The following is a 54,275-nucleotide window of genomic DNA, read 5'->3' as shown; positions in this document are numbered from 1 at the left end:
GCCGGTGGCAAGCCGATGAAGGCGGTGGACTTCCTGCGGGGCGCGAAGCTCGAGAAGGGGACCGTGCTCCCATGAGCGCCATCACCATCCGCCCGGAGACTGAGGCCGACCGCGATGCGGTTCATGCCCTGCTGACCGCCGCCTTTGACGGCGATGGCGAGGCCGGGCTTGTTGCGGCCCTTCACGCGGCGGGTGACGCCGTGCTGGCGCTGGTGGCCGAAGCCGATGACGGCGCGATCTGCGGTCATGTGCTTTTCTCGCGCCTGACCGTCGAGAGTGGCGGCGGCAGCTTTCCGGCGGTGTCGCTCGCGCCGCTTGCCGTTCTGCCGGAGCACCAGCGGCAGGGCATCGGCGCGCAGCTTGTCGAGGAGGCGCATCGGCGTCTCAGAGCTGCCGGCGAGACGCTTTCCATCGTGCTCGGCGAGCCGGCCTATTACGGACGTTTCGGCTACACGCATGAGGATGCAGCCGCCTTCGACAGCGACTACCAGTGCGCGGCGCTGCAGGCCGCCCTTTGGGGCGAGACACCAACAACAGGACGGCTGGTCTACGCACCGGCCTTTGGCGGGCTCTGACCATGGCGCGTTTTCGCATCGACATCGAATATGATGGCGGCCCCTATTTCGGCTGGCAGCGTCAGGCCACGCATCATTCCGTGCAGGCCGCGCTGGAGAACGCCATTCTGGCCTTTTCCGGTGAGACGGTTACGCTGTTTGGCGCAGGACGCACCGACACCGGCGTGCATGCGCTGGCGCAGGTGGCCCACTTCAACCTGACGCGTGAATGGACCGCGCGCACCGTGCAGAACGCCATCAATGCGCGGCTGGCCATGGCCAAGGAAACCGTGGCCGTGATCGAGGCCGCCGAAGTGGCCGACGATTTCGACGCCCGGTTTTCCGCCAGGGCGCGCCATTATCTCTATCGCATTCACAACCGCCGCCCGCCGCTGACGGTGGACCGCGCACATGCCTGGCATGTGGCCGCGCCGCTGGATGTGGACGCCATGAACGAGGCGGCGCAGCGGCTGATCGGCACGCATGACTTCACCACGTTCCGCGCGGCCCAGTGTCAGGCAAAGAGCCCGATCAAGACGCTGGAAAAGCTGGAGGTGACCCGTGACGGCGCGTTTGTGGAGATCCGCGCCTCGGCCCGCTCCTTCCTGCACAACCAGGTGCGCTCCTTCGCCGGAACGCTGAAGCGCGTTGGTGAAGGCGGCTGGGATGCAGACGCGGTCACGCGGGCGCTGGAAGCACGCGACCGCAAGGCCTGCGGCCCGGTGGCGCCCCCGCATGGGCTCTACCTGACGCAGGTGGACTACTAGCACAAGCAGTTCAAAAACCCGCACCAGAATGCCGCTGACACAGTGAGAGGAAGCGGCAGCAGAAGCGTTACGCCAAAAACGAACCGTCAGCCCCGGACAGCTGCGGCACCAGCCTTCCCGGCAACGTGATCTGCAAGTTTGTTCAGCGTCTGTGTGCCGAACTCGACTGCACCAAATCCGATAACGGCGGCGCGGCGCTCCGGCGTCGGGTGCATCTGGCGCAGGGTGACAACGGTTTTGCCGTTATCCTGCTCATCAAAAGTGACCAGAAGCCGGAAGCGGTCCGGATCGTTGTCTACATCCCGGCCGTGATCGAGTTCGATCAGAACCGGGGTCTCGATCCGCAGAAACGCCATCCGGTTGGAAAACCGCGTACCGTCGGGGGCGATCATGTCGAACCGCCAGACGCCGTTTGCCCGAATGTCCACTTCATGGGACTCGATCTGGAAACCCTCAGGTCCAAACCACTGCACGATTTGCTTCGGATCGGCCCACGCCTGAAAGACCGTTTCGCGATCACCATCAACGACACGCGCGATGACGATTTCCTTGTCCAGCGGCCAGGTTTCCCAAGGCGAAGCCGGAGCTGCGGGCTTATCAATCATCTGATTTCTCCGTCCTTGTCTTTGCAATGTGAGCTTCAAGACGATCCAGGCGGCTCTCCCATTGTCGCCGTTGGGAAGCCATCCATTCTTCGGCGCTTCTCAAAGCCGATGGATTCAACGAACAGACACGGCTCCGCCCCTCGCGTCTCGACACGATCAGACCTGCATCTTCCAGAACGCCAAGGTGCTGCGTGAAGGAGGGCAGCGCCATGTCAAATGGAGCCGCCAACCGGGATACGGTTGCATCCCCTTCGCTTAGCGCCCGGATCACTGCGCGTCGGGTTGGATCAGCAAGCGCAGCGAAAGTCTGTTCGATAAGTGGCTTTTGCTTAGGCATTGACCTAAGCATAGCAGATTCTTCACTTAGGTCAAAACCTAAATGAAAGCGACCGACCTGTATCGCAGCCGCAAGCACTCCACGAAGATCTAGACAATCTCGGCGGGCCGCGCGGCTTTCGGCACCGGCCAGGATGGCGTGATGCCCGGCTGCGGCGGGCGCTCCAGATAGGTGGAGAGCACCACATAGCTGCGTGTCGCCTTGACGCCGGGCGTGTCGTAGAGCCGGGCGAGCAGCCCTTCGAGCGCGCGCGTGGAAGCGGCCCGCACCTTCAGGAGCATGCAGGCGTCTCCCGCCACCGAATGCACTTCCTCCACCTCGGGACATTCGGCAATCGCCATTAACGCCGGTGTCTTGCCCCAGCCGCTCGTGTCGACGTGAATGAAGGCCAGCAGCCCCTTGCCCACCGCGCCGGGATCGATGAGCGCGGCCATCCGGCGGATCGCGCCGCTTTTCTTCAACCGCTTCACGCGCTCATGCGCGGCAGGTGCGGAAAGGCCCACCCGCTTGCCCAGCTCCGCGTAGCTGACCGTCGCGTCTTCGACCAAGACGGCTAATATTTTTCGGTCCATGGGGTCGAGCTGCTGGGTTGCGGAGGCCAGCGCGTGAATATCATCTGTTTCTTTCATGGTTCGGCAAATTCCGATTGAAGCTTAATTTGGTTCGGACATTATGCGCATATGTCGAAGCTCAATCAAACACCTGTCGATGGCGACCTGGCGCTTGCGCTGGACACGCGCATTCCGCCAACGGTCTTTCTGCTCACCGGCTGCGTGGCGGTGATCGGCTGCAATTCGCTTGTTCTTTCGCCCATCGCGCCGGAAGTGTCGCGCTCTCTTGGCGCGTCGGTTCAGGGCGTCATGATCGCCTCGGCGGCGTTCGGTCTGGGCACGGCGGGCAGCGCCCTTTTCCTTGCCCGCCACATCGACCGGCTGGGAGCGTGGCGCATGCTGCGGATGGCTTTTGCCGTTCTGGCGGTCGCGCTGGGCGTCAGCGCCGTCGCGCCGCTGCTGGCCGTTCTCGTGGCGGCGCAGCTCGTCGCGGGCCTTGCGGCAGGCATCGCACTGCCGGCGATCTACACCAATGCGGCGACGGTGGCTCCGTCGGGACGCGAGACCGAAACGGTCGGCATCGTCCTGACCGGCTGGACCCTGAGCCTCGTGGCGGGCGTCTCCCTTTCGGCGGTTCTGGCGGACATGCTGCACTGGCGCGCGGTGTTTGCGCTGGTCTGCCTTCTGGCAGTGGGCGCCTTTCTCGTGCTCGCCTTCAACGGACGCCGGGACACGCTCTCAGAGGAGCCCGCCATGGCCCCGCTGGCGGCCCTGCGCACGCCGGGGCTCGTGCCGCTGCTTCTGGCCTGCGGCGCGTTCATGGGCTCCTTCTATGGCGTCTACGCCTATGTCGGCGACCATCTGGCCAATGCGCTCGGCAAGCCGGTCAGCGCCAACGGGCTGCTGACGCTGGTCTACGGTCTCGGTTTCGGGGCGGCGGTTCTGCTCGACAGGCCGGTGCAGAATCTGGGCGTCCGCAATCTCCTGCCTTTCGCCTTCGCCTTTGTGGCGGCGGTCTATCTGGCGATCCTTTGGGGTGCGGACAGTTTCGAGACCCTGCTCGCCATTGCCTTCGTCTGGGGGCTGGCGAACCATCTGGGCCTCAACATGCTGATTGTCCGGCTGACCGGCATCGCGCCCACGCGCCGGGGCGCGATCATGGGGCTGAACAGCGCCACGACCTATATCGCCGCCTTTGCCGGGACGCTCGCTTTCGGGCCGGTCTATGCGGGGTTCGGGCTTGGAGCGACGGCGGCAGTGGCCGCGCTTCTGATGCTGTTTGCGGCCATCGCCGCTGCGCGCTGACCGGGGGCTGCGCCTTGTTCATGGTCCCGATTGCGGGCACTATGCCCTGACTGCATTCGCAATCGGGGTACGCCATGCATCGATTTTGGACCGGGTTCCTGATCCTTCTTCTGCTCGCAGCCCCCATCCGGACAGCCGCCGCACAGGTGCAGACCGACACGCCGCCGGACATCGACACGCTGATGATAAGGTGGGATGCTTCGGCTGCCCGCGCGGAAGAAGCGCTCAGAAACCGGCGGGCTTCCACCGATGCGCTTGAGGCGCTGAGGACCGAAATTGCGGGGCAGCGCACAGAAGCGTTCGAGATTATCGAGCGCGGCGACATTCTCACGCTCACCCTGCAGGCGCAGCTTGATGCGCTCGGTCCGCCACCGGCTGACGGCGCGGAGGAAACACCCGCCATCGCCGCCCGCCGCGCCGAGCTGACGGAAGCGTTTGACGCCGCCAACAAGCCGATCCTTGCCGCAAAACAGGCCTTCAACCGCGCCGAAGTACTGATCGACGAGATCGACAAGCTGATACGCTCACGCCAGCGAACGGACCTGTTCGAGCGCATTCCCTCGCCACTTGTGCCAACCCGCTGGCTGCCCGCCTTTGCAGAGCTCGGCGACTATCTGAGTGGCGTTGCAAGCGAGGTTTCCGGCGCAGTGCGCGACCCGACGCGCGGCCTGCTTTCGCGCCAGCGCATCCCCATCGCGCTGGCGCTTTTCGGCGGCAGTCTGGTGATGCTGCTGGCGATCCAGCCATTCATTCTGCGCCGGATGGATGCCGGGGTGAATGCCGCGATCCGCCCGATCCGACGCAACCTGCTTCTCGGCCTTTCACTGGCGCTCCGCTTCATTCTGCCGCTGATCGCCGGCCTGCTCTTCTTCGGCGCATTCGCGAGCCTCGGGCTGACGCTCTATGAAGGGCGCTCGCTCAACACGATTGCGCTTACGCTGCCCATGTTGCTGGTGTTCTCATACTGGCTGGGCCATGCGCTTTTCGCCCCAACCCTGCCCGGTTTTCGCTTTGTTGAAATGTCCGACAAGGCGGCCCGGACCGCGACCCGTATCTGCCTTGGGCTCGGCGGCATGCTGGCGCTGGAAATCATGCTGGAGCAGATGGAGAAGGACTACAGTTTTGCGCCGGAAACACGCTCCGTTCTGGCAACCACGGTGGTCCTTCTGGGAAGCCTGCTCCTGTGGAGACTGGCTTCGCTTCTGGCCAGATCGGACAAACCGCCGGAAGAATCCACCGCGCGCACAGATGCGGACCATGAGGACGCCACGGCGTTTCATCCCCGCGCGCTGATCGCCTATCTGATCCGCCTTGCCGCCATTGCCGCCGTCGTTTTTTCCCTTGCGGGCTATGTGGAAATCGCCCGCGATGCGCTCGGTCCCATGATCCGCTCGCTCGGCCTGCTTGGCGTGGCGCTTGCCGTCTACCGGCTGCTTGTCTCGGCCTCGCACATCGCGGTTCGCGAGGAGAAGGCCGTCTCCTCGCTGATGCCTTTTGCGGCCGCCACCATCGTGGCGCTTGCCACGCTGCCGCTGTTCGCCCTGATCTGGGGCGCGCGGGAGGCCGACATCTCCGATGTCTGGATCCTGCTGACCGAGGGTGTCGAGTTCGGCGGCACCCGAATTTCATTCGGCGTGGTGGTGATGCTCGTCGCCATCTTCGTGATCGGCGTGATCCTGACGCGCTGGCTTCAGCGCATGCTGAGCACGACCGTTCTGCCCAAGACACGCCTCGACAGCGGCGGGCGCAATGCGGTGGTGACCGGGCTTGGCTATGTGGGCATCACGCTATCCGCGCTGATCGCGGTGTCGACAGCCGGGCTGGACCTTTCGAGCATCACCATCGTTGCCGGCGCGCTTTCGGTGGGCATCGGCTTTGGCCTGCAGGCCATCGTGTCGAACTTCATTTCAGGCATCATTCTCCTGATCGAGCGGCCCATCAAGGAAGGCGACTGGATCGAGGTGGCGGGAAACTCGGGCATCGTGCGCAAGATTTCCGTGCGTTCCACCCGCATCGAAACCTTCGACCGGCACGAGGTGATCGTGCCCAATGCAGACCTGATCGCCGGCACCGTGACCAACATGACCCTGAGCAGCCACACGGGGCGGCTGATCGTGCCGGTGGGCGTTGCCTATGGCAGCGATCTGGAAAAGACGCGCGAAATCCTTTTGGAGAAAGCGCGGGCGCACCGGCTGGTGCTGAAATATCCGGAACCGGTGGTGCTGTTCATGGGGCTCGGCGAAAGCGCGCTCGACTTCGAGCTGCGCTGCTTCGTCAACGACGTCTATTCCGTGCTGTCGGCCAGATCGGATCTCCTGTTCGAGATCTACAGGGCGCTGAGCGAAGCAGGCATCGAGATACCCTTCCCGCAACGCGATGTGAGCCTGCGCAATGTGGGAGACATTGTCGACGCGGTGACATCCAGACGCGATGGCGGACAGGCGCCGAAACCCGCGCCCGACCCTGCCTAGGGTCAGGACCCTAGAAAGGCTTCACGGGCTGCTTCAGACCCTAGCCTGCGCGCGTCAGCCCCAGAAGCCCCTCAAAGGTGAACAGAACGCCGAGCGAGGCTGCGAACATGGCTGCGAAGACGGCGGAAGCGACGGCTGGCCCCTTGCCGATGGCCGCATTCGTCAGACGCCAGGAGAGCACAAGCGTGCCGATGAAGATGACGAAGGTGAGAAGATTGGCGAGTTCCGCCGCAGCCGGGATGAACAGGCGGATCAGCATGGCCGGCAGCGTGATCCACGAAAAAAGCGCGGACGCCCAGTTGCTCGCCACCACATAGTGCACAAAGCGGTCCGCAATGCCCGCCGGCCGCGCCACCAGCGCAAGAATGGCGAACGGGATGACCCAGGTGGCGATATCCGTGACCATAAGGCGGTTGAAGAGCGCGAACCGGGCCGCGACAACCTCGCCGCCCGCCAGCTCGTTTGAGATGGTCACCCACCCGACAACGAGCGGCGGGAAGGCGACCAGAATGGCGAAGAAGGAGTTCCAGAACCCGTCAGCCGACAGGTCGAGCAGGCGCAGCCCATCGGAACGCCCCATCATCATGCGCCAGACGCCGGCAAAATACTGCTGGATCTCGGCAAAGGACGGCATTGTCAGGCGAACCAGTCTTCAAGGAAGCGCAGATAAATCTGCGTGAGGGTTTCCAGATCGGCCAGCGCAACGCGCTCGTCGACCATGTGCATGGTCTGTCCGACAAGGCCGAACTCGACCACCGGGCAATAATCCTTGATGAAACGCGCATCCGACGTGCCGCCGGACGTGGAAAGCTCGGGCCGCGCGCCCACGACGGCTTCGACCGAAGCCGAAAGGGTTGCGACCAGCCTGTCATCACGCGTCAGGAAGACCGGGCTTGGCCGGCCGAGCCATTCGATGTCGAAATCCACCGGCTCGTCCGCATTGCCGCGCAGTCGGTTTGCGGCCGCGGCGCGATCCAGCCGGTTGTGGATTTCGGCCTGCAGGCTTTCCGCGCTCCACGTGTCGTTGAAGCGAATGTTGAAAACAGCGCTTGCGCGCGCCGGGATCACATTGGTGGCCTTGTTGCCGACATCAACCGTGGTCACTTCCAGATTGCTTGGCTGGAAATCCTTCGTGCCTTCATCAAAGGGCTGTTCGAGCAACGCCTCAAGGAGCTGCATAAGCCCCGGCACCGGATTGTCTGCGCGGTGCGGATAGGCCACATGGCCCTGACGCCCATTGACGGTGACGCGGCCGGACAGCGACCCGCGACGGCCGATCTTGATCATGTCGCCGAGCGCATCGGGATTGGTCGGCTCACCGACGATGGAGGCATCCCATTTCTCGCCGCGTTCTGCGGCCCATTCCAGAAGCTTCACCGTGCCATTGATGGCCGGGCCTTCCTCATCGCCCGTAATGAGGAACGAAACGGAGCCTTTCGGCTTGCCATGGGATTTCACATAGCGCGCAAGCGCGGCGACGAAACAGGCAATGCCGCCCTTCATGTCCACCGCGCCGCGGCCATACATCTGGCCATCGGCAATCGCGGCGGCAAAGGGCGGGTGCTTCCAGGCGGCTTCATCGCCCGGCGGAACCACATCCGTGTGCCCGGCAAACATCAGATGCGGGCCGTCTCCGGCGAGTTTGCCGTAGAGATTCTCAATGTCGGGGGTGCCATCCTCGGAGAAGACGGGACGCTCGACCGTGCAGTCCAGCGCCTTCAACATGCCCTGAAGCACGGAAAGCGCCTGACCTTCGACCGGCGTGACGGAAGGACAGCGGATTAGCTCGGCGAGATTCGCCGCGGGATCGGTAGGCAGTGTCATAGGTGAGAGGGATAATCCAACCGCGCGCGGCTGTCACGCAGCAAGACGCCGCCACCGCCCTCTATTGCTTCGGCGCGTTGGTCCGCTCGCCATATTCGTTTGCGCCAGGATCGCCCGGATAGAGACACAGGACGATAAAGGCGAGGATCGAAACCATCGGAACGAAAAGTGCGAAGGCGAACATGCCGGACTTTCCGAAATCGTGCAGGCGCTTGACGCCAAGCGCGACCGAGGAGAATGCCGACAGCATGAACATGCCCCAGAAGAGCAATGCCCACACGCCGCTGGCGCCGCTGCCTTCCGGCGCCAGGGTGAAGCGGTAAAGCACTAGGGCCTGCAGGACCGCCAGAAGCAGTCCCGCCAGAAAGAAAGCCGCGCGGCTGACCCGTCCGGAGAAACCCAGGAACAGCCATGAGATCTGATTCTTGGTCATCGCGCCGCTCCGCCTGCCCGTTAGTCGCGCAGGAGTTCGTTGATCGAGGTCTTGGAGCGTGTCTTCTCGTCGACCCGCTTCACGATCACCGCGCAGTAAAGGCCGGGACCCGGCTCGCCATTGCCCATGGGCTTGCCGGGCATGGAGCCGGCGACAACCACCGAATAGGGCGGCACTTCGCCATAGAAGATTTCGCCCGTGGCGCGATCGACGATCTTGGTCGACTTGCCGATATAGACGCCCATGCCGAGCACCGAGCCTTCGCGCACGATGCAGCCTTCGACCACTTCCGAACGCGCGCCGATGAAGCAGTTGTCCTCGATGATGGTCGGGCCGGCCTGCATGGGCTCAAGCACACCGCCAATGCCAACGCCGCCGGAAAGGTGGACGTTCTTGCCGATCTGCGCGCAGGAGCCGACGGTCGCCCAGGTGTCGACCATGGTGCCCTCGCCCACATAGGCGCCGAGATTGACGAAGGACGGCATCAGGACGACGCCGGGCGCGATAAAGGCCGAGTGCCGCACAACGGCGTTGGGCACGGCGCGGAAACCGGCCTTCTCGAACTCATTGGCGCTCCAGCCATCGAACTTGGAGGCAACCTTGTCCCACCAGACCGCATCGCCCGGTCCGCCCTTGATGATCTGCATCGGGTTGAGACGGAAGGAAAGAAGCACCGCCTTCTTGAGCCACTGGTTCACCTTCCAGGAGCCATCCTCCTGACGCTCTGCGACGCGGGCCTTGCCGCTGTCGAGCAGACCGAGAGAGGCTTCGACGGCCTCGCGGATCTCACCACGGGTCTCAGTCGAAACGCCGTCGCGCTCTTCGAATGCGTTTTCGATTGTCTTTTCCAGCGCGGCGACATCGATGTTCGTCATGCTTGCGGCTCCATTGAACAAGCTGTTAAGGGCTCAGCCATAAGTTTGGGAGAAGGACCCAAGGCCGGCGCGGAAACTATGCGAAGCGCGTGTGGCGGTCAATCACGGGATCGCGCGCCAGCGCGGCAAAGCACCGAAGGCCAGAGTGCCGAAGGACGGAAACAGGAACAGGAACATGAAAACCAAAGACGAGAATGGCTGGACGCCTCTGCCGCATTCCGACGAGGATCTGCGCCGCGCCCGCCAGGTGCCCGATACGCCCCAGACCCGCGCGGACACCTATCGCCTCGCCTGGAATGACGAAGACTTCATGACGCGGCGCGAGCTGCGGCCCGTGCGCCTGCAGCTGGAGCTCTTGAAGCCCGAAATGGTGCTGGCCGAGCGTGGCATCCGCTCGACCGTGATCCTGTTCGGCGGCGCGCGCCTGCCCGAGCCCGGCGGTGACGCCTGGGCGGCCAAGAACGAGACGCAGCGCAAGAACCTCGAAAAGAACAGCCGCTACTATGAAGAGGCGCGCAAATTCGCGCGGCTGTGCTCGGAAGAATCGGCAAAATCCTATTACCGCGAATATGTGGTGGTGACGGGCGGTGGCCCCGGCGTGATGGAAGCCGGCAATCGCGGTGCTGCCGATTGCGGCGCGCCCTCCATCGGTCTCAACATCGTGCTGCCGCATGAGCAGGCGCCGAACGTCTATGTGACACCGGAACTCTGCTTCAACTTCCACTATTTCGCGATCCGCAAGATGCATTTCATGATGCGCGCGAAAGCCGTGGCCGTGTTCCCCGGCGGTTTTGGCACGATGGACGAGCTGTTCGAATCCCTGACGCTGATCCAGACCGGCCGCATGGAGCGGGTGCCTGTCATTCTGTTCGGCAAGGAATTCTGGGAAGGCGCGATCGACCTCGGCTTCCTCGCCGAGCAGGGCACCATCTCCCCCGGTGACGACGAGCTGATCACCTTCGTCGACACGGCGGAGGAAGCCTGGGAAAAGATCTCCGCGTTCTACGAACTGTGAGAGGCTGATCAAAACGCATGAAGGCAAGCCCTGCCGACACGAGCTGGTTTGAAAGCCTGCGCCGCGATGCGAAGCTTTTCGCGGTCGTGGGCCTTCTTTCGCTCGTCATGGGCCTGTTGCAGCCGCTCGCAGTGGCGGCTGCCGCCCCGGCCTCCTACGGCTTCGTCATCTGCACGACCTACGGGGTCGGCAAGGCGGCTGACGGGAACCGCCAGCACCCGCGAAACGCCGAGTGCCCGCTTTGCCTGACAGGGCATTCCTGCAGTTTTCAGTTTGCACCGGCAACGCCGCCGCTTCCCGCGACCGCGCTTCAGACACCGGCGCGCGAACGCGGCATTCGCACCGCATGGCGACAACCTGCCCGCCTCTCGACACAAGGCGACACGCCGCCCTCCATCCGCGCACCGCCCCTGACTGCCTGACACCGCCAAACCGGGCTTCGGCCCTTTGAAAGATCAGACAGAAAGACAGACAATGCGCTTCAACATTCTCCTCGCGGCTGCTGCCGCCCTGCCCCTTCTTGCATTCAACGCCAGTGCGGAAAGCACGCCAAAGGCGGACGCGGCGACAAGCGAAACCGCCGACGCCACGATGAGCCATGCCATTCAGGCCGGCGACCTCAGGATCAGCGATCCGTGGGTGCGCGCGATGCTGCCCGGCCAGCCCGCAGGCGGTGGCTATCTGGTGATCGAGAACACCGGCGCGGAAGACGACACGCTCACGGCCCTCGCCTCGCCGCGCGCCGGCAAGGTGGAAATCCACACGATGGAAATGAACAATGACGTGATGGTGATGCGCCCGGTTGAAGGCGGCCTGACCATTCCGGCCGGTGAGAGCGTGACGCTGGAGCCCGGCGGCCTGCACATCATGTTCATGCAGGTGGAGAAGGGTTTTCAGGAAGGCGAGACCGTTCCGGTGACGCTGGAATTCGAGAAGGCCGGCAAGGTGGAACTCGAGCTTATGGCCGGGCCGGCGCGTGGCGGCATGCCCGAAGCGGGGCATAACCACTAGCAACGACGCTCCTGCCATTAGAAGCCCCTGGGGCAAAAGTCATTGGGGCAGAAGCCACCGGGCGGGGCGTGATCGCGCCCGCCCGATTTTCATTCGGGATCAGACCCGGATGTTCTTCAGGAAATCAGTGAGATTGTCGGTGACGAAATCGACATCGTCTTCTTCATCCGGGTCCTGTTCCCAGATTTCCGCGAACGCCGGTTCGAAATTGTTGGGCACCACGAGAACCGTGGTCATGCCGAGTTTCTTCGGAACGGCCAGATTGCGGGCCAGATCCTCGAACATCACGGCCTTTTCGCCCACCACCCGGTGAAGGGCCAGAAAACGGTCATAGGTGGCCGCAGCCGGCTTGGGCAGAAGGTCGGCGGCGACGATGTCGAAAATATCGTCGAAATGGTCGAGCACGCCGAGCTGACGCGCCGCACGCTCTGCGTGACCGCGATCGCCATTGGTGAAGATGAACTTGCGCCCGGGCAGCGCGCGGATCGCGTCACCAAGCTTCGGATCGGGATCGAGCCACGAATAGTCGATGTCGTGGACCTTTTCGAGGAAGTCGTCCGGGTTGATGTTGTAGCGCTTCATCAGCCCGTTGAGCGTCGTGCCGTATTCCCTGTAGAGATCCTTTTGCAGCGCTCTCGCCTCTGTGCGGTCGAGCTGCAGAAGCTCGGACACATAGGCCGTCATCTTCACATCGATCTGCGAGAACAGATTGCTGTGATGCGGATAGAGCGTGTTGTCGAGGTCAAACACCCAGTCGGTGACGTGGGTGAAGCGGTCGGGAGCGGGCTGGTTTCTCATGCCTCCGTTATGGCAGACCTTCCGCGCCACCGGCAATCCGGTTGCGGGGGTTTTCACCTGCCAGGTGAGCACGCGTCTTGTGCCAGTGCGGCTTCATTGTCCGTCGGATGCCGGGACAGGCAAACGGTCCACGTTCAGTCCCTTTTTGATGCAGAAGGACTGGGTTCGCGAGAGCGTGCCCACGTCCAGGCGGTTCCTCGCATTCTCGCAGGCGCCCGCGCTGTTGAACTCCGCAGACGTCATTCCGACGGTCCGGAAGCCCAGATAGATCGTGACCAGAACGTATTTCATCCTCTGCTCTCCTCGTCTTCAAGAGGGTGGCAGGCCAGCACTTGGATTGGGTCGATCCTGTCTGGGCAGAGGCCTGTAAGTGGCAGTTTTCTTTCGCTGCCGCGGTGACTATACACGTTTGCGACAACATCCCAAGGCAATTGAGCCGGAAGACGACAGAAGGCGAAGCATGGAACTCTGGATACCGATCACCATCGCCGCCGCCTTTCTGCAGAACCTGCGTTCCGTCGGTCAAAAACACCTCAAGGGTGTGATGGGAACGACCGGGGCGACCTTCGTGCGCTTCGGGTTCGGCATGCCCTTCGTGCTTGCTCTGTGGCTGGCGCTGCATTTTGCCGCCGGCTACGGGATCCCCGAAATTCACGGCACCTTTCTTGCCTGGACCATTCTTGGCGGACTGGGACAGATTTCCGCGCAGTTTCTGCTGATCTATCTCTTTTCCTTTCGGAATTTCGCTGTCGGCACCGCCTACTCGCGCACCGAACCGGCGCAGGCCGCGATCTTCGGTCTCGTCCTGCTTGGCGAGGTCGCCGGTTTCGGCGCGCTGGTTGCCATCGCGGTGACGGTGATCGGCGTGATGCTGATTTCGGTCGCCCGTGTGCCGATGAGCTGGGGCAATCTGTTCCGCTCGCTGATCAGCCCCACGGCGCTGATCGGCCTTGCCTCGGGCACGCTGTTCGGCGTGACGGCGGTGGCCTATCGCGCGGCCTCGCTCTCGCTTGGCGGGCCGAACTACCTGATGCAGGCGACGACGACGCTCGCCGTCACCATCAGCTTTCAGACCGTCATCATGCTGGCATGGATGCTGTGGCGCGACCGCGCCGAGGTGGGCAGGATCGCGCAGGCCTGGAAGCCTTCGCTCTTCGTGGGCTTCGTCGGCGCTGCGGCATCGCTCGGCTGGTTCACCGCCATGACCCTGCAACAGGCGGCGGTGGTGAAGGCGCTGGCGCAGATCGAGATGATCTTCACCTTCGCCTCCTCCGTCTTCTTCTTCCGTGAACACATCAACCGCACGGAAGTGGCAGGCTGCCTGCTGATCGTCGCGGGCATCCTGCTGCTGGTGCTCTGGTAGGCTACTTCTGGCAGGCTACTGGCCGTTCCAGGCAGAGGCGTCCGGCGAGCGGGCGCGTTCGCCAAAGAGTTCGAGCGCCGCGTTGAGCCCGTTGATGGCCGCCGGCCAGCCGCCATAGGCCGCCATCTGCAGGATCACTTCCAGAATTTCGCGTTCGCCCGCACCCGCCGCCAGCGCATGCTCGATGTTCACCTTGAGCTGGGGCGCTGTCTGCCCGCCAAGCACCGTGAGCGCTGCCACAGTGGCGAGCTGGCGCGTTTTGAGGTCGAGCCCCTCGCGGGCGTAGAAACGCCCATAGGCGCTTTCGATCAGCGTTTCTGAAAACCCCGGCAGGACCGCATCATAGCGCTCTGACAAAATATCTTCGAGATCGGGATTGAGCCTTGCGGCGATGGCCCGCCCCTTTTCGAGCGCGGACGCATTTGGGGCGGTTTCAGCGACGGTTTCAATGGTCATGGGTCTGGTCCTTCCGGCCGTCTTCGGCGCGGTGGCGCGCTTCGATTTCGGCATAGTTCATGATCTTGTAGTCGAGCAGTTCGACGCATTCCTGAAGTTCGGCGATCTTCGCCAGAACCAACATGCGCTGATGCTCCAGCATCTCGCGGCGCTCGGCGGAGCTTCCTTCGCCCTCACGGCGCAGACGCGCATAGGTCTCGACATCGGCAAGCGGCATGCCCGTGGCCTTCAACAGCTTGATGAAGTTCAGCCATTTGACGATGTTGTCGTCATAGGCGCGCTGGCCGCCCTGCCGCCATGGCGGATCAATGAGGCCGAGCTTTTCGTAATAGCGCAGCGTGTCGATGCTCAGGCCGGTGCGCCTTGCCACTTCGCCAATCTTCATGCGGCCTCCCCGACTGGCGACAGCGCGTCTTCGAGCCGGGCGCTGTCCTCACAGAACTGATAGTGTGTGATCTTGCCTTCGCGCACGCGGCAACGCAGGACCCATTCGCTGAAGAAGCGCTTTCCGGTCGCGGCGACGATGTGGTCAAGCTGCCCGCTGGCAAAGGCAACGCCCTCACCCGCTCCAAGGTGCTCCACTGTAAGCGACTGGCTTTTGAAGGTGCGTCCGAGTGCGGCAAGGAAGGTGCGGAAGCCATCATGCCCGCAGCGCGCGCCATAGGGCGGAACGGAGGGCTTCGGCTCGGCGCGGACGCCAATGATGACGGCATTTTCCGCCACGAAGGCGCAGGCCCCGTCGACATCGCCTGCCTTCAGCGCCGCAAGGAAATTCTCGATGATGATCTGCTCTTGCATGTGTGCATCTCCATTGTGTGCACACATGCATCTACTTGCTGGAGTGAACTCCAGGTCAAGCGGGTTTTCGCGTTTTTTCCGCAGCCGTCCCTTACGGAACGATCAGCGTGCCCGCGCCATGCTCGGTGAAGAGCTCGAGCAGCACGGAATGCGCGGTCTTGCCGTTGAGGATGACGACACCTTCGACGCCCCGCTCAATCGCCTGGATGCAGGTTTCAACCTTGGGGATCATGCCGCCGGAAATCGTGCCGTCCTTGATGAGCGCGCGCGCTTCGGCGACCGTCAGCTCGTCGATCAGGTTCTTGTCCTTGTCGAGCACGCCCGGCACGTCGGTCAGGAACAGGAGGCGCGTGGCGCGCACAGCACCGGCAATCGCGCCGGCGAACGTATCGGCATTGATGTTGTAGGTGTGACCGTCGCGGCCGGGCGCGACCGGAGCGATGACGGGGATCATTTCAGAATGGGCCAGAAGGTCCAGTAAAGTGCGGTCGACCTCCACCGGCTCGCCGACGAAACCGAGATCGAGCACGCGCTCGATGTTGGAATCGGGATCAACCACCGTCTTGTGCGCCTTTTCGGCAAACACCATGTTGCCGTCCTTGCCGCACAGGCCGATGGCCCATTCGCCCTCGGCGTTGATGAGCGCCACGATTTCCTTGTTGATGGAGCCGGCAAGCACCATCTCGACGATCTCCACGGTCTTCGCGTCGGTCACGCGCAGGCCGCCCTCGAACTTCGATTCGATGCCCATTTTCTTGAGCATGGCCGCGATCTGCGGGCCGCCGCCATGAACGACGATGGGGCTGACGCCGGACTGTTTGAGGAGCGCGATATCGCGGGCGAAAGCCTGCCCAAGCGCATTGTCGCCCATGGCGTGACCGCCATATTTCACGACGATGGTCTTGTTCTCATAACGCTGCATGTAAGGCAGCGCCGCCGAAAGAAAGCGCGCCTGTGCTTCTGCAGTTTCCGTCATGTCCGTCATCGCGTTATTCCCCAAAGTCAAAACGGCGGTTTCATAAAGCATTTTTCGCAGCAAGTGAAATGATCTTGCATGCCCCGGACACAAAAAGCCTGATCCGCGCGGCAGTCGCCCCCTTGCCTTTGTCTGTGCGCGCGCTAGCTGATCTGCAAACCCGCCTTCCCACCAGTCGACAATCCGCCTAATCTTCCGCCCATGACGCCAGATGAGATAACGAAGCTGATCTTCAGAACCGCGCTCCGGGAGCGTGCGGCGTTCGATCTGCTTTATCGGCACACGAGCGCGAAACTCTTTGGCGTCTGCCTGCGTGTCTTGAAAGACAGGGCGGAGGCCGAAGAGGCGCTGCAGGAAGTCTATGTGAAGATATGGACCAAGGCCGACCGGTTTGCCGCGTCGGACCTGAGCCCGATCACCTGGCTCGTGGCGGTGGCGCGCAATCACGCCATCGACCGGCTGCGGGCGCGCAAGGCCCCGACTGAAGAACTGGATGAGGCGAACGCAATTGCCGACCCCGCGCCGACCCCCGAGGCCATGGCTCAGGCCGGCAGCGAACGGCGGCGCATTGACGCCTGCCTTGCCGAACTGGAGGCCGACCGCGCCACGGCGGTGCGGGGAGCCTATCTCAACGGCGACAGCTATGCCGAACTTGCAGCACATTTCGACGTGCCGCTCAACACAATGCGAACCTGGCTGCGGCGCAGCCTGCTCAAGCTCAGGGAATGCCTGGAACGATGACGGTGGCAGACGAACACGGACCGGACAGACGCGACGAGGACGATCTCGTTGCAGCCGAATATGTGCTGGGCGTTCTCGCTGCCGATGAGCGCGCCGCTGCCACGCGCCGCATCGAAACGGAACCCGAATTCGCGCGTCTCGTGGAACGGTGGGAGGCGCAGCTTGCCCCCATGGCCGACGCCTATGAACCGGCGGAAGCGCCCGCCCGTGTGAAGACAGCCATCGATGCAAGCCTGTTCGGTGCGGGCCCGCAGACCAGCCGACCGGGGTTATGGTCGAGCCTCGCATTCTGGCGCGGTTTCGCCGTGGCGGCGCTTCTGGCCTTTGCCGCCTATGTCGCGCTGACCTATACCAGCCTGCCCTTCGGCGCACCGCCGGTGGCCGAGCAGCGTTTCGTCGCCTCCCTCGCCCATGACGACACGGATGTGCGTTATCTCGCGGTCTATGACGGGACGAAACGCGACGTCTCGCTCTCGCATGTTTCGGGCGCGCGTCCTGATGGCCGCGACTTCGAACTCTGGGCCATAGAGGGCGACAATGCGCCGGTTTCTCTGGGCATCATTCCGGTCGGGTCCAGCGTTCACGTCGCACTGAGCCAGGCGCTCGGTGAGGCCATCGACGCCGGTGCGGTCTTCGCCATCACCACGGAGCCGCTGGGCGGATCGCCATCGGGCGCGCCGACGGGTCCGGTGGTTGCGCTCGGCGACCTGCGCGACATCTGATTTCGGCCTTCTTCAAAAAAAAATCGAACTTTTTTGAAACTCTCCGTGGAAGGCATCCGTGGCTCCTCGTGTTCCCAAAAGGGCCGACCATGAAGGCGGTCCCGCAAACGAACCTGAGGAGTTTAGACATGCGCAAGATCACTGCTTCCCTTCTCGCCGGCTCGCTCGCTCTCGCTTTCACGGGATCGGCTCTGGCCGAAAACCCGATGGTTGGCGGCGCAGCCATGTATGCCGACAAGAACATCGTCGAAAACGCGGTCAACTCGAAAGATCACACCACGCTGGTGGCTGCCGTGAAGGCTGCAGGCCTGGTCGACACGCTGTCCGGCGAAGGCCCCTTCACCGTGTTTGCACCGGTCAACGCCGCCTTTGAAAAACTGCCGGACGGCACGGTTGAGACGCTGCTGAAGCCGGAAAACAAGGACCAGCTTTCCACGATCCTGACCTGTCACGTGGTCGCGACCGAAGCCATGTCCGACGCCATTGGCAAGATGATTTCCGATGATGGCGGCAACCATCCGGTCAAGACCGTTGGCGGCTGCATGCTGGAAGCCAAGATGGACGGCGACAACATCACCCTGACCGATGAGAACGGCAATGTGGCGACTGTGACCATTGCCGACGTCGATCAGTCGAATGGCGTCATCCACGTCATCGACACGGTGCTTCTGCCGAAGGGCTGATCGCAGAACGCTTCACGCATCTGGAGGGCGGCTTCGGCTGCCCTTCAGTAACCCCTCATCTCACACCGACTTGACTTGGAGGTGATGGAGCGCCGGGCTTAGGGTCGGCCCGAATCCTCCCGGAATTCCCGGCGTTCAATGCACGGCATGATGTGCGAAGGAGTTTGACGATGAGACGGCGTAATTTTCTTTATGGCGCGGCGGGCGCTTTCGCGACCCTGACCGGAGGCGCATTTCTGGCGCACAAGCGCCCCGGCGGCAGCGCCATGGCCGAGACCTTCGAGATCACGAAGACCGAAGACGAATGGCGCGCCATCCTGACCGAACAGCAGTTTGCGGTTCTGCGCGAAGAAGCGACGGAACGGGCCTTTACGAGCCCGCTGAACAATGAGAAGCGCGCCGGGCTCTTCCATTGCGCAGGCTGCGACCTGCCGCTCTATTCATCTGAAGTGAAATACGATTCCGGCACCGGCTGGCCAAGCTTCTGGGAAGCGCTGCCGAACGCCATCGGCACGCGGCCGGACAACTCGCTGTTCATGACCCGCACCGAGTGCCACTGCCGCCGCTGCGGCGGTCATCTGGGCCACATCTTCGATGACGGACCGCAACCGACCGGCAAGCGCCACTGCATCAATGGCGTGGCCATGCAGTTCAGGCCCGGCCCCACAATGCCCAGCTAAGTCTGCGCCCGGGTGAGCCTGCGCCCGGCTGAGCCTGCTCATTCTCGCCTTCGCGCGTCAGCCGTCCGAGACGGCGCGCGCGATGGCGTTGCGCAGTTCGTCCATGCCATGCCCCTTCTCCGAAGAGGTGGCGACGATCTCCGGATAGGCTGCGGCGCGCTTCTTCAGCTGCGCTTCGGTATCGGCAAGCAGCCGCACCACTGCGGGCGGTTTGATCTTGTCGATCTTGGTGAGCACCACCTGATAGGAAACGGCAGCCTTGTCGAGCAGGTCCATGACCTCCTCGTCATTCTTCTTGATGCCGTGGCGTGCGTCGATCAGCAGGAAGACGCGCTTCAGCGTCACCCGGCCTCTCAGATAATCGAACACCAGTTCCGTCCAGGCGTCGACCTGCGCCTTGGGCGCCTTGGCGAAGCCATAGCCCGGCATGTCGATGATCGCCATGGGGGGCATGTCGCCATCGGCGCCGGAATAGCCATCGGGGACGAAGAAGTTCAGTTCCTGCGTGCGGCCCGGCGTGTTGGAGGTGCGCGCAAGACCGCGCTGCGCGATGAGCGCATTGATGAGCGACGACTTGCCCACATTCGAGCGACCGGCGAACGCCACTTCTGGCGGCCCTTCCGGCGGCAGAAACTTCATTGCAGGCGCGCCGCGCAGGAACACCCACGGCCGCAGGAAACTCGTTCGGTCGATCTGCCGGCCGATCTGCTGCTCAGTCTGCGCGTTGCCGGTGGCTGCGCCATCTTCTGATGCGTTCACGCCATCATCTCCATTATCGTTCAGATGACGGCATCAAGACTGGCGAGGCTTTTGTCAACAGCGCTGTTGGGGAAACCGCACCGGACGCACCGCTCAGGCGGTGCCGAGAACCTGCATCGCGCCGAGGTCGCGGCGGCGCGGCTGGCGGCTCGCCTCGAGCAGAGCGCGGCCCAGATAGTCGAGATCGGCGGCTTCCTGCGGCTGCCATCCGCAGGAACAGGAGCCCGGCCCCTGATGCGCATCGGCCGTTTCGCGATAGATCACGCCAATGGCCCGCACGGCCTCGCGCATGACGATCATCGGCGGCAGGCCCGTGCGCTGCATGACCTCGCTCATTTCCTTCATCAACTGCATGCGCAGATGCATTTCCGCCTCTTCGCGGCGACGCTCAAATCCAGTCATCTGTGAAACGCAGTCCCTTCTAATTGCTTGGCTGGCCGGTGCGGGAGCGAGGCGACGAAATTCATGCCCGCCGACGCGGCGTGCAGCTCCCGGCACGCCTCATCGAGTTCGCGCATTGCCTCGAACAGCTTTTCCCGATCCCGGCAGTGCGCGTCGAACAGGGCAACGAACAGCGTGTTTGCGCTGTCATGCGGCTCCGGCGCGTCGTTTGCGCGGGAAAGGCTTTCTGCGGCGGCGGCCTTGGCCGCCTTCACCTTGGAGCGCAGGCGCTCGACACGCAGGAGCTTGCCGCGATGACGTTCCAGCTCCTGCGTTTCGCAAGGATGGTGAGGTGCAAAGTCACCAATCGGATCCAGATGTATCATGTCGCCTGTCTCTCGGCTTTCCGCCCCGAAGGTTCGGAGCGACCCGACCACAGACACAATGCTTTACTAAAAAAGTCAAGTTTAATGAGGAAGGGATGAAGGCCGCCTCAGCGGGCAGCCTTCAGGGCCTCCAGATCCGCACCGCGAATGGCCGCAAGGTTGCGGCTGATCTTCTCGGCGGGCCAGGACCACCATGCGATTTCGAGAAGCGCCGCCACGGTTTCCGGCGCAAAGCGCACGCGCAGGACACGGGCCGGATTGCCCACGGCAATCGCATAGGGCGGAACGTCGGAGGCGACCACGGCGTTCGCGCCGATCACCGCCCCGTCGCCAATGGTGACGCCCGGCATGATCTGCGCCTGCCGGCCGATCCACACATCGTTTCCGACAATCGTGTCGCCGCGCCCGTGCTCCAGATAGGTCCCGGCGTCGAAACCTTCCTCCCAGCCATTGCCGAAAATGTTGAAGGGAAAGGTGGAGAAGCCGGTCATGAGGTGATTTGCGCCGTTCATGATGAACGTCGCGCCATGGGCGATGGCCACGAATTTGCCGATGACCAGCCGGTCGCCCAGAAAGTCGAAATGGTAGAGGACATTGTTCTCCTCGAAACGCTCCGCGCCCTGCGGATCGTCGTAATAGGAGAAGTCGCCCACCTCGATATTGGGACGGGTGATGAAACTTTTCAGGAATACGGTGCGGGGAAAGCCGGCCATGGGATATGGCGTGGCGGGATTGGGTCCGTGCATGAGGACCTCCTTGATCTCAACAAAGGGGAAGAAAACACCGCCTCCGGCATGCGGAAAACGGACCGGACCTGAAGTCACGGCGGCGTGTCTGTTGCGGTCCCCTTAGTTGTTCATCGAAGGCGCTCCCTGATTGCGGCCCCCTTCATAGCGGAGGCGCGGCGCGCGGGCAACAATGGCAAAACGTCAGGAAGACGCCGCCATGACGCCCGCTCCAGCGTGGCAAGAACGGCCAATGCAAAGAGCGGACGGTCATGACGGCATCCTCATCAGGTTTGCGTCGAGCGTGGATCAGGCGACATCCCAGACGCCGGTCTGCGCCGTGCGGCGGACAAAATCGGAGAAGTCGCGCGGCGGGCGGCCGAGCAGCTTCTCGACATCGTCACTCACGCTTTCATTGCGCCCGTCCAGAACCTCGGTGAACAATTCGCGCATAAGGGCCACAAGCGGCTCCTCAAGCCCCTGCTGGCGCGCGCCTTCCACGAAGACGTCGACCGGGATCTGAATGAAGCGGATGTCGCGCCCGCACGCCTGCCCGATCTCGCTCACCATATCGTCAAAGCGCATGGAACGCAGGCCTGTGAGCGTGTACGCCCTGCCCGCATGACCTGGCTGCGTGAGCGTGACGAAGGCCACGTCGGCGATATCCTCAACGTCGATGAAGGGCTCGCGCACATCGCCGACCGGCAAGGCGAGTTCGCCGGCCAGGATCGCATCGAGAAAAAAGGCTTCGCTAAAATTCTGGAAGAACCAGTCCGCGCGCAGGATCGTCCAGTCGGCCCCGCTCTGCATCAGGAGCTGCTCTGCGTGCTCGGCTCCTTCTTCGCCCCGGCCCGACAGAAGCACCAGCCGCTTTACGCCTTTCTCCAGCGCGCGCTTCGCAAACGCATCGACCGTCTCGGCAGCGCCCGGCACCGCGAGGTCCGGATAATAGCTGACATAGGCGGCGCCCACACCATCAAGCGCTGCATCCCATGTCTCCGGCTTTTCCCAATCGAACGGGATCTCGCTGCTGCGCGAGACGGCGCGGACGGGAATGCCCGCCTCGCTGAGCCGCGCCGCAACGCGGCGGCCGGTCTTGCCCGTGCCGCCGGTCACGAGAATGGGTCGGGCTGGGTCGATCTGCTGGTCTGTCATGCTGGCCTCCATAAAGTGATAAACTCTCACATTTGCAAATGTGATAAATCCTCATATTATTGATGTCAACAGTAATGTGAGCATCCCTCACAAAAGGATTTCGATGTCTGAGACGGAAACCGGCCACGGCGCCAGCATTCGCAAGAGGCCCATGCAGAAACGCGCTCAGGAGCGCGTGGAGCGCATTCTTGCGGTGGCGACACAGATGATTGCGGAAGCAGGAAGCGATCAGCTCAGGATGAGCGATGTGGCCGCGCGGGCGGGCATCTCCATCGGCTCGCTCTACCAGTATTTCCCGGACAAGGCCGCCATCGTCCGCACGCTGGCCGAGCACTACAACGAGGCGGGCCGGGATTGTATCTGTCAGGGGCTTGATGGCGTCTCCAGCCCGAGCGAGCTGGAACAGGCTTTCACGGAGCTGATCGACGAGTATTACGCGATGTTCCTCTCGGAGCCCGTGATGCGGGACATCTGGTCGGGCACGCAGGCCGACAAGGCGCTTTGCGATCTGGATCTGGAAGATGCGCGCGCCAATGCGCAGGAACTGGCTGCCGCGATGCTGCGCGCCAAGCCTGCGCGCGACCCGGACGCCACGGCCTCCACCGCCCTTCTGATCATCCATCTGGGCGAGGCGACCATGCGGCTGGCGATCCAGATGCCGGAAGCGGAAGGCCGCCGTCTGGTGGACGATTACAAGCGCATGGCGCTGCGCGAACTGCTCGATTAAACGCGCCGGACCGCCAGCATCCGCGCACCGACGGATGAAGCGCGGCGGGCAATCGCCCGAAAACAAAAAAGCCCCGGTCGAACCGGGGCTTTTTCTTTGATTACCGCCTATTCGGCAGGTTTTGGCTTCTTCTTGAACAATCCGGCCAGATTGTCCCAGAGCTCGATCTTCGCGCCCTGGCGCTTCATGATCACGCCCTGCTGGACGATGGAGAGGAAGTTGTTCCATGCCCAGTAGATCACCAGACCGGCCGGGAACGTGGCCAGCATGAAGGTGAAGATCACCGGCATCCAGTTGAAGATCATGGCCTGCGTCGGATCCGGCGGCGTCGGGTTCATGCGCATCTGCAGGAACATGGTGACACCCATGATCAGCGGCCAGACGCCGATCATCAGGAAGGCCGGAACGTCGTAAGGCAGCAGACCGAACAGGTTGAAGATCGACGTCGGATCGGGAGCCGAAAGGTCCTGAATCCAGCCAAAGAACGGTGCGTGACGCATTTCGATGGTGACGTAGAGCACCTTGTAGAGCGAGAAGAACACCGGAATCTGGATCAGGATCGGCCAGCAGCCGGCCAGCGGATTGATCTTCTCTTTCTTGTAGAGCTCCATCATCGCCTGCTGCTGCTTCATCTTGTCATCCGCATATTTCTCGCGGATTTCGAGCATGGCAGGCTGAACCTTCTTCATGTTCGCCATGGACTTGTAGGACTTGTTGGCGAGCGGGAAGAAGATGAGCTTGACGACAACCGTGGTGGCCAGGATGGCCAGGCCGAAATTGCCAAGCAGTTTGTACAGCCAGTCGATGAGGAAGAACATCGGCTTGGTGAGGAAGTAGAACCAGCCCCAGTCGATCAGAAGCTCGAACTGGCGCACGCCATCGGCCGTCTCGTAGGCGTCGACAACATTGACCTCTTTCGCACCGGCGAAAACCATCAGCTCAGAGGTGACCGAAGCGCCATCGGCGACCACGATCTCGTCGGTCAGATAATCGGCCTGGTAGCGCGGGGTGGTGTCGCCGGAATAGGTGTAGCGCGGCTGGAAGTCCTGACCGGTACGGGGGATCATCGTGACCGCCCAGTACTTGTCGGTGATGCCGAGCCAGCCATCGGACGACTTGCCGGGCGTGATGCGCTTTTCTTCCTCGACGTCGGAATAATCGATTTCCTGCAGGCCTTCCTCGCCGGTCACGCCGATGAGGCCCTCATGCAGAATGTAGATGCCGGAGGTCGCGGGCGTGCCGATGCGGGTGGTGCGACCATAATTGCGCAGCGCAACCGGAGCGCCGGAAGCATTCTCCACCGCGTCCGACACGGTGAACATGTAATTGCCATCGACCGAGAAGGTACGATTGAAGGTCAGGCCCTTGTCGTTGGTGAAGGAGACCGTGACAGGCGTATCGGGGGTGAGAACCTCGCCCTCGGTGATGGTCCACTGGGTGGACGGACCCGGCAGCGCGCCAGCGGCTTCCGAACCCACATAGCCGGTCTCGACATAATAGCCGTCAGGACCTGTCGAGGGGTTGAGAAGCTGGATGTTCGGCGAATCCTTGTCGACCGTGACCCGGTAATCCTTGAGGAGCAGGTCGTCGAGACGTGCGCCGGTCAGATTGATGGAGCCCGAAATGCGCGGCGTGTTGATCTCCACGCGCTCGCTGCCGGCAATCGCCGTCTCGCGGTCGGCAGGCACGGCCGCCTGACCGGCAGTTCCCGGCACCGCACCGGCTCCGCTGGTCGGGGTGGGAATATCGCTGTTCTCACCGTTGGATTGCGCAAGGGCCTGTGCGGCTTCCGCGGCCTGCTGCGTTTCGATCTGCGCGATCTCGCGCTCCGACTCAATGCGCGGGTTCATGTAGAACACCTGCCAGAGCGTCAGGATCACCACGGAGAGCGCGATCGTGATGAGAAAATTGCGATTGTTATCCATCAAGGTCCTTGCCCTTTCCGCGCCGGTTCTCGGTTTCTCCGATACGGCGGGAAAGCTCGTCTTTCAGGGAGGCGAACGGTGCATCAAGCACAGAACGCCGCGCCACGATCACATAATCCTTGCCGGCGGCCATGTCGTGGACCGCGTGGAGGCGGCAGGCTTCTTTGAGCCGCCGGCGCACGCGGTTTCGAACAACCGCGTTGCCGACTTTTTTCGTTACCGTAATGCCCAGCCGCGGCGGATTTTCATCCCCACGATCAAGCACTTCCAGCAAAAAAAGCCGCCCGCGCCGTTTTTCACCGCGACGGACAGCCAGAAATTCGGCGCGCTTTTTAAGACGCGCCGGGGGTGGGACGGCTGGCCGGTCCGTCATCTTTCCGGCCTCGCCTCCGAACCTTATGCGGACAGCCGCTTGCGACCACGGCTGCGACGCGCTGCAATAACGCGGCGACCGCCCTTTGTGGCCATGCGGGCGCGGAATCCGTGCCGACGCTTACGAACGATCTTGGAAGGCTGATATGTACGCTTCATTTATTTAATACCGCGGAGTGCGGCCCTTCTTTATTCTGTTTCTTTGAACAGGAGCTTCGCTTTTTCGGGCATGTCCGAAGGCGTGACAACACGCCGCCAGACGCAAGGCCCAAGCGTGGCGGGCTTATAGGATTATGGATGCGTTGAGTCAATCAAAACGGCGCTTCACAGGCATTACCGCGTCAAACGGTCCCCATGTGAAATGCGGGACGGGGCTTCATTCCACCGGGATCTTCCCTGCAACCGCCCTCTCGGAGGCGTGAGAACTGCCGGCCATTCCTTCTGCGACACCGGCCCGGTCTGCGGCGCTGCGGTTCTGGCTCATCTTGTTCTTGCCCTCAAGACCGGTGATGGGAAGCCGCAGCCCGATGATCCCGCGCAGCTGCCCCCTGAGGAAGGGTGCGGGCGCATCCGACATCGACCAGACCTCCGGCCGTTCGGCCTCGTGCAGATTGGTCAGCCGCTCCACCACATCGCGAAGCCGCGCCTCATCATCGAAGAATTCGATCGGGCCGCGCGCGTGAACCGCACTGTAGTTCCAGGTGGGGACGACCTTTCCATGCTCCTTCTTGGAAGCATACCAGGAGGGCGAGACATAGGCGTCAGGCCCCATGAAGATCGCCAGCGCATCATTCAGCGGCGTGTCCTTCCACTGCGCATTGGCGCGCGCGAAATGGCCGTAAAGCGTGCCAAAAGGACCTTCGGTTTCGTCAAGGAACAGGGGAAGAGGGCTGGCATGCAACCCGTTGGCCCCGAAGGTTACGACATTGGCGAGCCGCGCCGCACGCATCAGACCGTGAAGCGATGCGAGTTCTTCAACGCGAAAGGCGGGCGGACAATACATCAAGGCTCATCTCCTCCGGGAATGAACCAGACATAGAACGCTTCGCCATCGCGCAAAAGAACCGCGGCCACCTTGCACAACCGGAAAACCGCTGTGGCGTAACAGGCTGCAGAGAGATTAGCGACGGCGCTCCATGCCCTGCCGGAACTGCTCGAAGATGTTTTCGACGCCACGCTCATAATCGTCGCGCGTCTGGCGTCCGGTCTCGAACATCTGGCCGAACAGATCGTCATAGGGATTGCGCGGACGCCCGCTCGGATTGGGCTCAGGCTCCGGTTCGCGGCGGGTCTGGGATGCGCCCTGACCGCCTCTCAGGAACTGATCGAAAATATCGCCAAGCGGGTTGTTGCCCTGCCCGCCGGAGGGAGCGCTGCGCCCGGAAGAACCGCCTGCGCCGCCACCGAACATGCCCTCAAGGATCTGCCCGAACGGATTGTCTGAAGGGCTCATGCCCGAAGGCGCGCGGCTGCGCGACTGCGTGGAACCCGGCTGCTGCCCCATCTGGCGCATCATCTGCTCCATCAGGTCACCCAGCATGCCACCACCGCCGGCCTGCGCCTGCGTCTGGCGCGGCTGCGCGCCGGGCATCTGGCCCGTCGACTGTTTGAACAGGCCACCCATGATCATGGAGGCGAGCACCGGCAGCATCTGCTTGATCATGTCTTCGCCAAGCCCGGTCGCCTGCGCGGCGTGGCTGGCCACGGCGCGGCTCACATCCTTGGAGCCGAAGAGATGGCCAAGAATGCCATTGCCCTCGGTCATGCCCTGCGCGCTGAAGGCGCTTGCCGCATCCTCGAAATATTTGGCGTGCTGGCCCGACGCGAGCGCGCCAAGGAAATTGCCCGCGCCATAGGGGTCGGCGGCGTTGCGCTTCAGGCCCTGGCTGAAAGCCGGCAGAAGCGCTTCCATGGCCTGCTGCGCCTGATCCTGCGAAATGCCGAACTGCCGGGCGAACTGGTCCACGCCCTGTCCCTGACCGGCATTGTTGAGCATCTCGAACAGCGGAAGCATGGGCATCTCCTTAGTAATCCCGCCAGTCCCATCCCAAGGGTGACAGGCGGATAGCAAACCATTGTTTCAGGAAGATAACCCGACAAGCGCGCTTTGTCTTTGCCGACCCGAAAAGCCGGTCCGAAAAAACGCCGGTCCGGGCAGGCTTAGTAGGCCTGCTCGAGGAACACCGGTTCGATGGAGCGGTCCCAGCGCGTGTTGAACGCGTTGGCGAGCTCCTGCGCGCTCGTGGTGCCGCGGGCCACGATCTCATCAAGCGGGCTGAGGAAGCTCGCCTCGTCATAGCCTTCCGGATTGAGACATTTGCGGGCGGAAAGCCCCTTGCGCGAAATGGCCAGAACCTCGCGCGCAACCTCGCGCAGGTCGTGATTGCGGAAACGCGTGGCAAGACCTTCCGCCGGCACGGCGTTGCGCATCACCTCGATCTCCTCGAACGACCAGTCAGAGGTCAGATCATGGGCGGCGTCGAGCGCGGCCTGATCATAGAGCAGACCGACCCAGAAGGCCGGGAGCGCGCAGATGCGCCGCCACGGGCCGCCATCGGCGCCGCGCATTTCCAGGAAGCGCTTGAGGCGCACATCCGGGAACAGGGTGGAAAGATGGTTCGACCAGTCGCCAATGGTGGGCAGGCCGTCGGTCACCTCATCCTTCAGCGCGCCATTCATGAACTGGCGGAAGGTGACGTGCGTACAGTCGTGATAGCGGCCGTCGCGGATGATGAAATACATCGGCACGTCGAGCGCCCACTCGACGTAATCGGCGAATCCGAAATTATCGGAGAACACGAAGGGCAGAAGGCCCGAACGCTGATTGTCGGTGTCGCGCCAGATCTCGCCGCGCCATGACTGGTAGCCGTTCAGCCGGCCTTCGGTGAACGGAGAATTGGCGAACAGCGCCGTGGAAAGCGGCTGCAGGCGCTGCGCGACCTGCATCTTGCGACGCATGTCGGCTTCGGTCTCGAAGTCGAGGTTAACCTGAATGGTGCAGGTGCGGTACATCATGTCGAGGCCCTGTGTGCCGACCTTCGGCATGTAGGCGGTCATGATCTTGTAGCGCGATTTGGGCATCTGCGGCGTTTCGGCCAGCGTCCATTTGGGACTGCCGCCGAGACCGAGGAAGCGAATGCCGAGCGGCTCTGCGATCTCGCGCAGCTGCGCCAGATGGGCATTGCCCTCGCGGCAAGTCTGGTGGAGCGTCTCCAGCGGTGCGCCGGACAATTCGAACTGTCCGCCCGGCTCCAGCGAGATGGCGCCCTGCCCCGTCGGCTCGACAAGGCCGATGATGTTCCCGTCATCATTGATCGGGTCCCATCCGAGAACGCGCTGCATGCCTTCCAGAACGGCCTTGATGCCGCGCTCGCCCTCATAGGGAACGGGGCGATTGCCATCGACATAGAAGGGGAATTTTTCGTGCTCGGTGCCGATGCGCCATTTCTCGCGCGGCTTGCAGCCCTTCGCGAGATCGTCGGCAAGTTCTTCGACCCGCTCGATCGGCCGATTGTCGGTGGTGTCACGGGCCATAACTGCTCTCCTGGCAAACCATCAGCGATCTGATGGACCATGCTGACAATCCGCTTCAAGTAAAAAGTGCTGACAGGAGCGTCAACCTCTCTTCACAAGCGCTTTACTACTCCACTCATTCCCAGTCGCCAACGCTTGCCTGAATGACGGCGAGCGCGGCAACGGCTGCCGTGTCGGCGCGCAGAATGCGCGGGCCGAGCGGAATGGATGTGACGAAGGGCAAAGCGCGCAATTGGGCGCGTTCCGCGTCGGAAAACCCGCCTTCCGGCCCCACAAGCAGCGCCAGCTTCTTCTCCGTGACACCCGAAAGCGCCTGCATGGGATTGTTGGTCGCCGCATCCTCATCGCAGAAAATGAGACGCCGTTCGGGATCCCAGTCGGCAAGAAGCCGGTCGAGTTTCACCGGCTCCAGCACCTCGGGCACGGCCAAAATGCCGCACTGCTCGGAAGCCTCCATCACATTGGCCTCGAGGCGCTGCGTGCCGGGTTTGGCCACCTGGGTGTGCTGGGTGATGACCGGCTGGAGACGCCCTGCCCCCATTTCCACGGCCTTTTGCACCAGATAATCGAGCCGCCCCTTCTTCAGGGGAGCGAAACAGTAAAGCAGGTCGGGCAGCGGGGTCTGCGGCCGGGCCTGTTTCGTCATGCGCAGGCGCACCGACTTGCGGCCGGCTTCAATGAGCTCCGCATGCCATTCGCCATCGCGGCCATTGAAGACGAGAACCTCGGCTCCCTCGCGCAGGCGCAGAACATGGCTGAGATAGTGGGCCTGTTCCCGGCTGGTTTCCACCTCGGCGTCGGGGGCGAGTGCGGCATCGATGAACAGCCGCTGCAATTTGTAATTCGCACGCATGGCGGTCTGATGGTGGATCGGCGATGCCGCGTCAAGAGGCGATGGCCTCGTGCCAGACCGGCGCGTAACCGGCCTCAAGCGCCGAGATACTCAAACGCGGCGTAAGCAGCTGGACGACGGGTGGCAGGCTTTCGAGGGTGCGGGCCGCGCCATACCCGGCGAAGCCCCATTCGTGAAGAACACCGGAACGCAGCGCATGGGCTCTCTCGCCAATGGCGATCATTGTCCCGTCGGGCAGCGTTGCGACCTGCGATGCGGAGAGCTCCACGGGTGTTCCGGTGACGGCATAGCGCTGCGCATGCAGGATGGCGCCCGCCTCCGGGGCCTTCATCTGCGGAGACTGGCAGAACGCGCGCACGCAGTTCATGAAGCGCGTGGCGGGCTCCCTGCGGCAATGAAAGCAGGGCCGGTGGCCAGCCGCCAGCGCCGTGACCTCATCGAGAAAGAAAAGCTCGGTCCAGCCCGCCCCGCCGGAAGGTCCGTTGCGGCCCATCACCTCGCGATGCCGCCCCCTGAAACTGCACTGACAGATGATCCACGCTTTGGTTGTCCAGCGGCGGCGCAGGAGCGTCTTTGTGTCAGGATCATGAATCACCCCACGATTGCCGGTGAAGAGGCCGCGCGCATGGGTTGTAATCAATTGCCCGAATGGATTAACGCGATTCTGCAGACTCATTCGATTTTCCACCAATTTCGGGACCTGTCATAAAGTATGTGGGTATTGGCGTATAATTTGTTTCAATCTTAAGCTGTTTTCGTTTATAGCAGCCTCCGCAGCATGGGGAGCTGCTTTTTGTTGACCTTCAAGGGGACTTTGGCCGGATGACAATCGGGCGTGCAACTGTCGTGTTTCTGATTACCGTTTCAGCGTTCACACTGATTGGAGCAAGACTCCTTTCGGCAGGCGCCACCGGCGACCACCATCCCGTGGATGGCTACGGCATCTCCACCGCTGTCGACTAGACTTCAATCTGAGCGCAGCCAAACAGCGCGCTCAGTCGTGATCCCACAGGCCGCCTTCCTCAACAGGCGGCCTCGATCAGCACTTTCTCCCGACCTTCCATTCTGAGAGCCGTCAACCGACCGGTGTGCCATGCGCCCGTGTCGAGATTGATCCGGTTGCTGCAAATCTCCGGCGCGCGTACCGGCGTGTGCCCGTGTACAATGAGTTTGGGATGCAGCCCCTCATGCGCGTGAAATGCACGCCTGATCCAGGTGAGGTCGTCGGGCGTCTGATCTTCCAGCGGTACGCCCGGACGAATGCCGGCGTGGCAGAAGAAGAAATCACCGAACGAAACGGAATATGGCAGGGTCGCGAGCAAGGCCCTGTGCCGCTGCGGCACCGCGCGCACCAGGGCCGCATGCCCCGGCTCCATCGCTTCGCGTGAGGTCAGGTCGATTTCCACGCCATAGGAAAGCGCCGTCTCGAACCCGCCATGGCAGGAGAAGAGACCGAACGGATCGGGGTTCGACAGGAAGTCGAGGAACCCCACATCATGATTGCCGGCAAGCGCGATGACACGCGGGTCGCTCTCGCGCAGATTGGCGAGATATTCGAGCACCCCGCGCGAATTGGAGCCGCGATCCACGTAATCGCCCAGATAGATGATGCGCCAGTCGGCAGGCCTGTCATGGAGAATTTCCTCCATGAGCCGCGCATGCATCGCGGCCAGCAGATCATGCCGGCCGTGAATGTCGCCCACCGCATAGAGGCGCATGCCCTCCGGCGTCGAAGCCTCATTGCAGGAGACCCCGATCGCCATGGATCACCCGTCGACGACGATGATGTGCAGGGCGCGCGGACCGTGCGCGCCAAGCAGCATGGTCTGCTCGATATCGCCCGACCGCGATGGCCCGGTGATGAGATTGAGAACCCTGGGCATTTCACCTCTGCCGTATTTGCGCCGCACGCGGGAAATCACCGTTTCAAGATCGCCGGCAATGTCCTTCGCATCAACGACGATGACATGGTGATCGGGCACAAAATTGACCGTCGTGGGGTTATCCTTGCCCGAAGGCAGGGCAAGCGTGCCGCTTTCCGCAATGCCGGCGAGTGCGTGGCTGACGCCCACTTCATCCTGCGGCTCGGCGCGCCCGTGCTTCACCTCAAGGGACTTCTGGCTCGCCCAGTCCATGCGTTTGAGGCGCTTGTCGTCGCCCATGCGCACGCTGGGCGCAAGATTCCTGGAGCGCAGATAATGGGTGACGGCTTTCGGCACGTCATCGGCGCTGCCGACCCGCTCGACGGTAGCCGTCACGGCCTCGGCCATGCTGCAGAACAGGGCAATCCGCGCCTCGCCTTCCAACTGGCCGCGCGCCGGGATCAACCCGCGGGGCGGCTTGGCGAGGCGTTTTTCAACGGCTTCGCGCCGCGCATGATCGCTGGCGGAAACAGACGCTGCCGAACGCAGCTTGCCCAAAATGGCTTCGCGCGCACTCATACCGCGCTCCTTTCAGATTTGCCGGCCTCGCGGTCGCGCCATTGCTGCATGAAGGTGCGGCTTTCGGGCGCCGGCAGATCGCGGTGCCGCGTCCAGCCGCCCGCAAAGGGCAGCGAACGGAACCAGCCGCGCCGTCCGGCAAACCCCGAAAGCGTCGGGATCGCCATCGATGTGGCCAGACGATAGAGCTTCGGTCGGCGGGCGAAGAACGCCCAGAAGCCGAGGCCGAAGCGCTGCGCCGCCGGATTGAGCCCGCGCTCGAACTCGCGCTCGCGCCAGTTGCGCATCATGCGCGGCAGCGGGATCTGCATCGGGCAGACGGATTCGCACCGCCCGCAGAAAGTGGAGGCGTTGGGCAGATGCCCCGCCTTGTCGACGCCCACAAGCGAGGGCGTGAGCACCGAGCCCATCGGCCCCGGATAGACCCAGCCATACGCATGGCCGCCAACCGCGTGATAGACCGGACAATGGTTCATGCACGCGCCGCAGCGAATGCAGCGCAGCATCTCATGGAACTCCGTGCCGAGCATGGAGGAGCGCCCATTGTCGAGCAGGATGACGTGATACTCGTCCGGCCCGTCGGGATCGTCCGGGCGGCGCGGCCCGGTGGAGAGCGTGGTGTAGACGCTCATGTCCTGACCGGTGGCCGAGCGGGCCAGCACGCGCAGGATCTGGCTCGCATCTTCCAGCGTCGGCACCACCTTCTCGATGGAGGCGACGACGATGTGAATGCGCGGCAGCGTCTGTGTCAGATCGCCATTGCCCTCATTGGTGACAATGATCGACGTGCCGGTTTCGGCCACCAGGAAATTGGCGCCCGTGATGCCGACATCGGCCTGAAAATACTGCGGCCGCAGAATGTTTCGCGCCTCGCCGAGCAGGGATTCGGGCTGCGACAGGTCGCGCTCCGGCGGAAGCTCTGTGTGAACGCGGCGGAAATCCTCTTCCACCTGTTCCTTGTTCAAATGCAGCGCCGGGCCGATGATGTGGCTCGGATGCTCGCCGCGAAGCTGGATGATGTATTCGCCCAGATCGGTTTCGACCGGGCGCACGCCTTCCTTTTCGAGGAAATCGTTGAGCGCGATCTCCTCCGTGATCATCGACTTGCCCTTGGTAACCGTGCGCGCACCGGCCGCGCGGCAGATGCTGAGCACCGCCTGACGGGCATCCTCGGCCGTTTCGGCCCAGTGCACCCGACCACCCGACGCAATCACCTTGCGCTCATAGGCTTCCAGATAAAGGTCGAGATGTTCGAGCGTGTGATCCTTGATCGCGCGCGCCGAAGAGCGCAGCTCGTCGAACTCAGGCAGTGCGTCGACCGCCTTCCTGCGCTTGGAGACAAAGCCGACCTTGGCCTTGCCCATGGCGCGCTGCAACTGCTCGTCGGCCATTGCCTTGCGCGCTTTTTCCTTGAACTGCGGAGACTGTACCTCCATCAGCGTCCTCCCCCGCCGATTGCCGGCTTGTCGGTCATGCCGGCCAGAACCTCGGCCACGTGACGAACCTCAACCTTGCTGCCCTGACGGTGCAGCTTGCCTGCCATGTTCATGAGACAGCCCAGATCGCCCGCGAGCAGCGTGCCCGCCTCGGCTCCCTCGATGCTGGCCGTCTTTTCCTCAACGATCTTGTTGGAGATGTCGGGATATTTGACGCAGAACGTGCCGCCGAAGCCGCAGCAGACATCGGGGTTCTGCATCTCCTTGAGTTCCAGCCCCTCAATGGAAGACAGAAGCTGGCGCGGCTGCGAGCGGATGCCAAGCTCGCGCAGACCCGAACAGGAATCGTGATAGGTGACGCTGCCCTCATGACTGACCGGCACCGACGCGACGCCCAGCACATCGACCAGAAAGCTCACCAGCTCATGCACCCGGCCCGAAAAGGCTTCGGCTCGCGCCTCGAAGGGCGTGCCCTTGAGCAGCGCGGGATAATGCTTCTTGAGCATGCCGGCGCAGGAGCCCGAAGGCGCGACCACATAATCGAAATCTTCGAAGGCCTCGATGGTCTGGCGCGCAATGGCGGCTGCGTCTTCCCTGTCGCCGGAATTATAGGCCGGCTGGCCGCAGCAGGTTTGCGCCATGGGCACCTCGACGGTGCAACCGGCGTCTTCCAGCAGCTTCACGGCGGCAAAGCCGACGCTAGGCCTGAACAGGTCCACCAGGCAGGTGACGAACAGGCCGACGCGCTTCGGTGAGGTGCTTTCTTCTTTCAACGGTTCTTCTTTCGCTGGCTTGAATTGTTCGGCAGGGCCGGTTGGCTTGCTCATTGTTCCGCAACCTCTCCGCCGCGCTGATGGAGACGCAGCCGCGAGATGCGCTGCCAGTCGCCCGATCGCTCGGCCTGAAAGGTGGCTTTTTCGACGAAATCGATATGCGCGACCGCAGCCGCACGCGCTGCCTCGGGATTTCCCGCGACAATTGCGTCATGGATCGCCCGGTGCTGGGCAAGCAGCGTGTTGCGCGCATCCGGCAGTTCGTAAATGCGGGCGCGGTTCAGAAACACGCCATCCGACAGAAGCCGGTAGCAGGCGCGCAGCGTGTGCAGGAGCACGATGTTATGCGCACACTCGCCCACCGCATTGTGAAACTCGACATCGCAGGCCGCTTCCGCCTCGAAATCCTCAGAAGCATGCGCCGCATCCATGCGCTTCATGATGGCCTGCAGGAGAACCAGATCCTCCGGCGTCGCACGCCGCGCCGCAAACTCGGCGGCGACGGCCTCCATCTCACGGCGATATTCCAGATAATCGGCGGTCGCCTTGCGATGGGTGGCGATGAGTTCGCGCACCGGCGTGGTGAAAACCTGCCCGATAATATCTGCCACATAGGTGCCGCCGCCATGGCGGGTGAGGATCAGGCCGCGCTCTTCAAGCATCTTCAGTGCTTCACGCAGGATCGGACGCGACACGTCGAGCTGACGCGCAAGATCGCGCTCGCCCGGCAGCCTGTCGCCATCGCGCAGAACGCCTTCGAGGATCAGCGTCTCGATCTGCCGGATGACGCCATCCGCCGTGCGGGCATGCTCAATTCTGGAAAAAACTGCTTCCACCGGCCCTTGCCGTTCTCGTGTGCCGTTTTCGTCTGCCGTTCTCGGCGCTCAAACGCTTTCGTGAGACGGAGAATAACGCAAGCCCGTCAAACTGGTCAATTTCTTTGTCCAATAATTAGACTATCAGCCAATGACACTCGCGCATTGCGCCCTGCGCAAAGCCGGTAGCATACTTGCAAAAGGTCCATCCTGATGCAGACGGCAAGGCGCAATGAGCCAAGAAAATGGGGAACAGCTTGTCGCGATAGGCGCAGACAAGACAAGGCAAGACAAGACTGGGGAATCGTCTCTCGAAACACTGGTGACCGGCAGCGTTCTGGGCTTTCCCGCCCATGACGGGCGCGCTGGCGCGCTGGGCGAAGTGCATGCGCGCCCGCACGCGCTTCTGGAAGCCCCGCGACTGATCATCCAGCTCTCCTTCATGACCGAAGGCGGCTCGGCGGTGGATCAGGCCGTGCTTGCCGATCTGTCGCGCCGGCTTGGCGTGGCCCCGCCACAGACCAATGCGCGCCACCACGCCATGAAGTGGGGCAAGGGCACGCTGCGCTGGGAGCGCCACACGGAATTTTCGAGCTATCAGTGGGATTGCCCGATTTCGCCGCGCACCGGCAAGCCGCTTGAGGAATCCCCCTTCGGCAACGGCTTCAGCCCGCCCGGCACGGCCATTTCCGGCACGCGCGTGGAGATCCGCAAATGGACGAGCGCGACGGAAAAGCTGGTCAGCGCCTTCGATCCGGCAAGCCTTGGCTATTCGGTGGTGGAAGGCGGACGCGCTGCCGTGGCCACGGATTTCCGGCAGGATGGCGACGGGCTGACCCGCATCCTGATCCTCGAAAAGGATCTCGCCCCGGCCCGTATCGGCGCGCTCTCGCAACGCCTGATCGACATCGAGACCTATCGCACGCTCGCCATGCTTGGCCTGCCGCTGGCGCAATCGCTGTCGCCGCGCCTGCGCCGCATGGAAGACCAGCTGGCCGCGCTGACCGCGCGCATGCGCCAGCGCGACAGGCATGACAGCCAGGAGCTTCTGGGCGAACTGACGGAACTTGCAGCCGAGCTGGAAGCGGACGCCGCCGCCAGCCTCTATCGCTTTGGCGCAAGCCGCGCCTATCACGGCATTGTGGAGGAGCGGCTCGAGACACTGAGCGAAGCCCCCATGGCCGGCTACGAAACCTGGGCCGCCTTTCTGCAGCGCCGCGTTGCACCCGCCATGCGCACCTGCCGCTCGGTGGAAGAGCGCCAGGCCAATCTTTCGCGCAAGCTGACGCGCGCCGCAAACCTGCTCAGAAGCTGGGTGGACGTGGAAGTCGAGCGCCAGAACCGCGATCTGCTCGCCTCCATGAACCGCCGTGCGCAATTGCAGCTTCGCCTGCAGCAGACGGTGGAAGGCCTCTCCGTGGCTGCCATCTCCTATTATGTGGTGGGGCTGGTCGGCTATGTGGCCAAGGGCGCAAAGCCCGCGCTCCCCGGCATTTCGAGCGAGGTCATCACCGCCGCCGCCGTTCCCGTGGCCGTTTTGTGCATCTGGCTTCTGGTGCGGCGCATCCGCCGCCACCACGCCCGCGAGGACGCCAACATCGGCACCGAGGCGGATTGACGCAGGCACGCTTTCCAAGCAGCATTTACAGAACCATCAACACACTGGTAAATTGATTGAACCAGTGAGGGAGTTCTGATGTCCGGCCTGAAAATGCCGCAGGCGAATGCGGCAACCCTGAAGAAGCGTGCGGAAATCATTGCCGACATGCGCATCATCGTGCCCGGCGAGGGCGTGGTGGATGCGCAGAACGAAATGCGCGCCTTCGAGAGCGACGGGCTGACCGCCTATCGCCAGATGCCGCTTGTCGTTGTCCTGCCCGAAACGACAGCGCAGGTGTCGCGCATCCTGAAATATTGCCATGAGCGCGATATTCGCGTCGTGCCGCGCGGCTCGGGCACCTCGCTTTCCGGTGGGGCGCTGCCGCTTGAAGACGCGGTGCTTCTGGTGATGAGCCGTTTCAACCGCATTCTCGGCATCGATTACGCCAACCGCGCCGTGGTTGCGCAGCCGGGCGTAACCAATCTGGGCATCACCCACGCGGTCGAGCAGGCGGGCTTTTATTATGCGCCGGACCCCTCTTCGCAGATCGCCTGTTCCATCGGCGGCAATGTGGCGGAGAATTCCGGCGGCGTGCACTGCCTGAAATACGGTTTGACCGCCAACAATGTTCTGGGCATCGAGATGGTGCTGATGAATGGCGACGTGATCCGGCTCGGCGGCAAGCATCTGGATGCCGAGGGCTATGACCTGCTCGGCCTGATGACCGGCTCGGAAGGCCTGCTCGGTGTGGTGACCGAGGTGACCGTGCGCATTCTGCAGAAGCCGGAGACGGCGCGCGCGCTTCTGATCGGCTTTCCCTCAAGCGAGGAAGCGGGCCAGTGCGTGGCCGAGATCATCGGTGCAGGCATCATTCCAGGCGGGATGGAGATGATGGACGGCCCGGCCATCCGCGCCGCCGAGGACTTTGTTCATGCGGGTTATCCGCTCGATGTTGAAGCGCTTCTGATTGTCGAACTTGATGGACCGCAGGCAGAAGTCGACCACCTGATCGACCGGGTGGAAACGATTGCCCGCCAGAACGGCGCGACCACCAGCCGCGCCTCCACGTCCGACGAGGAACGCGCCGTGTTCTGGGCCGGGCGCAAGGCCGCCTTCCCGGCGGTGGGCCGCATCTCGCCTGATTATTACTGCATGGACGGCACGATCCCCCGCAAGCAATTGCCACGGGTTCTGGCGGGCATGCGCGCGCTGTCTGAAAAATACGGGCTGCGCGTCGCCAATGTGTTCCATGCCGGCGACGGCAATCTTCATCCGCTCATTCTCTATGACGCCAACAGGCCGGGCGAACTGGAGAAGGCCGAGGATTTCGGCGCGGACATTCTGCGTCTCTGCGTCGAGGTGGGCGGGGTTCTGACCGGAGAGCACGGCGTCGGCGTGGAGAAGCGCGACCTGATGCCGGAAATGTTCACCGAAGATGATCTGAACCAGCAGATCCGCGTGAAATGCGCGTTCGATCCGGGCCACCTTCTGAACCCGGGCAAGGTGTTTCCGCAATTGCACCGCTGCGCCGAGCTTGGCCGCATGCACATTCATCGCGGCCAGATGCCGTTTCCGGAACTGGAGCGGTTCTGAGCATGGCCTTCATGGAATTGTTTCACGCAGGCGCCGGCATCCGGCCCTGCCCGGCCCTTTTCGGGAGTGTGTCGCCGTGACCGTTTTTCTGCCCAACACTGCCGAAGAGGTTCTGGAGACGGTGCGCTGGGCCGTTTCGGAAGAAGCGCCGCTTGAGGTGGTCGGCCATGGATCGAAACGCGGCATCGGCCAGCCGGTGCAGACCGCGCACACGCTCGACCTGTCAAAGCTGACGGGCGTGACGCTTTACGAGCCGGAAGAGCTGGTGCTTTCGGCCCGTGCGGGCACGCCCGTTGCCGAGATCGAGGCGCTGCTTCGCGAGCACAATCAGGAACTCGCCTTCGAGCCCATGGATTACGGTCCGCTTTTTGGCGGGGAGCGGGGGCGCGGCACGCTGGGCGGACTGCTTGCGGCCAATCTTGCCGGTCCGCGCCGCCTCAAGGCGGGCGCCGCGCGCGACCACGTGCTTGGCGTTCATGCGGTTTCGGGCCGTGGCGAGGGCTTCAAATCGGGCGGGCGCGTGGTGAAGAACGTGACCGGCTACGACCTCTCCAAGGGGCTCGCCGGCTCCTGGGGCACGCTGGCGGTGGCAACCGACATCACCATGAAAGTTCTGCCGGCTGCCGAAACGGAAACGACCTTCTGCATCGCCGGGCTGGACGATGCGGCGGCGACGCAGGCCATGGCCATCGCCATGGGGTCGAGCGCCGAGGTTTCGGGCGCTGCCCATCTGCCAGAAGGCGTGGTGGGCCGCTTCATTGATGGCGGGTTTTCCGGAGGCGGGCAGACCGTGCTGCGGGTGGAAGGGTTCGGCCCTTCGGTTGCCTATCGCATCGACCTTCTGTCGCGGCTTCTGGGCAACCATGGAAGCGCCGAGACGCTCGATGAAGCTGCTTCGCGCAGGCTGTGGCGCGAAATCCGCGACGGCCATCCCTTTGCCGACGGCTCGCCGGCCCCGGTCTGGCGCGTTTCGGTCACGCCGTCGCGCGGCCACGAGTTGGTGGACGCCTTCCGGCGCGCTGCCGGCGCTAATGTCTATTATGACTGGCAGGGCGGCCTGATCTGGATGCGCATGGAAGCCGACCCCGAAGCGGAGATCCTGCGCAAGATGATCGCTCATCTGGGTGGGGGCCATGCAACGCTGGTGCGCGCGCCGCTTGCGATACGCGCTGCGACGCCGGTTTTCGAGCCTCAGCCGGCCCCGCTTGCCGCCCTTTCAGCGCGCCTGAAAGAACAGTTCGATCCTCAGAAAATCCTCAACCCCGGTCGCATGGATTTCACCTGAACCCGTGATAGATTGCCGCCGAAACGCAACGAGGGCGAAAAACATGAGCGATATGCAACCACAACAGAATGAAGGCCGCAAATCAGATGGCTGGCTCGAGCCGGGGCCAACCAATGTGCAGGTCATCTACATTCTCTATCTTGTCGGCTTCGTGATCGGCATCTCCACCCTGGTGGGCATCGTGCTTGCCTATCTGAACCGCGGCAAGGCAACCGGCTGGGTGGAAACCCACTACACCTGGGCCATCCGCACCTTCTGGATCGGCCTGCTCTTCGGCTTCGTTTCCGCGCTGCTGATGGTGATCGGCATCGGCTTCCTGCTGATGATCGCGGTCGCAATCTGGGCCGTGGTGCGCTGCGTCATCGGCCTGCAGGCGGTGGGCCGCAACGAACCGATCAAGAACCCGCAAAGCTGGCTGATCTAGATCGCCCCTGCGTCCATCCGGACGCATACTAGATCGCCAGGCGTCCATCCGGACGCTTAAAGGACGATCCCAACCATGGAGAGAGCATCGGAATAGCCGAAAACCGGTTTCCACTTTTCGGTCCGATGCTCCAGAAGGCGCGCCGTGCAGACCAATTTCACCCCTGAGCAGCTTTCCGATCCGCATGTCGCGGAGGCGGAATCGATTCTGCGCAAATGCGTGCATTGCGGCTTCTGCACGGCCACCTGCCCGACCTATGTCACGCTCGGCAACGAGCTCGACAGTCCGCGCGGGCGCATCTACCTGATCAAGGACATGCTGGAAAATGGCCGGGCGGCCGACAAAGAGATCGTCACCCATGTCGACCGCTGCCTTTCGTGCCTTGCATGCATGACCACCTGCCCTTCGGGCGTGAACTACATGCATCTGGTGGATCACGCCCGGACGCATATCGAAAAGACCTATCGCCGGCCTTTGCTCGACCGGCTGACCCGCTCCCTTCTGGCGCAGATCCTGCCCTATCCCGCACGCTTCCGCGCGGCGCTGAAGCTCGCCCGCGTCGGGCGTCCCTTTGCGGGCCTCTTTCGCAGGCTTCCGGGCATGAAGCCTGTCGCGGCCATGCTCGATCTGGCTCCGGGAAGCCTGCCGCAGGCAAAAGACGAGCACGTGACCGTCTCGGGAGAGAAGCGTGGCCGCATCGCACTTCTGACCGGCTGCGCGCAATCCGTGCTTGATCCGGGCATCAATGCGGCAACGGCCCGGCTGCTCGCACGCCTCGGCGTCGAGACGGTGCAGAACCCCGAAGGCGAAGGCTGCTGCGGCGCGCTGGTGCACCATATGGGCAAGGAAGACGCGGCGCTTGAAGCGGCGCGGCGCAATGTCGACGCATGGATGCGCGAGATCGAAGGCGGCGGGCTTGATGCGATCGTCATCACCGCGTCCGGCTGCGGCACCACCGTCAAGGATTACGGCCACATGCTGCGGCTTGATCCGGACTATGCTGACAAGGCAGCCCGCGTGGCCGCACTTGCCATGGACATCACCGAATATCTTGCAACGCTCGACCTGCCGGAGCCGATGATCGCGCCCGGCATCACGGTCGCCTATCATTCCGCCTGCTCCATGCAGCACGGGCAAAAAATTACCCGCCAGCCGCGCGAACTCCTGCGCAATGCCGGCTTTGTGGTGCACGAGCCGCGCGAGGGGCATCTGTGCTGCGGTTCGGCGGGCACCTACAACATTCTCCAGCCGGAGATCGCCGCGAAACTGCGTGACCGCAAGGTCTCGAACATCGAGGCCACCGGCGCGTCCGTGATCGCCACCGGCAATATCGGCTGCATGACCCAGATCGGCTCCGGCACCGACACGCCCATCGCGCATACGGTGGAGCTTCTGGACTGGGCCTATGGCGGCCCGAAACCGGCCGGCATTCGCGATGTCAGCGCGCCAGCAGCAGAGACAGGGGCAATGACTGCCGCTGAATGAGAAAAGGGCGATGCTCCCCCAAGCACCGCCCTTCTCCATGAGCCCGGCAGTCCCCTTGCCAGGCGTCCCCCATTCCTGAGGAGCATCGGAGCAATCCGATGCTCTGCCGGTCAGATAACCACCACTTTGGCGCCGACCGGAATGCTCTCGTAAAGCTCGATCACATCCTCATTGCGCATGCGGATGCAGCCGGATGAAACGGCGCGGCCGATGGTCCACGGCGCGTTGGTGCCGTGAATGCGGTAAAGCGTCGATCCGAGATAGAGCGCGCGCGCGCCCAGCGGGTTGGCCGGTCCGCCCTTCATATGCGCTGGCAGGATGCGCCCCTTCGCCCGCTCACGGGCGATCATTTCGGCAGGCGGCCGCCAGTCCGGCCACTGACGCTTCTGGGAAACGGTTTCCGTTCCCGTCCAGCCAAAGCCTTCCTTGCCCACGCCGACGCCATAGCGCTTCGCCTTCCCGCCCTTCATGACGAGATAGAGAAAGCGCTGCTTGGTATCGACCACGATCGTGCCCGGCGCCTGACTGGTGCGATAGTCGACGATCTGGGGCAGCCATTTCGGATCGCTCATGCGCCAGGCGCGCTCGCTGGCCCGCGGCGTGTAGGCGACCTGCTGCCCGGGAGCCGCCTGTACGCTGGGCGCGGGCACGACGACACGCTGCCGGTTCGCCTGATAATCGCGGCGGGCATTGGAGCGGCGCGGCGTGTTGCGCGCACGCTGATAGGTCCGATACTCCTGTGCCTGATGTGAGCGCTGGGCGGTCTGAACAGGTGCGCGACGCAACTGCATGACCCAGGGCGCGGAAAGATCAGGACTGACGAGAACCGGCGGCGGCTCCACATAACGGTCCTGGGCATGCGCCCCCCAGGAAAACAGCAGCGCGACAGCAATGCCTGCCGCAGACATCATCGACTTCATGACAAGTTTCTCTCTACCATTCGTCTTTGACTAACGTATCCACATCGTTTGCAGGAAACGGGTGGCGGCGATGAGCAAGCACAACCTAGGCGCTTGTTCGTGTCAGGATGCTGACTCCAAGCAGCAACCGAATGGTGAATCCAGGTCCGTAAAATGCCATGTTTCGTGAAAACCATTTGGCGTGGTTACCGGCACGTTCAGAATGCTGGTGAACTTTGCGTTAAACCGGGCTGATTTCACATTAACCAAAGGATTTCGAGGCAGATGAGCGAAGAGAAGACGGGATTGATCCAGAGCGCCGACGGCAAGACCCGCTGCTTCTGGCCAGGCGAACTGCCCGACTATCTGGAGTATCACGACCGCGAATGGGGTCGTCCCGTGAGCAACGACCACCGCCTGTTCGAAAAGATCTGCCTCGAAGGTTTCCAGTCCGGCCTGTCCTGGCTGACCATCCTGCGCAAACGCGAGAATTTTCGTGAAGCCTTCGACGGGTTCGACTTCGAGCGCGTTGCCCGCTTTACGGAAAAGGATGTGGAACGGCTTCTGGGCAATGCCGGCATTGTGCGCCACGGCGGCAAGATCCGCTCCACCATCAACAATGCGCAGCGCGCCATTGAAGTGTGCGAGAAGGAAGGTTCGCTCGCCCGTTATTTCTGGAGCTTTGAGCCGCAGCCGGATGAACGCCCCGACCTCGTCGACTACAAGACGCTCATCGCCAATCCCAAGACCGAGATCTCGACGCGGATTTCCAAAGATCTCAAGAAAAGAGGCTGGTCCTTTGTCGGCCCGACCACGGTCTACGCCTTCATGCAGGCGATGGGGCTCGTCAACGATCACATAGAGGGCTGCGCCTGCCGCGCAGAGGTGGAAAAGGAGCGGCAGGCCTTCCGCAGGCCCGTCTGAAGCGCGATCCCTGCCTGCCAGCCTCCGATAAAGACGGGCGAGCGCAAAAATTGTGTCGCTCAGCCCGATCGAAAATCTTGACTCACCAGCAGGCGCTTACTATCTCAAAGCCGCGTTAGCACTCTCCAAGAGGGAGTGCTGATGACGTGTCCGGCACCCGCCGGACGGAGGAAAAGCCTAATTCATCATCCGAATCAAGGGTTCAGAGAACATGGCCAACACGAACTTTCGCCCGCTTCATGACCGTGTGGTCGTCCGCCGGGTAGAGTCTGAAGAAAAGACCGCAGGTGGCATCATCATCCCGGACACCGCCAAGGAAAAGCCGCAGGAAGGCGAGATCGTCGCTGTCGGTTCCGGTGCGCGTGACGAGGCTGGCAAGCTGGTCGCGCTGGACGTCAAGGCAGGCGACCGCGTCCTGTTCGGCAAGTGGTCCGGCACCGAAGTGAAGCTCAATGGCGAGGATCTCCTGATCATGAAGGAATCCGACATCATGGGCATCATCGGCTAACCCACGCCACCAGATCGAAACGGTAACAGAGTTTCTCCAGAAGCTCAGGAGCTAGAGAAATATGGCTGCAAAAGAAGTAAAGTTCGCCCGCGACGCGCGTGAGCGCATGCTCAAGGGCGTGAACATCCTCGCCGACGCTGTGAAGGTGACCCTCGGCCCGAAAGGCCGCAACGTTGTCATCGACAAGTCCTTCGGCGCACCGCGCATCACCAAGGACGGCGTGACGGTTGCCAAGGAAATCGAGCTTGAGGACAAGTTCGAGAACATGGGCGCACAGATGGTGCGCGAAGTCGCTTCCAAGACCAACGACATCGCTGGTGACGGCACGACGACCGCTACGGTTCTCGCTCAGGCAATCGTTCAGGAAGGCGCCAAGGCAGTTGCCGCCGGCATGAACCCGATGGACCTGAAGCGCGGTATCGACAAGGCCGTTGCCGAAGTCGTCGAGTACCTCTCTTCCTCCACGAAGAAGATCAACACCTCCGGTGAAGTTGCCCAGGTCGGCACCATCTCCGCAAACGGTGAAGCAGAGATCGGCGAGATGATCGCCGAGGCCATGCAGAAGGTCGGCAACGAGGGTGTCATCACCGTCGAAGAAGCCAAGACCGCCGAGACCGAGCTTGAAGTGGTCGAGGGCATGCAGTTCGACCGCGGCTACCTCTCCCCGTACTTCGTTACGAACCCGGAGAAGATGATTGCCGAGCTCGAGGATGCATACATCCTGCTCCACGAGAAGAAGCTCTCCAACCTGCAGGCCATGCTGCCGGTTCTGGAATCGGTCGTTCAGTCGTCCAAGCCGCTCATCATCATTGCTGAAGACGTGGAAGGCGAGGCTCTGGCCACGCTCGTCGTCAACAAGCTGCGCGGCGGCCTGAAGATCGCTGCTGTGAAGGCTCCGGGCTTCGGCGACCGCCGCAAGGCCATGCTCGAGGACATCGCGATCCTCACCGGCGGCCAGGTCATCTCCGAAGACCTCGGCATCAAGCTTGAGAACGTCACGCTCGACATGCTCGGCCGCGCGAAGAAGGTTGCGATCTCCAAGGAGAACACGACCATCGTTGACGGTGCAGGTCAGAAGGCTGAGATCGAAGGCCGCGTTGCCCAGATCAAGGCACAGATCGAAGAGACCTCTTCCGATTACGACCGCGAGAAGCTGCAGGAACGCCTTGCGAAGCTCGCAGGCGGCGTTGCCGTGATCCGCGTCGGCGGCTCGACCGAGGTCGAGGTGAAGGAGCGCAAGGACCGCGTCGACGACGCGCTCAACGCGACCCGCGCTGCAGTCGAGGAAGGCATCGTCCCCGGTGGCGGCACCGCGCTTCTGCGTGCATCCGCTCAGATCAAGGCGAAGGGTGACAACCCGGACCAGGACGCTGGCATCAACATCGTGCGCCGCGCCGTTCAGGCTCCGGTTCGCCAGATTGCTGCCAACGCAGGCGCCGAGTCCTCCATCGTTGCCGGCAAGATCCTCGAGAACGAGGGTGTTACCTTCGGCTACAACGCCCAGACCGGTGAGTATGGCGACATGATCGCCATGGGCATCGTCGACCCGATGAAGGTTGTCCGCACCGCGCTGCAGGACGCCGCTTCGGTTGCCGGCCTGCTCGTCACCACCGAGGCCATGGTTGCCGAGCTGCCCAAGAAGGACGCTCCGGCAATGCCCGGCGGCGACATGGGCGGCATGGGCGGTATGGGCGGCATGGGCTTCTAAGCCAGTCGCACATCGCTACGATAAAAGAGGGCGCTCCTTTCGGGGCGCCCTTCTTTGTTTGGGACAGTCTTTTTGGGGTGTGCTCAGGGCACCGCCGCCAAAAGCACGAAACAGGCGAAGATCACCAGATGCACCGCCCCCTGCATGATCGTCGTGCGGCCCGTGGCGAGCGTCAGTGTTCCGACGAAGAGCGTCAGAACCAGAAGCACGATGTGCTCGGGCTCAAGCCCCAGCGTGATCGGCTTGCCCAGAAACATCGACATGACGGCGATGGTGGGGATCGACAGGCCCACACTGGCGATGGCCGAACCGGTGGCGACATTGAGACTGGTCTGAAGACGGTTTGAGGCTGCCGCGCGCAGCGCCGTCACCCCTTCGGGCAGCAGCACCAGAACGGCGATGATCAGGCCGACAAACGCCTCTGCCAGACCGAGCCCCCGCACGCCCTGCTCCAGCGGGTGCGCCAGCGCCTCTGCAAGCACGATCACCATCAGCAGGGAAAGCGCGAGCATGATGCCGGCGGCGGCTGTCTGCCGCCCCGTGGGACGGCTGTGCATCACCTCGTCCACCACGGCAATGTCGACAAAGTCGCCCCGGTGCCGGACCGTCTGCACGAACAGGAAGACGCCGTAAAGCACCAGAGAGACGACCGTGACGAAGGCGAGCTGCACGGTCGAGTAATACGGCCCCTTCACCGCCAGCGTGAAATCGGGCAGGATCAGCGTCAGCGTGGCCAGCGTGCCAACGACGCTGAACGCGGCAACCGCGCCCTGGCTCTGGAAGGACTGCTCGTGATGGCGCAGCCCGCCGATGAGCAGGCACAGCCCCACCACGCCGTTGAGCACGGTTATCACCGTGGCGAACACCGTGTCGCGCGCCACCGTGCTGTCACCCTCCGAGGGCGAAAGCATCATCGAAATGATGAGCGACGCCTCGATGACGGTCACTGCCACGGCCAGAACGACGGAGCCGAAGGGCTGACCGAGACGCAGCGACAGGATCTCTGCGAAATGGACGGATGAGAAAACGGTCGCGATCAGCAGAACGGCTGCCGGAAGGATGAAGTAAAAGCCGCTCTCGCCGATCAGGTGAAAATGTGCCGCAGCCGCCAGAAGGGCGGCAGCCACGGGAGGTCCGGCGGTTCGCCAGAACCGGGAATGATGCTGGTCTTTCAAAACGTCGTCCCCAAGCAACTCATTATGAAACAAAACGAAATTCCGCCTCGCCGGGCGAGACCTTATGGCGCGTGATAATTCATCGCCGGAAAGAAGAGCAATGGACAGTTTGTCAAAATGGCGGTCGATAGCGCACGGCCTGACCGCCAGCCCATTGCCAAATCCCCTCGCCCGCGCCATTAAACGGCAGCACTTTTCGGGCAGAGCCGGATCAGCACCGCTGCCCCCTTCCCGACGCGCGAATTGACAATGGAGCACGATCGCATGTCCAAGACCCGTACCGAGACAGATACATTCGGCCCGCTTGAGGTCGCCGCCGACCGCTATTGGGGCGCGCAGACGCAGCGGTCGCTGGGCAACTTCAAGATCGGCACCGAGAAAATGCCGGTGCCGCTCGTGCATGCGCTCGGCATCGTCAAGCAGGCAGCCGCCGAAGCCAACATCGAAAACGGCAAGCTCGACCCCAAGCTGGGCGAAGCCATGGTTCAGGCAGCCCGCGAAGTGGTCGAGGGCAAGCTCGATGATCATTTTCCGCTGTCCGTCTGGCAGACCGGTTCCGGCACCCAGTCCAACATGAACACCAATGAGGTGATCTCCAACCGCGCCATCGAGATCCTGGGCGGCGAGATGGGCTCCAAGAAGCCTGTCCACCCCAATGATCACGTCAATATGGGTCAGTCTTCCAACGACACCTTCCCCACCGCCATGCACATTGCGGCGGGCCGTGAGGCAGCGGAGAAGCTTCTGCCGGCGCTGCAGTATCTGACCGAAGCGCTCGATGAGAAGGCCAAGGCCTTTGACGGTATCGTCAAGATCGGCCGCACCCACACCCAGGACGCCACCCCGCTGACGCTGGGCCAGGAGTTCTCGGGCTATGTGGCGGCGCTGAAATACGGCGCGCGCCGGATCGAGGAGAGCCTCGCCGACGTCTACGCGCTGGCGCAGGGCGGCACTGCCGTCGGCACCGGCCTCAACGCGCCCGTCGGCTTCGACAAGGCGTTTGCCGAGAAGGTCGCCAAGATCACCGGCCTGCCCTTCCGCACCGCCGGGAACAAGTTCGAGGCGCTGGCAAGCCATGGCGCGCTGAACGCTTTCCACGGCATGCTGAACGCGCTGGCAGCCGATCTCTTCAAGATCGCCAACGACATCCGCTTCCTGGGCTCCGGCCCGCGTTCGGGCCTTGGCGAACTGAAGCTGCCGGAAAACGAGCCCGGCTCCTCCATCATGCCCGGCAAGGTGAACCCGACGCAGGCCGAGGCGCTGACCATGGTTGCGACGCAGGTGATGGGCAACCAGACCACCGTCAGCATCGCCGCAAGCCAGGGCCATTTCGAGCTCAACGTGTTCAAGCCGGTCGTGGCCAATGCCGTTCTGCAGTCGATCCGCATTCTCACCGACGCCATGCAGTCCTTCGCAGACAATTGCGTGAAGGGCATCGAGGCCGACGAGACCCGCATTGACGACCTGATGCAGCGTTCGCTCATGCTGGTCACCGCGCTGGCTCCGGCCATCGGTTATGACAATGCGGCGGCAATCGCCAAGTCGGCCCACAAGCACGGCACCACGCTGCGCGAGGAAGCGCTCAAGAGCGGCCTCGTTTCCGAGGACGACTATGAGCGTCTCGTGCGCCCGGAACTGATGATCGCGCCGGCCTGATCGCCGCCGATCGCTTAAGCTCTCTCACCGGCCTGAAAACAAAGCATTTTCGGGCCGGTGATCCGCAATGAGATCACGGCGTTCGCTCTCATTGTCGTCTGTTTTGAGAACACAGCGTCACCACTGGGGCAGTTTTTCTACACAATCGCGTCGCGTATATCAGCGTCAACGCATCGTTTGAAAAACATGGAACCCCAGCAATGTCCCAGAACGCAATCATCCTCATCGGCCGTATCCTGATTTCGGTCATCTTCATCATGTCCGGCTTCGGCAAGATCACCGATATCGGCGGCACCGCCGGTTATTTCGGCGCGGTCGGCCTGCCGCTGCCCGTCGTCACCGCCTGGCTCGTCGCCCTTCTCGAACTCGTTGGCGGCCTCGCCATTCTGGTCGGCTTTCAGGCCCGCATCGCCGCCCTCCTTCTGGCGGTCTTCTCCATTGCTTCCGGTCTGGTCGCGCATTTCGACTTCTCCGACCAGATGCAGACCATCATGTTCATGAAGAACCTCTCCATGGCCGGTGGCCTGCTTCTTCTGACCGCTTTCGGCTCCGGCGCTCTGTCGCTGGAACGCGCCAGGGCCTGAACCGGCTACAATCCGCATCTCAGGGAGCCCGCTTTCGAGCGGGCTCTTTTGTTTTTGCCGTTATCCCGGTCTCTTCACGGTTCGGTGAGACCGGCGCGAGATCATCTCAAAAGGCAGTGAGACTGTGTATCTTGCGTTGCACAGACCGGTCTCAACACGCATGTACGGCCATACGCCGCACAAAATGCGTAAGCCCCGCGGAGATCGAAAGATGACGGTGATGCAGACGACAGCGAATGACAGGAACGAGAAACCAAAGCGCTCCCTGCTGAAGCGCCTGGCTCCGCTGTTTGTCGTGGCCGGCGGTCTTCTGGCCGGCTACGCGCTGGGACTGCACGAATATCTCTCGCTCACCTTCCTTTCGGAGAGCCGTGACGTTCTGCGCGGTTTCGTGGCGCAGAACCCGGTTCTGGCCCCGCTCGGCTTTGCCGTTCTCTATGCGCTTGCCGTCGCCTTCTCCTTTCCCGCCGCGTCCATTCTGACCCTCTTTGCGGGTTTTCTCTTCGGCTGGCTTCTGGGCGGGGCGCTGGTTGCGGTTGCCGCCACGATTGGCGCGTCCGCCGTGTTCCTCGCCGCGCGCGGCGCGCTCTCCGGCGTTCTCGCGCAAAAGATCGGCGGGCGCGTCTCGCGCATGGCAAGGGGGTTTGAGGACGACGCCTTCAATTATCTTCTGGTGCTGCGGCTCGCGCCGATTTTTCCCTTCTGGGTGGTGAATATCGCGCCTGCATTGTTCAACGTCTCGTTGCGCACCTATGCAACGGCAACGTTTCTGGGCATTCTGCCGGGCACCTTCGCCTATGCCTATCTGGGCCACGGACTGGACAGCGTTCTGGTCGCCGCAGCTGAAGCCGGGCGGGAAGTGACGCCCGGCGATCTGGTAACGCCGCAGCTCACCCTCGCCTTTGGCGCACTGGCGCTGGTCGCCGCGATCCCGGTCGTGGTGAAGAAACTGCGCCGCTCGCCCGACGCCTGACTGCCCTGAACAAGCAAGAGACTGCCCGAATGACCCTCCTCACTCCCGATATCTGCGTCATTGGCGCCGGCTCCGGTGGCCTGAGCGTTGCAGCAGCCGCTGCCGCCTTCGGCGTGCCGGTCGTGCTGATCGAGCGCGGCAAGATGGGCGGCGACTGTCTCAACTATGGCTGCGTGCCCTCCAAGGCGCTGATCGCCGCGGGAAAACAGGCCCATCTGATGGGCAATGGCGCGGCCTTTGGCATCGCGCCGGCCGAGGCGGAGGTGAATTTCCGTCAGGTGATGCAGCATGTGGAGGCGACCATCGCCGCCATTGCGCCAAACGATTCCGTCGAGCGCTTCACCGCGCTCGGCGTTCAGGTGATCCAGGAAGAGGCGCGCTTCAAGGACGCCCGCACGGTCACCGCCGGCGATTACGAGATCCGCGCCCGGCGCTTCGTGATCGCGACGGGCTCGTCGCCGCTCGTCCCGCCAATCCCCGGTCTGGAGGATGTGCCCTTCCTCACCAATGAAACGATCTTCTCGCAAACCCGCAAACCATCCCACCTGATCATCATTGGCGGCGGCCCCATCGGCATGGAGCTGGCGCAGGCGCACAGGCGTCTGGGCTGCAAGGTGACGGTGGTGGAAGCGCTTTCCGCCCTCGGCAAGGACGACCCGGAGCTCACGGCCTTCGCGCTCGCCAGGATACGCGAAGAAGGCGTGACCGTGCTGGAACACACCAAGGTCACGCAGGTGAGCAAGCGCGGCCGCACGGGCGTGCGCGTTCACATCGAAGACGCCGATGGCGCGCGCACCGTTGATGGCTCACACCTGCTGATCGCCGCCGGACGCACGCCCAACATCGAGGCGCTCGACCTCGACAGGGCCGGCATCACGCATGACCGGCGCGGCATCACGGTTTCCGACAAGCTGCGCACGAAGAACCGCCGGGTCTACGCCATTGGCGATGTGGCGGGCGGGCTGCAGTTCACCCATGTGGCCGGCTATCATGCGGGTCTGGTGGTGCGCGCCCTGCTGTTTCGCCTCAATGCGCGCGAGAACCGGACCATCATCCCCTGGGCGACCTATACGGACCCCGAGATCGCCCATGTGGGACTGAGCGAAGAGGAAGCGCGCAAGCACCACCGCAGGATCAGCATTCTGCGCTGGCCCTATTCGGAAAATGACCGCGCCCAGACGGAGCGCAAGACCGAAGGCCTGATCAAGCTTGTCACCGACCGCAAGGGCCGCATTCTCGGCGCGTCGATTGCCGGGGCCAATGCGAGCGAGATGATCAGTTTCTGGGCGCTCGCCATCTCGCAAAAGCTCGGCGTGCGCGATGTAGCGGGCTATATCGCCCCCTACCCGACCATGACCGAGATTGGCAAACGCGCGGCGATCACGTATTTCACAGAGACGACACGCAAGCCTCTGGTGCGCGCTCTGGTGCGGTTTCTGCGTCGGTTCGGCTGATCAGCCTTGAGAGCGCCCACGACCAACAAAGCCGCATCCGGCCCGGAGAGACGCTGAGCGATGGCAGAGAAAATGGCGGGCGATACCGGCGAAAAGCCGCGCGAGACCGACACGGTGCCGCTGACGCGCGGCCTCTCCACCAAGCTTCTGGTTCTCACCATCCTTTTCGTGATGATCGCCGAAGTGCTGATCTTCATCCCTTCGGTCGCCAATTTCGGCATGCAGTGGATGATGCAGCGGCTCGAGAACGCGGCCTCCGTGAGCATCATCCTGATGGAAGGCGAAGACGAAAAACTCGCCCCGCCCATCCGCGACGAGCTGTTGATGGCCACCGGCGTGAAAGCCATCGCCGTGCGTGATGCGGATGTCTCCCGCATTCTCGTCGTGACCGACATGCCGCCCATGGTGGACGAACATATCGACCTTGACGCCATCACGCCGACGGCCGCCATCGCACAGACCTTCTCGACACTTTTCTTCGGCGGCGACCGTGTATTCCGCATCTACGGAACCGTGGGCGACACGGGCAAAATCTTCGAGATCCTGATACCCGATGCGGGCTTGCGCGACGCCATGCTCACCTATGCGCGCAATGTGGCGTTTCTATCGCTGATCATCTCGCTCTTCACGGCCACACTGGTCTTCTACGCCATCAACCGGATCATGATCCGCCCGATCCGCGCGATGACGCAGTCCATGCTCTCCTTCGCCGCAACGCCGGACGATCCGCGTCGCGTCATCTCGCCGGAAGAACGCGGCGACGAGATCGGCGTTGCAGAACGCGAGCTGGCGCGCATGCAGTCGGCGCTTCAAAAAACGCTGGGCGAACAGAAGCGGCTTGCCGATCTGGGACTGGCCGTCTCCAAGATCAACCACGACATGCGCAACATGCTGGCCTCGGCCCATCTGATGTCTGACAGGCTGAGCACGGTGGACGATCCGGCGGTGAAGATGCTGACGCCGCGCCTGCTGCGCACGCTCGACCGCGCCGTGATCTACACGGAAGGCGTTCTCAACTATGGCCGCACGCAGGAAGCCCCGCCGACCCGCCGCCGTCTGCGGCTGCATGCGCTGGTGGACGAAGTGCAGAGCGTGCTGCCGCTCGAAACCGATGACCGAATCGAATTTGTGAATGCGGTGCCGGAGGATTTCGAGATCAACGCCGATTCGGAACATCTCTTCCGCGTGCTGGCGAATCTTTGCCGCAACGCCATTCAGGCGATGGCGGGCGACAGCGAACCATCCGTCATCAAGCGCCTGACGGTCGCTGCCGACCGGGAGGACCACACGGCGCGAATCCATGTGACCGACACCGGCCCCGGCCTGCCGCAAAAAGCACGCGAAAACCTGTTTGCGCCCTTCCGCGGCTCCGCAAAAAGCGGGGGAACCGGGCTTGGCCTGGCAATTGCACAGGAATTGGTTCGGGCGCATGGCGGCGCGCTGGAGCTTGTGGAAAGTACTGGCGGACATACGGTTTTCGCGATCAGCATCCCCGATCAGCCGCGTCTGGGCTGACCTTAAATGACGCTAATTGGACAAGCTGTGCAGATATCCAGAAAATTCCTTCGATAGCGCTTGCAATTCTACGCCGCACTCGCTAGTTAACCGCGGTCGGCGGCAGCGAACACTGCTTCGACAGTCGCCAAGGCGGCACGCGCCCGTAGCTCAGCTGGATAGAGCACCAGACTACGAATCTGGGGGTCAGAGGTTCGAATCCTTTCGGGCGCGCCATTATTTTCAATGACTTAGCAGCACTTTCGTCCTGACTGTTGATATTGCCGTCACAATGGCGTCACAGTGAGGCAACGTTGGCGTCCATACGAAAGAGAAATGGAAAGTGGCAAGCTCAGGTCCGCCGGAAGGGCAACAGAGCTAAATCGAAAACGTTCGCGACCAAACGTGAGGCATTGGCCTGGACACGGAAGATCGAGTTAGAACTCGAAAGTGCGCCGGAGACGGTGCCTGATCATGTCGTCTTCCCATTTCTCCATGAATTATTAGATCGCTATCTACGTGAAGTAACTCCGAGAAAGCGTGGAGCATCTGTTGAGTCCTACCGTATTCGAAAGCTTCAACGGCACCCCATTGCGAGCATGCGTGCCGATCTGGTGGGCCCAAGTGCCATTGCTGAGTATCGCGATGATCGGTTGAATAGCGTTTCTGGCGAGACTGTCAGACAGGATATTGTCCTCCTCAGTCAGGTGTTCGAAACCGCACGCAGAGAATGGCAGTTGTCACTTCCAGCAAATCCAACTGCTGATGTGCGGAAGCCGCCTCCGGCAAGACCGCGCGCTCGTCGCATTTCTGACGCCGAACTGCACTGCCTTCTAACTACCGCACAAAGCTTGCGAAACCCGCTCATAGTCGCAATCATCCGTTTTGCGCTAGCCACGGGAATGCGTCGTGGAGAGATTCTTCGGGTGCGTTGGATCGACATTGATTGGCATCAACGCACGCTGAACATACCCCTGACGAAAAATGGACACTCCCGGGTCATTCCACTGACACAAGCCGCAGTGGAAATCCTGCAGGATAGGCGAGACGGGCATAGAAGAACTGAGCTGGTCTTTCCCGTTTCAGCGAACGCGTTCAAGCTGGCGTGGCAACGTCTTAGGCATAAGGCTGGCGTGCGCGACCTGCGTTTCCACGACTTCCGGCACGAAGCTATCTCGCGCTTCTTTGAAGTTGGTCTTTCTCTACCCGAAGTGGCGCTCATTGAAGTGGTCCCACTTTTTCGGACAGTTCTGCAGCTTTGCTAAG

At 62.7% G+C, this 54,275-nt stretch carries 61 protein-coding genes and 1 tRNA gene (1 of these 62 running past the window's edge); 29 read left to right on the top strand and 33 right to left on the bottom strand.

What is annotated here, in order from left to right; genetic code table 11:
• The 3 genes in view from fmt to truA are tightly spaced (at most 2 nt apart) and all read left to right on the top strand, a layout consistent with a single transcriptional unit that may run on beyond the window.
• On the top strand, positions 1–75 hold the 3' portion of the coding sequence (gene fmt / locus NDI72_RS18495) for a methionyl-tRNA formyltransferase (protein ID WP_206547146.1). The gene continues 861 nt to the left of window position 1, outside the view; the window shows 75 of its 936 coding nt (coding positions 862–936); its start codon lies beyond the left edge, outside the window; its stop codon occupies positions 73–75.
• Positions 72–575: a GNAT family N-acetyltransferase gene (locus NDI72_RS18490; protein ID WP_206993843.1), complete on the top strand. Its 504-nt coding sequence runs from the start codon at positions 72–74 to the stop codon at positions 573–575. Before fmt ends, NDI72_RS18490 begins: the two co-directional genes overlap by 4 nt.
• A 2-nt stretch (positions 576–577) precedes the next feature.
• Positions 578–1,321, top strand: a complete 744-nt coding sequence (gene truA / locus NDI72_RS18485; protein WP_113154318.1) for a tRNA pseudouridine(38-40) synthase TruA — start codon at positions 578–580, stop codon at positions 1,319–1,321.
• Positions 1,322–1,407: 86 nt separating this feature from the next.
• Here truA and NDI72_RS18480 read toward each other — a convergent pair whose 3' ends face one another.
• From NDI72_RS18480 to NDI72_RS18470, 3 genes are all read right to left on the bottom strand, one after another.
• The gene (locus NDI72_RS18480) at positions 1,408–1,926 is read right to left on the bottom strand and encodes an SRPBCC family protein (protein ID WP_283801332.1); all 519 of its coding nucleotides are present in this window, start codon (positions 1,924–1,926) and stop codon (positions 1,408–1,410) included.
• Positions 1,919–2,263: an ArsR/SmtB family transcription factor gene (locus NDI72_RS18475; protein ID WP_206544802.1), complete on the bottom strand. Its 345-nt coding sequence runs from the start codon at positions 2,261–2,263 to the stop codon at positions 1,919–1,921. The genes NDI72_RS18480 and NDI72_RS18475 overlap by 8 nt, the downstream gene beginning before the upstream one ends.
• Before the next feature lie 89 nt (positions 2,264–2,352).
• The gene (locus NDI72_RS18470; RefSeq protein ID WP_206547142.1) at positions 2,353–2,892 is read right to left on the bottom strand and encodes an Lrp/AsnC family transcriptional regulator; all 540 of its coding nucleotides are present in this window, start codon (positions 2,890–2,892) and stop codon (positions 2,353–2,355) included.
• Between the two features lie 51 nt (positions 2,893–2,943).
• Here NDI72_RS18470 and NDI72_RS18465 point away from each other — a divergent pair, with 51 nt between their 5' ends.
• Positions 2,944–4,119, top strand: a complete 1,176-nt coding sequence (locus NDI72_RS18465; RefSeq protein WP_283801330.1) for an MFS transporter — start codon at positions 2,944–2,946, stop codon at positions 4,117–4,119.
• Between the two features lie 74 nt (positions 4,120–4,193).
• The gene (locus NDI72_RS18460; RefSeq protein WP_283801328.1) at positions 4,194–6,590 is read left to right on the top strand and encodes a DUF3772 domain-containing protein; all 2,397 of its coding nucleotides are present in this window, start codon (positions 4,194–4,196) and stop codon (positions 6,588–6,590) included.
• A 40-nt stretch (positions 6,591–6,630) separates the two neighbouring features.
• Here NDI72_RS18460 and NDI72_RS18455 read toward each other — a convergent pair whose 3' ends face one another.
• The 4 genes from NDI72_RS18455 to dapD all read right to left on the bottom strand — a co-directional run bounded on the left by NDI72_RS18455 (position 6,631) and on the right by dapD (position 9,722).
• Positions 6,631–7,224, bottom strand: a complete 594-nt coding sequence (locus NDI72_RS18455) for a transporter (protein ID WP_206993847.1) — start codon at positions 7,222–7,224, stop codon at positions 6,631–6,633.
• A gap of 2 nt (positions 7,225–7,226) precedes the next feature.
• Positions 7,227–8,414: a succinyl-diaminopimelate desuccinylase gene (gene dapE / locus NDI72_RS18450; protein ID WP_283801326.1), complete on the bottom strand. Its 1,188-nt coding sequence runs from the start codon at positions 8,412–8,414 to the stop codon at positions 7,227–7,229.
• Between the two features lie 61 nt (positions 8,415–8,475).
• Complete coding sequence (locus NDI72_RS18445; protein WP_113154312.1) at positions 8,476–8,847, bottom strand: DUF805 domain-containing protein; 372 nt, start codon at positions 8,845–8,847, stop codon at positions 8,476–8,478.
• Between the two features lie 20 nt (positions 8,848–8,867).
• Positions 8,868–9,722 carry a 2,3,4,5-tetrahydropyridine-2,6-dicarboxylate N-succinyltransferase gene (gene dapD, locus NDI72_RS18440; RefSeq protein ID WP_113154311.1) on the bottom strand — a complete coding sequence of 285 codons (855 nt, stop codon included), beginning with the start codon at positions 9,720–9,722 and terminating at the stop codon, positions 8,868–8,870.
• A gap of 175 nt (positions 9,723–9,897) precedes the next feature.
• On the opposite strand from dapD, the gene NDI72_RS18435 reads away from it, so the two are divergent.
• From NDI72_RS18435 to NDI72_RS18425, 3 genes are read left to right on the top strand one after another with little or no spacing between them, the layout of a single operon-like run.
• A complete protein-coding gene (locus tag NDI72_RS18435; protein WP_113154310.1) occupies positions 9,898–10,737 on the top strand; it encodes an LOG family protein in 840 nt (279 codons plus the stop codon).
• A 17-nt stretch (positions 10,738–10,754) separates the two neighbouring features.
• On the top strand, positions 10,755–11,159 hold the full coding sequence (locus NDI72_RS18430) for a DUF2946 family protein (protein WP_283801325.1): 405 nt from the start codon (positions 10,755–10,757) through the stop codon (positions 11,157–11,159).
• Between the two features lie 52 nt (positions 11,160–11,211).
• Positions 11,212–11,748 (top strand): copper chaperone PCu(A)C, encoded by a 537-nt coding sequence (locus NDI72_RS18425; protein WP_206547135.1) that lies wholly within the window; start codon positions 11,212–11,214, stop codon positions 11,746–11,748.
• A gap of 99 nt (positions 11,749–11,847) precedes the next feature.
• On the opposite strand, the gene NDI72_RS18420 is transcribed toward NDI72_RS18425, so the two are convergent.
• A complete protein-coding gene (locus tag NDI72_RS18420) occupies positions 11,848–12,546 on the bottom strand; it encodes a pyrimidine 5'-nucleotidase (RefSeq protein WP_113156190.1) in 699 nt (232 codons plus the stop codon).
• Between the two features lie 93 nt (positions 12,547–12,639).
• Positions 12,640–12,837, bottom strand: coding sequence for a hypothetical protein (locus NDI72_RS18415; RefSeq protein WP_206544705.1), 198 nt, complete (start codon positions 12,835–12,837; stop codon positions 12,640–12,642).
• A 169-nt stretch (positions 12,838–13,006) separates the two neighbouring features.
• Here NDI72_RS18415 and NDI72_RS18410 point away from each other — a divergent pair, with 169 nt between their 5' ends.
• Positions 13,007–13,909 (top strand): EamA family transporter, encoded by a 903-nt coding sequence (locus tag NDI72_RS18410; protein ID WP_206547134.1) that lies wholly within the window; start codon positions 13,007–13,009, stop codon positions 13,907–13,909.
• A 15-nt stretch (positions 13,910–13,924) separates the two neighbouring features.
• Here the strand turns inward: NDI72_RS18410 and NDI72_RS18405 are convergent, their stop codons facing one another.
• From NDI72_RS18405 to argB, 4 genes are all read right to left on the bottom strand, one after another.
• Positions 13,925–14,365 (bottom strand): carboxymuconolactone decarboxylase family protein, encoded by a 441-nt coding sequence (locus NDI72_RS18405; RefSeq protein WP_283801324.1) that lies wholly within the window; start codon positions 14,363–14,365, stop codon positions 13,925–13,927.
• Positions 14,355–14,750 (bottom strand): MerR family transcriptional regulator, encoded by a 396-nt coding sequence (locus NDI72_RS18400; protein ID WP_206544702.1) that lies wholly within the window; start codon positions 14,748–14,750, stop codon positions 14,355–14,357. Before NDI72_RS18400 ends, NDI72_RS18405 begins: the two co-directional genes overlap by 11 nt.
• Positions 14,747–15,163 carry a nuclear transport factor 2 family protein gene (locus NDI72_RS18395; RefSeq protein ID WP_162742248.1) on the bottom strand — a complete coding sequence of 139 codons (417 nt, stop codon included), beginning with the start codon at positions 15,161–15,163 and terminating at the stop codon, positions 14,747–14,749. Before NDI72_RS18395 ends, NDI72_RS18400 begins: the two co-directional genes overlap by 4 nt.
• Positions 15,164–15,254: 91 nt before the next feature.
• Entirely contained in the window at positions 15,255–16,148 is an 894-nt protein-coding gene (gene argB / locus NDI72_RS18390) for an acetylglutamate kinase (RefSeq protein ID WP_206544701.1), read from the bottom strand.
• A 192-nt stretch (positions 16,149–16,340) separates the two neighbouring features.
• Between argB and NDI72_RS18385 the strand changes: the two genes are divergently transcribed.
• From NDI72_RS18385 to msrB, 4 genes are all read left to right on the top strand, one after another.
• Positions 16,341–16,880 carry a sigma-70 family RNA polymerase sigma factor gene (locus tag NDI72_RS18385; protein ID WP_206544700.1) on the top strand — a complete coding sequence of 180 codons (540 nt, stop codon included), beginning with the start codon at positions 16,341–16,343 and terminating at the stop codon, positions 16,878–16,880.
• Positions 16,877–17,602 (top strand): anti-sigma factor, encoded by a 726-nt coding sequence (locus tag NDI72_RS18380; RefSeq protein ID WP_206544699.1) that lies wholly within the window; start codon positions 16,877–16,879, stop codon positions 17,600–17,602. The genes NDI72_RS18385 and NDI72_RS18380 overlap by 4 nt, the downstream gene beginning before the upstream one ends.
• A 128-nt stretch (positions 17,603–17,730) precedes the next feature.
• Positions 17,731–18,285 (top strand): fasciclin domain-containing protein, encoded by a 555-nt coding sequence (locus tag NDI72_RS18375; RefSeq protein ID WP_206544698.1) that lies wholly within the window; start codon positions 17,731–17,733, stop codon positions 18,283–18,285.
• Between the two features lie 170 nt (positions 18,286–18,455).
• Positions 18,456–18,965: a peptide-methionine (R)-S-oxide reductase MsrB gene (msrB, locus tag NDI72_RS18370; RefSeq protein WP_113154299.1), complete on the top strand. Its 510-nt coding sequence runs from the start codon at positions 18,456–18,458 to the stop codon at positions 18,963–18,965.
• A 57-nt stretch (positions 18,966–19,022) separates the two neighbouring features.
• Here msrB and yihA read toward each other — a convergent pair whose 3' ends face one another.
• From yihA to NDI72_RS18345, 5 genes are all read right to left on the bottom strand, one after another.
• The gene (yihA, locus tag NDI72_RS18365) at positions 19,023–19,670 is read right to left on the bottom strand and encodes a ribosome biogenesis GTP-binding protein YihA/YsxC (protein ID WP_113156189.1); all 648 of its coding nucleotides are present in this window, start codon (positions 19,668–19,670) and stop codon (positions 19,023–19,025) included.
• A 147-nt stretch (positions 19,671–19,817) separates the two neighbouring features.
• The gene (locus NDI72_RS18360; RefSeq protein ID WP_206544696.1) at positions 19,818–20,126 is read right to left on the bottom strand and encodes a hypothetical protein; all 309 of its coding nucleotides are present in this window, start codon (positions 20,124–20,126) and stop codon (positions 19,818–19,820) included.
• Complete coding sequence (locus tag NDI72_RS18355; RefSeq protein WP_206544695.1) at positions 20,123–20,491, bottom strand: hypothetical protein; 369 nt, start codon at positions 20,489–20,491, stop codon at positions 20,123–20,125. Before NDI72_RS18355 ends, NDI72_RS18360 begins: the two co-directional genes overlap by 4 nt.
• A gap of 107 nt (positions 20,492–20,598) precedes the next feature.
• On the bottom strand, positions 20,599–21,237 hold the full coding sequence (locus NDI72_RS18350; RefSeq protein ID WP_206544694.1) for a CatB-related O-acetyltransferase: 639 nt from the start codon (positions 21,235–21,237) through the stop codon (positions 20,599–20,601).
• A 288-nt stretch (positions 21,238–21,525) separates the two neighbouring features.
• The gene (locus NDI72_RS18345) at positions 21,526–22,371 is read right to left on the bottom strand and encodes an NAD(P)H-binding protein (RefSeq protein ID WP_283801319.1); all 846 of its coding nucleotides are present in this window, start codon (positions 22,369–22,371) and stop codon (positions 21,526–21,528) included.
• A gap of 103 nt (positions 22,372–22,474) precedes the next feature.
• Between NDI72_RS18345 and NDI72_RS18340 the strand changes: the two genes are divergently transcribed.
• Positions 22,475–23,098, top strand: coding sequence for a TetR/AcrR family transcriptional regulator (locus tag NDI72_RS18340; RefSeq protein WP_206544692.1), 624 nt, complete (start codon positions 22,475–22,477; stop codon positions 23,096–23,098).
• A 107-nt stretch (positions 23,099–23,205) separates the two neighbouring features.
• Here the strand turns inward: NDI72_RS18340 and yidC are convergent, their stop codons facing one another.
• From yidC to NDI72_RS18275, 13 genes are all read right to left on the bottom strand, one after another.
• Positions 23,206–25,023 carry a membrane protein insertase YidC gene (gene yidC / locus NDI72_RS18335; protein ID WP_206544800.1) on the bottom strand — a complete coding sequence of 606 codons (1,818 nt, stop codon included), beginning with the start codon at positions 25,021–25,023 and terminating at the stop codon, positions 23,206–23,208.
• Entirely contained in the window at positions 25,016–25,396 is a 381-nt protein-coding gene (gene rnpA / locus NDI72_RS18330) for a ribonuclease P protein component (protein WP_113154294.1), read from the bottom strand. The genes yidC and rnpA overlap by 8 nt, the downstream gene beginning before the upstream one ends.
• Before the next feature lie 23 nt (positions 25,397–25,419).
• Positions 25,420–25,554, bottom strand: coding sequence for a 50S ribosomal protein L34 (rpmH, locus tag NDI72_RS18325; protein ID WP_206544691.1), 135 nt, complete (start codon positions 25,552–25,554; stop codon positions 25,420–25,422).
• A gap of 217 nt (positions 25,555–25,771) precedes the next feature.
• Positions 25,772–26,398 (bottom strand): FMN-binding negative transcriptional regulator, encoded by a 627-nt coding sequence (locus tag NDI72_RS18320; RefSeq protein WP_283801316.1) that lies wholly within the window; start codon positions 26,396–26,398, stop codon positions 25,772–25,774.
• Positions 26,399–26,515: 117 nt separating this feature from the next.
• Positions 26,516–27,409 (bottom strand): DUF937 domain-containing protein, encoded by an 894-nt coding sequence (locus NDI72_RS18315; RefSeq protein ID WP_206547127.1) that lies wholly within the window; start codon positions 27,407–27,409, stop codon positions 26,516–26,518.
• A 146-nt stretch (positions 27,410–27,555) separates the two neighbouring features.
• Positions 27,556–28,929 (bottom strand): glutamate--cysteine ligase, encoded by a 1,374-nt coding sequence (locus tag NDI72_RS18310; protein ID WP_206993861.1) that lies wholly within the window; start codon positions 28,927–28,929, stop codon positions 27,556–27,558.
• A gap of 115 nt (positions 28,930–29,044) precedes the next feature.
• The gene (locus tag NDI72_RS18305; RefSeq protein WP_206544799.1) at positions 29,045–29,782 is read right to left on the bottom strand and encodes a 16S rRNA (uracil(1498)-N(3))-methyltransferase; all 738 of its coding nucleotides are present in this window, start codon (positions 29,780–29,782) and stop codon (positions 29,045–29,047) included.
• A 31-nt stretch (positions 29,783–29,813) separates the two neighbouring features.
• Positions 29,814–30,458: a hypothetical protein gene (locus NDI72_RS18300; protein ID WP_283801315.1), complete on the bottom strand. Its 645-nt coding sequence runs from the start codon at positions 30,456–30,458 to the stop codon at positions 29,814–29,816.
• Between the two features lie 346 nt (positions 30,459–30,804).
• Positions 30,805–31,545 carry a metallophosphoesterase family protein gene (locus tag NDI72_RS18295; protein WP_283801313.1) on the bottom strand — a complete coding sequence of 247 codons (741 nt, stop codon included), beginning with the start codon at positions 31,543–31,545 and terminating at the stop codon, positions 30,805–30,807.
• Between the two features lie 3 nt (positions 31,546–31,548).
• Positions 31,549–32,223 carry a LutC/YkgG family protein gene (locus NDI72_RS18290; protein WP_206544685.1) on the bottom strand — a complete coding sequence of 225 codons (675 nt, stop codon included), beginning with the start codon at positions 32,221–32,223 and terminating at the stop codon, positions 31,549–31,551.
• Entirely contained in the window at positions 32,220–33,659 is a 1,440-nt protein-coding gene (locus NDI72_RS18285; RefSeq protein ID WP_206544684.1) for a LutB/LldF family L-lactate oxidation iron-sulfur protein, read from the bottom strand. The genes NDI72_RS18290 and NDI72_RS18285 overlap by 4 nt, the downstream gene beginning before the upstream one ends.
• Positions 33,659–34,432 (bottom strand): (Fe-S)-binding protein, encoded by a 774-nt coding sequence (locus NDI72_RS18280; RefSeq protein WP_206544683.1) that lies wholly within the window; start codon positions 34,430–34,432, stop codon positions 33,659–33,661. The genes NDI72_RS18285 and NDI72_RS18280 overlap by 1 nt, the downstream gene beginning before the upstream one ends.
• Positions 34,433–34,482: 50 nt before the next feature.
• Positions 34,483–35,268, bottom strand: a complete 786-nt coding sequence (locus NDI72_RS18275; RefSeq protein WP_206544682.1) for an FCD domain-containing protein — start codon at positions 35,266–35,268, stop codon at positions 34,483–34,485.
• A gap of 211 nt (positions 35,269–35,479) precedes the next feature.
• On the opposite strand from NDI72_RS18275, the gene NDI72_RS18270 reads away from it, so the two are divergent.
• The 5 genes from NDI72_RS18270 (at position 35,480) to glcF (ending at position 41,634) form a co-directional block, all read left to right on the top strand.
• Entirely contained in the window at positions 35,480–36,865 is a 1,386-nt protein-coding gene (locus tag NDI72_RS18270) for a DUF3422 family protein (RefSeq protein ID WP_283801309.1), read from the top strand.
• A gap of 78 nt (positions 36,866–36,943) precedes the next feature.
• A complete protein-coding gene (locus tag NDI72_RS18265; RefSeq protein ID WP_283801308.1) occupies positions 36,944–38,440 on the top strand; it encodes an FAD-linked oxidase C-terminal domain-containing protein in 1,497 nt (498 codons plus the stop codon).
• A gap of 76 nt (positions 38,441–38,516) precedes the next feature.
• Entirely contained in the window at positions 38,517–39,725 is a 1,209-nt protein-coding gene (gene glcE, locus NDI72_RS18260; protein ID WP_283801307.1) for a glycolate oxidase subunit GlcE, read from the top strand.
• A 43-nt stretch (positions 39,726–39,768) separates the two neighbouring features.
• Positions 39,769–40,149, top strand: coding sequence for a DUF4870 family protein (locus NDI72_RS18255; protein ID WP_113154282.1), 381 nt, complete (start codon positions 39,769–39,771; stop codon positions 40,147–40,149).
• 144 nt (positions 40,150–40,293) lie between these two features.
• Positions 40,294–41,634: a glycolate oxidase subunit GlcF gene (gene glcF, locus NDI72_RS18250; RefSeq protein WP_283801306.1), complete on the top strand. Its 1,341-nt coding sequence runs from the start codon at positions 40,294–40,296 to the stop codon at positions 41,632–41,634.
• 110 nt (positions 41,635–41,744) lie between these two features.
• On the opposite strand, the gene NDI72_RS18245 is transcribed toward glcF, so the two are convergent.
• Positions 41,745–42,554, bottom strand: coding sequence for a L,D-transpeptidase (locus NDI72_RS18245; RefSeq protein WP_113154280.1), 810 nt, complete (start codon positions 42,552–42,554; stop codon positions 41,745–41,747).
• Positions 42,555–42,818: 264 nt separating this feature from the next.
• On the opposite strand from NDI72_RS18245, the gene NDI72_RS18240 reads away from it, so the two are divergent.
• The 3 genes from NDI72_RS18240 (at position 42,819) to groL (ending at position 45,673) form a co-directional block, all read left to right on the top strand.
• Entirely contained in the window at positions 42,819–43,457 is a 639-nt protein-coding gene (locus NDI72_RS18240) for a DNA-3-methyladenine glycosylase I (RefSeq protein WP_206544679.1), read from the top strand.
• Between the two features lie 211 nt (positions 43,458–43,668).
• Entirely contained in the window at positions 43,669–43,965 is a 297-nt protein-coding gene (groES, locus tag NDI72_RS18235) for a co-chaperone GroES (protein ID WP_113154278.1), read from the top strand.
• A 61-nt stretch (positions 43,966–44,026) separates the two neighbouring features.
• Positions 44,027–45,673 (top strand): chaperonin GroEL, encoded by a 1,647-nt coding sequence (gene groL, locus NDI72_RS18230; RefSeq protein WP_206544678.1) that lies wholly within the window; start codon positions 44,027–44,029, stop codon positions 45,671–45,673.
• Between the two features lie 83 nt (positions 45,674–45,756).
• Here the strand turns inward: groL and NDI72_RS18225 are convergent, their stop codons facing one another.
• Positions 45,757–46,800, bottom strand: a complete 1,044-nt coding sequence (locus tag NDI72_RS18225) for a calcium:cation antiporter (RefSeq protein WP_222473814.1) — start codon at positions 46,798–46,800, stop codon at positions 45,757–45,759.
• 312 nt (positions 46,801–47,112) lie between these two features.
• Between NDI72_RS18225 and fumC the strand changes: the two genes are divergently transcribed.
• The 7 genes from fumC to NDI72_RS18190 all read left to right on the top strand — a co-directional run bounded on the left by fumC (position 47,113) and on the right by NDI72_RS18190 (position 54,274).
• Positions 47,113–48,504, top strand: coding sequence for a class II fumarate hydratase (fumC, locus tag NDI72_RS18220; RefSeq protein ID WP_113156183.1), 1,392 nt, complete (start codon positions 47,113–47,115; stop codon positions 48,502–48,504).
• Between the two features lie 200 nt (positions 48,505–48,704).
• Positions 48,705–49,088 (top strand): DoxX family protein, encoded by a 384-nt coding sequence (locus tag NDI72_RS18215; RefSeq protein ID WP_113154275.1) that lies wholly within the window; start codon positions 48,705–48,707, stop codon positions 49,086–49,088.
• 211 nt (positions 49,089–49,299) lie between these two features.
• Positions 49,300–50,061, top strand: coding sequence for a TVP38/TMEM64 family protein (locus NDI72_RS18210; RefSeq protein WP_283801303.1), 762 nt, complete (start codon positions 49,300–49,302; stop codon positions 50,059–50,061).
• Between the two features lie 29 nt (positions 50,062–50,090).
• Positions 50,091–51,515 (top strand): dihydrolipoyl dehydrogenase family protein, encoded by a 1,425-nt coding sequence (locus NDI72_RS18205; protein WP_283801302.1) that lies wholly within the window; start codon positions 50,091–50,093, stop codon positions 51,513–51,515.
• Between the two features lie 60 nt (positions 51,516–51,575).
• Positions 51,576–53,030 (top strand): sensor histidine kinase, encoded by a 1,455-nt coding sequence (locus tag NDI72_RS18200; RefSeq protein WP_113154272.1) that lies wholly within the window; start codon positions 51,576–51,578, stop codon positions 53,028–53,030.
• Between the two features lie 139 nt (positions 53,031–53,169).
• Positions 53,170–53,246: transfer RNA gene (locus tag NDI72_RS18195), tRNA-Arg, on the top strand.
• A gap of 77 nt (positions 53,247–53,323) precedes the next feature.
• Positions 53,324–54,274, top strand: coding sequence for a site-specific integrase (locus tag NDI72_RS18190; RefSeq protein ID WP_283801301.1), 951 nt, complete (start codon positions 53,324–53,326; stop codon positions 54,272–54,274).
• The last annotated feature ends 1 nt before the right edge of the window (position 54,275 follow it).

Origin of the sequence: Nitratireductor sp. GZWM139 (assembly GCF_030068685.1) — a bacterium.
Lineage (GTDB): Bacteria > Pseudomonadota > Alphaproteobacteria > Rhizobiales > Rhizobiaceae > Nitratireductor > Nitratireductor aquimarinus.
This window is presented reverse-complemented; position numbering and strand designations above follow the sequence as displayed.

What these genes read in the sequence shown, in the direction of transcription:
- rnpA (WP_113154294.1), bottom strand. Translation starts at nt 25,396, where the DNA reads ATGACGGACCGGCCAGCCGTCCCACCCCCGGCGCGTCTTAAAAAGCGC.
- NDI72_RS18475 (WP_206544802.1), bottom strand. Translation starts at nt 2,263, where the DNA reads ATGCCTAAGCAAAAGCCACTTATCGAACAGACTTTCGCTGCGCTTGCT.
- NDI72_RS18205 (WP_283801302.1), top strand. Translation starts at nt 50,091, where the DNA reads ATGACCCTCCTCACTCCCGATATCTGCGTCATTGGCGCCGGCTCCGGT.
- NDI72_RS18295 (WP_283801313.1), bottom strand. Translation starts at nt 31,545, where the DNA reads ATGGCGATCGGGGTCTCCTGCAATGAGGCTTCGACGCCGGAGGGCATG.
- NDI72_RS18415 (WP_206544705.1), bottom strand. Translation starts at nt 12,837, where the DNA reads ATGAAATACGTTCTGGTCACGATCTATCTGGGCTTCCGGACCGTCGGA.
- NDI72_RS18345 (WP_283801319.1), bottom strand. Translation starts at nt 22,371, where the DNA reads ATGACAGACCAGCAGATCGACCCAGCCCGACCCATTCTCGTGACCGGC.
- groL (WP_206544678.1), top strand. Translation starts at nt 44,027, where the DNA reads ATGGCTGCAAAAGAAGTAAAGTTCGCCCGCGACGCGCGTGAGCGCATG.
- yidC (WP_206544800.1), bottom strand. Translation starts at nt 25,023, where the DNA reads ATGGATAACAATCGCAATTTTCTCATCACGATCGCGCTCTCCGTGGTG.
- NDI72_RS18480 (WP_283801332.1), bottom strand. Translation starts at nt 1,926, where the DNA reads ATGATTGATAAGCCCGCAGCTCCGGCTTCGCCTTGGGAAACCTGGCCG.
- NDI72_RS18420 (WP_113156190.1), bottom strand. Translation starts at nt 12,546, where the DNA reads ATGAGAAACCAGCCCGCTCCCGACCGCTTCACCCACGTCACCGACTGG.
- NDI72_RS18470 (WP_206547142.1), bottom strand. Translation starts at nt 2,892, where the DNA reads ATGAAAGAAACAGATGATATTCACGCGCTGGCCTCCGCAACCCAGCAG.
- NDI72_RS18490 (WP_206993843.1), top strand. Translation starts at nt 72, where the DNA reads ATGAGCGCCATCACCATCCGCCCGGAGACTGAGGCCGACCGCGATGCG.
- rpmH (WP_206544691.1), bottom strand. Translation starts at nt 25,554, where the DNA reads ATGAAGCGTACATATCAGCCTTCCAAGATCGTTCGTAAGCGTCGGCAC.
- NDI72_RS18460 (WP_283801328.1), top strand. Translation starts at nt 4,194, where the DNA reads ATGCATCGATTTTGGACCGGGTTCCTGATCCTTCTTCTGCTCGCAGCC.
- NDI72_RS18315 (WP_206547127.1), bottom strand. Translation starts at nt 27,409, where the DNA reads ATGCTTCCGCTGTTCGAGATGCTCAACAATGCCGGTCAGGGACAGGGC.
- NDI72_RS18290 (WP_206544685.1), bottom strand. Translation starts at nt 32,223, where the DNA reads ATGAGTGCGCGCGAAGCCATTTTGGGCAAGCTGCGTTCGGCAGCGTCT.
- truA (WP_113154318.1), top strand. Translation starts at nt 578, where the DNA reads ATGGCGCGTTTTCGCATCGACATCGAATATGATGGCGGCCCCTATTTC.
- NDI72_RS18215 (WP_113154275.1), top strand. Translation starts at nt 48,705, where the DNA reads ATGTCCCAGAACGCAATCATCCTCATCGGCCGTATCCTGATTTCGGTC.
- NDI72_RS18430 (WP_283801325.1), top strand. Translation starts at nt 10,755, where the DNA reads ATGAAGGCAAGCCCTGCCGACACGAGCTGGTTTGAAAGCCTGCGCCGC.
- NDI72_RS18355 (WP_206544695.1), bottom strand. Translation starts at nt 20,491, where the DNA reads ATGATACATCTGGATCCGATTGGTGACTTTGCACCTCACCATCCTTGC.
- NDI72_RS18245 (WP_113154280.1), bottom strand. Translation starts at nt 42,554, where the DNA reads ATGAAGTCGATGATGTCTGCGGCAGGCATTGCTGTCGCGCTGCTGTTT.
- argB (WP_206544701.1), bottom strand. Translation starts at nt 16,148, where the DNA reads ATGACGGACATGACGGAAACTGCAGAAGCACAGGCGCGCTTTCTTTCG.
- NDI72_RS18410 (WP_206547134.1), top strand. Translation starts at nt 13,007, where the DNA reads ATGGAACTCTGGATACCGATCACCATCGCCGCCGCCTTTCTGCAGAAC.
- groES (WP_113154278.1), top strand. Translation starts at nt 43,669, where the DNA reads ATGGCCAACACGAACTTTCGCCCGCTTCATGACCGTGTGGTCGTCCGC.
- dapD (WP_113154311.1), bottom strand. Translation starts at nt 9,722, where the DNA reads ATGACGAACATCGATGTCGCCGCGCTGGAAAAGACAATCGAAAACGCA.
- NDI72_RS18425 (WP_206547135.1), top strand. Translation starts at nt 11,212, where the DNA reads ATGCGCTTCAACATTCTCCTCGCGGCTGCTGCCGCCCTGCCCCTTCTT.
- NDI72_RS18360 (WP_206544696.1), bottom strand. Translation starts at nt 20,126, where the DNA reads ATGACTGGATTTGAGCGTCGCCGCGAAGAGGCGGAAATGCATCTGCGC.
- NDI72_RS18210 (WP_283801303.1), top strand. Translation starts at nt 49,300, where the DNA reads ATGACGGTGATGCAGACGACAGCGAATGACAGGAACGAGAAACCAAAG.
- NDI72_RS18395 (WP_162742248.1), bottom strand. Translation starts at nt 15,163, where the DNA reads ATGCAAGAGCAGATCATCATCGAGAATTTCCTTGCGGCGCTGAAGGCA.
- NDI72_RS18350 (WP_206544694.1), bottom strand. Translation starts at nt 21,237, where the DNA reads ATGCACGGACCCAATCCCGCCACGCCATATCCCATGGCCGGCTTTCCC.
- NDI72_RS18240 (WP_206544679.1), top strand. Translation starts at nt 42,819, where the DNA reads ATGAGCGAAGAGAAGACGGGATTGATCCAGAGCGCCGACGGCAAGACC.
- fumC (WP_113156183.1), top strand. Translation starts at nt 47,113, where the DNA reads ATGTCCAAGACCCGTACCGAGACAGATACATTCGGCCCGCTTGAGGTC.
- NDI72_RS18265 (WP_283801308.1), top strand. Translation starts at nt 36,944, where the DNA reads ATGTCCGGCCTGAAAATGCCGCAGGCGAATGCGGCAACCCTGAAGAAG.
- NDI72_RS18400 (WP_206544702.1), bottom strand. Translation starts at nt 14,750, where the DNA reads ATGAAGATTGGCGAAGTGGCAAGGCGCACCGGCCTGAGCATCGACACG.
- NDI72_RS18255 (WP_113154282.1), top strand. Translation starts at nt 39,769, where the DNA reads ATGAGCGATATGCAACCACAACAGAATGAAGGCCGCAAATCAGATGGC.
- NDI72_RS18320 (WP_283801316.1), bottom strand. Translation starts at nt 26,398, where the DNA reads ATGTATTGTCCGCCCGCCTTTCGCGTTGAAGAACTCGCATCGCTTCAC.
- msrB (WP_113154299.1), top strand. Translation starts at nt 18,456, where the DNA reads ATGAGACGGCGTAATTTTCTTTATGGCGCGGCGGGCGCTTTCGCGACC.
- NDI72_RS18200 (WP_113154272.1), top strand. Translation starts at nt 51,576, where the DNA reads ATGGCAGAGAAAATGGCGGGCGATACCGGCGAAAAGCCGCGCGAGACC.
- NDI72_RS18385 (WP_206544700.1), top strand. Translation starts at nt 16,341, where the DNA reads ATGACGCCAGATGAGATAACGAAGCTGATCTTCAGAACCGCGCTCCGG.
- NDI72_RS18445 (WP_113154312.1), bottom strand. Translation starts at nt 8,847, where the DNA reads ATGACCAAGAATCAGATCTCATGGCTGTTCCTGGGTTTCTCCGGACGG.
- dapE (WP_283801326.1), bottom strand. Translation starts at nt 8,414, where the DNA reads ATGACACTGCCTACCGATCCCGCGGCGAATCTCGCCGAGCTAATCCGC.
- NDI72_RS18300 (WP_283801315.1), bottom strand. Translation starts at nt 30,458, where the DNA reads ATGAGTCTGCAGAATCGCGTTAATCCATTCGGGCAATTGATTACAACC.
- NDI72_RS18310 (WP_206993861.1), bottom strand. Translation starts at nt 28,929, where the DNA reads ATGGCCCGTGACACCACCGACAATCGGCCGATCGAGCGGGTCGAAGAA.
- NDI72_RS18340 (WP_206544692.1), top strand. Translation starts at nt 22,475, where the DNA reads ATGTCTGAGACGGAAACCGGCCACGGCGCCAGCATTCGCAAGAGGCCC.
- NDI72_RS18375 (WP_206544698.1), top strand. Translation starts at nt 17,731, where the DNA reads ATGCGCAAGATCACTGCTTCCCTTCTCGCCGGCTCGCTCGCTCTCGCT.
- NDI72_RS18435 (WP_113154310.1), top strand. Translation starts at nt 9,898, where the DNA reads ATGAAAACCAAAGACGAGAATGGCTGGACGCCTCTGCCGCATTCCGAC.
- NDI72_RS18380 (WP_206544699.1), top strand. Translation starts at nt 16,877, where the DNA reads ATGACGGTGGCAGACGAACACGGACCGGACAGACGCGACGAGGACGAT.
- NDI72_RS18405 (WP_283801324.1), bottom strand. Translation starts at nt 14,365, where the DNA reads ATGACCATTGAAACCGTCGCTGAAACCGCCCCAAATGCGTCCGCGCTC.
- NDI72_RS18455 (WP_206993847.1), bottom strand. Translation starts at nt 7,224, where the DNA reads ATGCCGTCCTTTGCCGAGATCCAGCAGTATTTTGCCGGCGTCTGGCGC.
- NDI72_RS18465 (WP_283801330.1), top strand. Translation starts at nt 2,944, where the DNA reads ATGTCGAAGCTCAATCAAACACCTGTCGATGGCGACCTGGCGCTTGCG.
- NDI72_RS18270 (WP_283801309.1), top strand. Translation starts at nt 35,480, where the DNA reads ATGAGCCAAGAAAATGGGGAACAGCTTGTCGCGATAGGCGCAGACAAG.
- NDI72_RS18285 (WP_206544684.1), bottom strand. Translation starts at nt 33,659, where the DNA reads ATGGAGGTACAGTCTCCGCAGTTCAAGGAAAAAGCGCGCAAGGCAATG.
- NDI72_RS18305 (WP_206544799.1), bottom strand. Translation starts at nt 29,782, where the DNA reads ATGCGTGCGAATTACAAATTGCAGCGGCTGTTCATCGATGCCGCACTC.